We start from the raw sequence: 57671 nt of genomic DNA on the forward strand, positions 1-57671 counted from the left end.
CATCCAACTCATTGAAACTCAAGGAGTTTTCCGTTTCGACTGCGCCGGAAGTGGGGCGAATTATAGACAGTTACAATTTCGAGTCAAGCATTAATCGAAACTATTGATCTGTAAGCGCCTATAGCGTGAAAAACGCCAGAAGTTGCGCACTATATTGCACATTCTCAATCAGTTAAGCATCATGCCTGCCTTAAAGCCCCTCAAACCCAGGCACACTCCGTAATGACAAAGCTCCCCCGCAACCTGATGGCGACGCTTTTCCCTGTTGGCTTGCTGCTTATTGCCATGGCTTCGATCCAATCGGGTGCATCGCTGGCTAAAAGCATGTTCCCCATCATTGGCGCCCAAGGAACAACCAGTCTGCGCCTGGCATTCGCCAGCATTATCATGTTTCTGATACTGCGCCCCTGGAGAGCCAGGCTCAGCGCAAAATCCTTAAAAACCGTGATTGTTTACGGGATAGCGCTGGGGGGGATGAATTTCCTCTTCTATATGTCATTGCGCAGCGTTCCGCTGGGTATTGCTGTGGCCCTTGAGTTCACGGGACCTTTGGCCGTGGCTATTTACACCTCCCGCCGGCCGATCGACTTCATATGGATAGGTCTGGCAATCACCGGACTGCTGCTACTCATACCCTTTGGTGAAAGCACGCAAGGAATCGACCCTGTCGGCGCGGGTTACGCGTTGAGCGCCGGGGTCTGCTGGGCACTGTACATTCTTTATGGGCAACGGGCCGGAGCGGATAATGGCGTGCAGACCGCTGCTTTAGGCGTAATTATTGCAGCACTTTTTTTCGCACCTATAGGTGTGTACCACGCTGGCGCCGCATTATTGACTCCAGGCCTGATTCCCATAGCCATTGGCGTAGCCCTTATGTCCACAGCTCTGCCCTACACACTTGAGATGATTGCCCTGACACGCATGCCAACTCGAACATTTGGCACACTGATGAGCATAGAACCCGCCTTCGGAGCACTGTCGGGCCTGTTGTTTCTGAATGAGATCTTGTCATTTACGCAATGGATGGCCATTTCCTGCATCATCATGGCTTCGATCGGGGCGACTTTAACCATGCGCAACCATTCCACACCTGTTGCTACTGACAAAAAAGACGCCAGTTGACACAGTTATTGTAATTGACTCTCATTTAAGGGATGTTTGTCACTCCAGATTCATCAGGCCGATTCAGGATACGGACATCTACAGGGGCCACGGACAGGCAGCCTCACACATGCGTATCCCGTAAACCCGATGCAAACGCTTAAGGACAGGAATGAAACGTATTTTGGTAGCTTTAGCCGTACTTGCTTTAACCGGCTGCGCTGCAACCTCCGAAACCTCCGTCAAGCATGGCAAGCGAGGCCTGCATATCAATTGTTCGGGATTGTCCTCCTCGTGGAACAAATGCTATGCCGAAGCCGACAAGTCTTGCGGAACCAAGGGATACCGGGTGATTGCCAAATCGGGTGATGCGGCCGAAGAGCCAGGGGACTACCCGTTCGGCCTTAACCCCGCGGGTTATACCAGTCGCAGCATGATTGTCATCTGCAGGTAGTAACACCTATTGCCATGCTGTCGACCCGACCGGCAGCATGGCATCAAGATCAGCGCTTGATCGCGACGGGTGCCGTACGAACCTGCAACCATTCCAGAGCGGCGCCTGCAAGCAGCGGACTCAAACGCTCGAGAACCTGGGCGTGGTAGCCATCAAGCCACTCGACCTCCTCGCGCGTCAGCAATGATGGTTCCAGACAGCGAGTGTCAATCGGACATAGCGTCAGGGTTTCAAACTTCAGAAACACTCCAAACTCCGAATCACCCGCTTCCCGGTTCAACACCAGGTTTTCGATGCGCACCCCCCAACGACCCGGACGGTATGTCCCCGGCTCGATCGAGGTAATCATCCCCGGCTGCATTGCCGTGTGCGGCGCCGGTGCAGCCTGATAGGCGATAACCTGTGGCCCTTCGTGCACGTTCAGGAAGTAACCGACGCCATGCCCAGTGCCGTGCCCGTAATCGACGTTTTCAGCCCAGATCGGGGCCCTGGCAATCGAGTCCAGCAAAGGTGAGAGGATGCCCTTTGGAAAGCGAGCACGAGACAAAGCGATCACGCCTTTTAGTACACGGGTGCAGTCACGTTTTTGCTCATCGGTCGGCGTGCCGACGGGAACCATGCGCGTGATATCGGTCGTGCCCCCCAGGTACTGCCCGCCCGAGTCAATCAACAGCAAGCCGTCACCTTCAATGACTGCATGTTCTTGTTCGGTGGCATGGTAATGGGGCATTGCTCCATTGGCATTAAACGCAGCAATGGTGTTGAAACTCAGTGATACAAACCCGGGACGACGGGCACGGGCCGCGGTCAGCTGTTCATCAATCGTCAGTTCGGTAATGCGCTCACGCCCAAAAGCCGTTTCCAGCCAGGCAAAAAACTCACACAGTGCAGCACCATCCTGCTCCATGGCCTGGCGAATATGAACGGCGTCATCAAGACTCTTTTGCGACTTGGACAGGGTCGTAGGGTTCAAACCCTCAACCAGCTTCACTTCAGGCTTCAGGTGGCCGATCAGCCCACAGGTCACGCGGACAGGGTCTACCAGCAACCGGGTAGTGGCCGGCAAGGACGCCAGCGCCGCATTGATCCCGGTGTAGTCGCACAGTTCTATGCCTTCGCGGGCCAGGGTGCCACGCAGTTCGGCACTGACCTTGTGCAGATCGACAAACAAGGTAGCCCGGGCCTCCTCGATTAATGCAAACGACACGAATACAGGGTTGAAAGAGACATCCGAGCCACGCAAGTTGAACAACCAGGCAATGTCATCCAGGGTTGCAATGAAATGCGCGTCTGCTTTGCGCTGCTTGAGTGTTTCGCGCAATTGCTGGAGCTTGTCGACCCGACTGACCGTCGCTTGTGGTGGCAAGTGCTCATACACCGGCTGCACCGGCAGTGTTGGCCGATCCTGCCAGACAAGGCCAAGCAAATCGATATCCGTGCGCAAGGTCGCACCGCGCTCCTTGAGCCGGCTTTCAAGGGTTCGTGCTGAAGCCAGGGCAAGAACGGCGCCATCAACGCTAACCGTTGCACCTTCTGGCGTTTGTTCAGCCAGCCACTCCAGAGGACCCGGCTGCCCGGGCAACAGTTTGACCAGTTCAATGGTGCTGCCACTGAGCTCTTTGCCCGCTTGCTCCCAGTAACGGCTGTCAGCCCACACGCCGGCGAAGGTCGGCGTGACAATCAATGTGCCCACTGAACCGTAAAAGCCTGACAGCCACTGACGGCCCTGCCAGTAGGCAGGCAAGTACTCCGAAAGATGGGGATCGGCCGAAGGCACGAGAAGCGCATGGATCCCGTGCTGGCTCATCACTGCCCGGGTGCGTTTCAAACGCTCCACAACAGACCCCGAATTCAACACCTGAGTACTCATTTATTCTCCTGCCAGTCACTGGTAATTATTATTCGTCGCTGATGATGGATCAGCCATCAAGGTTGGGCAACCGCCCAAAAAGGTGCGGGCGCTGCTGCGCAAGCCTTGATTGCCTTTGCAGCTACATCGATGTCCTGCTCGCGGGTGAAGCGGCCAAGGCTCAGGCGGATGGTACGCCCGGCCTGGCGTGCATCATGCCCCAGCGCCAGCAGCACATGGGAAGGCGCATTGCTGGCCGAGTTGCATGCCGACGTTGCCGAGTACGCCAGCTCGCTACTCAAGGCAGCGCTGTTAAAGTGTCCTTCGCTGAAGTTCAGGCTCAAGGTATGAGGAATACGTTGGGTCGGACAACCATTGCATTGCAGGCCCGGCACATCGGCCAGTTGTGCAAGCAAACGCTGACGCAATTCACGAATATGCTCCAGCTCTTCGGCAAACGACTGGTTGGCCAATGCAAAAGCTGCGCCCATACCGGCAATTTGATGCGTCGCCAGCGTTCCAGAACGCAAACCGGACTCATGCCCACCACCGTGAATCTGCGCCTGCAAGCGATCCTGTGCCCGCGAGCCCACATACAACGCGCCGATACCTTTGGGGCCATAAATCTTGTGCCCCGAAAACGACATCAGATCGACGGCCCACTCATTCAGGTCGATGGCTACTTTGCCTGCACCTTGCGCAGCATCTACGTGAAACAACGCACCATGCTCGCGCACGCGACGGCCAATCTCCGGGATGTCATTCACCGTCCCCAGTTCGTTGTTGACCAGCATCAGCGACACCAGCAGCGTATCTGCCCGCAGGGCGGCGCTGACCTGATCGGCGCTGACAAGCCCGTTGGCATCAGGTGCCAGGTAGGTCACGTCAAAGCCTGCATCCTGTAAAAAACGCGCGGTATCCAGCACCGCTTTGTGCTCGATCTGGCTGGTGATGATATGCCCGCGCAACTGGCCACCGGCCTGTGCCACACCTTTCAGGGCCAGGTTGTTGGACTCGGTAGCGCCCGAGGTCCAGATGATCTGCTCCGGCCTGGCATTGATCAGTTGCGCGACCTGCTCTCGGGCCAGTTCTACCGAATGCCGGGCTTGCTGACCAAAGACGTGGGAGCCGGAAGCTGGATTGCCAAAGTTGCCTTCAAAGCCCAGGCATTCGACCATCACCTGGATGACACGAGCGTCCACGGGAGTGGTGGCCGCGTAATCGAAATAAAGAGGTCGCTTGTTCATTGTTCAAATCCACTGAGCGCTTTCCTGAATCAGGGCGTCCCTGATTGAGGATTAATGAGACCACTTGAAAATGCGGCCGTTAGAAATAACTGATTGAGCCGGGTGAAAACAGGTAAATAAGAGAAAACCCTCCCAGGCTCAATCCTAAATTAAGGAGGCCTGGAAAGCAGTGTCTTATAAAGCGCTAAAAACAGGTCGCGATGCAAGTCCGATATGCAATATCGATATATAAATATGGAATTAGGTTAGTTTACGGAATAACAAAATAACTTTATAAAGCTGCCTCCGGCTTTCCTTTTGTGGGCAGAGCCCCTGTTAAAAGGAGCTGTCAATGCAGCTTTTAACATTACCTGCCACCCCGGCACTGGCCACGTCCATACGCGCCACGGCCCAAGTATTTGAAGACCCAGCGTCCAAAGCGCTGTTGACGCACTTGCAACAAATTGCCCCCAGTGATGCCAGTGTGCTGATCATTGGAGAAACCGGCACCGGCAAGGAACTCGTTGCACGCCATATCCATCAGCTCAGCCACCGGCACCAGCAGCCATTCGTGGCGGTCAACTGCGGGGCGTTTGCCGAGTCACTGGTTGAGGCTGAGTTGTTCGGCCATGAAAAAGGTGCTTTCACGGGCGCCCTGAGTGCAAAATCCGGCTGGTTTGAAGAGGCCGATGGCGGCACGTTGTTTCTGGATGAAATCGGCGACTTGCCGCTGGCCATCCAGGTCAAGCTGTTGCGCGTCCTGCAAGAACAAGAGGTTGTGCGGCTGGGTTCGCGCAAAAGCACCCCGATCAACGTTCGGGTGCTGGCTGCCACCAACGTCAACCTGGAGCAGGCCATCGATGCCGGACATTTCCGCGAGGATCTCTATTACCGCCTGAATGTTGTCAGCCTTGCGTTGCTGCCCTTGCGCGAGCGACCTGGAGATATTCTGCCGCTGGCCCGCCACTTCCTGAAAACCTATCGCCAACGCCTGCCCCACGGGCCAACGGCCCTGAGCGAGTGCGCCGAGCAAGTCCTGGTGCATCACCCCTGGCAGGGCAATATTCGCGAGCTGGAAAACGTCGTGCACCACAGCCTGCTGCTGTGCCGCAACCAGACCATCACGGTGCAGGACCTGCGCCTGTCCCAGTCACGCAGCAGGCGCCAGGACTTGCCGACGCAACAACCGGTTCAACACACTACCCGGGATCTGTTGCAGCGCGCATTTCGCAAGCTTTTCGAAGAAGAACCGGGAGCCCTGCATGAAACCGTCGAAGACGCCCTGCTGCGCAGCGCTTATGAATTTTGCCATCACAACCAGGTGCACACGGCCAAATTGCTGGGCTTGAGTCGCAACGTCACCCGCACCCGGCTGATCAAGCTCGGTGCACTATCAGTCAACGTCCGGCGGATGGATGCCGACGCTCTCGTCTATTAAAAGATCGCCCGCTGACGCAATTGCCTGACCGTAGCGCCAAACGATCCCCATGATCGTTCATGGCGCCGTCGGGCAATCACAAAAGCCCTATCGCCGCTGTTCTCGCTTATCGGTAAGATGACGTCCTTCCCGCGCGCCTGCGCTGTACGTCCCGCCGAATTAAGTCGATCCCATGCCTTTTGAACTCAGCGTAGATTTGACCACCCTCGCCATTCTGGCCGCCGTTGCTTTTGTTGCCGGTTTTATCGATGCCATCGCAGGTGGTGGCGGCTTGCTCACCACCCCTGCCCTGCTCACCGCAGGCTTGCCGCCACATCTTGTGCTGGGGACCAACAAACTCAGTTCGACCTTCGGCGCAGCCACGGCGAGCCTTACCTTCTACCGTCGCAAACTGTTCCATCCCCGCGAGTGGAAACTGGCCATTTTCGGCACCCTGGTCGGCAGCCTGATTGGCGCAACTGCCGCCCATTACATGCCCGCAGAATGGCTCAACAAGATGCTGCCGGTGATTGTCTTCGGTTGCGGGATTTACCTGTTGTTTGGCGGCACCCCAAAAACACCTGTCGACAACGACGCGCCGATCAAAAAGAAATGGCAATTGCCGCAGGGTCTGGGCCTGGGGTTCTATGATGGCGTGGCCGGCCCGGGCACCGGTGCGTTCTGGACTGTCAGCAGCATGCTGATGTACCCCATCGATCTGGTGAAGGCCAGCGGTGTGGCCCGCAGCATGAACTTCGTCAGCAACATTGCAGCGCTGTCGGTGTTTATCTTTTCCGGGCATGTGGACTGGATAATCGGCCTGACCATGGGCTTTGCAGTGATGGTCGGCGCTTACTTTGGCGCCCGCAGCGCGATCAGCGGCGGCGCCAAGTTTATTCGTCCGGTATTTATTACCGTGGTCCTGGGCCTGACCGTGCGCCTAGCCTGGCAGCACTGGTTCGGCATGGCCTAAGCGACGCGCCACATACAGGTCGATAAGATAGCGCGCAATCGAGCGCGATGCCGGCAACGGCGGTAATTGATGCACATTGAACCACTGCGCATCTTCTATCTCATCGGCCTGAGGCACAATCTCGCCCCCGGCATATTCCGCGTGAAACCCCAGCATCATCGAGTGCGGGAACGGCCAGCACTGGCTGCCCACATACTGGATGTTCCTGACCTCCAGCTGCACTTCTTCGCGCACTTCACGAATCAGGCAATCCTCGGCCGACTCGCCTGGCTCGGCGAAGCCCGCCAGGGTGCTGTAAACCCCTGGCACAAAGCGCGGCGAACGGGCCAGCAGCACTTCATCACCACGGGTAATCAACACGATCATGCTCGGCGATATGCGCGGGTAACTGCGCAAGTCACAGGCAGCGCAGTACATCGCCCGCTCCCTTGACACCTGCATCATGGCCTGCCCGCAACTGCCGCAAAAACGATGTTCACGAGCCCAGGTGCCGATTTGCGCGGCATAACCCAGCACTTTATAAAGCGTGTGATCGTCGCCCAGCATAAAGGCGCGCAAGCCCTGCCAATGGCAGCCCTCTACCTGAGCGGCGCCCTTGAGCTCCAGCAAATATACCGGCTCGCCGTCGAGGTGGCCGATGCCATGCTCGGCCAGTACCGGCAAGTTCTGGCGTTTGAGCCATTCGCGAGGGAACAGCGGGCCATTGTCATCATTCAGAAAACCGTCGGGGCCGCGCGCCACGGCCCAGCCGCCAGTCAGGTCTGTATCCAGTACTGCCGTGATCCAACGCGGTGTCATCAAGTGATCCTTGTTCAGGTTACAAAGCCTTCAATCGAGAAATTCGGGTTTCTGCTTGGTCATATGCGCGGTCATTGCCAGGCGCAGATCGCTGGATTGCAGCATCGCAGCATTCCACGTCGCAACATATTCCAGGCCATCCTCCACTCGGTGATCGCGCATATAGCCGATCATCTGCTTGGTGCCAGCAATGGCAATCGGCGATTTACTGGCGATTTCCTGGGCAATCGCCATAACGCCCTCAAGCAACGCCTGTTGATCACTGTAGACCCGGTTTACCAGGCCGATGGCGCGAGCTTCATCTGCCGCGACCATTCGCCCGGTATAGGCCAGCTCGCGGAGCATGCCATCACCGATGATACGCGGCAGGCGTTGCAGTGTCCCGACATCGGCGGCCATGCCCATATCGATTTCCTTGATCGAGAACTGTGCATCTTCAGCGGCGTAGCGCATGTCGCAGGCGGCAATCAGGTCTATCGCCCCGCCAATGCAGTAACCCTGAACCGCCGCCAGAACTGGCTTGCGGCACTGGTCGACGGCAGTGAACGAGGCCTGCATTTGCAGGATTTTTCGTCGCAGCATGCGGGCGTTGCGCCCCACATCCTTGCCCATTTCATTGGCCACCGACGCCAGCAGCATCAGGTCGATGCCGGCCGAGAAATGCTTGCCCGCCCCACTGAGCACCACCACACGCACCGCGTCAGTTTCATCAATCCACTGGAAGATATCGATGATTTCGGACCAGAACGCAGCATTCATCGCATTGACCTTTTCAGGTCGATTGATCTGTACATGGGCGATATTGCCGTTCAACTCAACCTGAAAAGCCTGGTAATCGGACATAACCTGAATCCTTTGCGGGGCGCCGTCGCCGGCCGATAAGCGGCGGACTATAACAAGGCTTGCAGGCTGCAGGCAGGCCGCGATCACGCCAAAATACGGACAAAACGACCTGTCACAGCCCCCTTCAGCGCGTCAGGATAAACCGCTCGATCGCCTGGGCAACGCCATCTTCAGTATTGCTGCCGGTGACATGCATCGCCTGCTCGCGAATAGGCGCATCGGCCTGGCCCATGGCAATCGACAGCCCGGCACGCTGGAACATGGCCGGATCATTGCCGCCATCTCCTATCGCCACCGTGCGCTCAAGAGGCACACCCAGGTGTTCGGCCAGCGTGGCAAGGGCATCGCCTTTATTGGCCCTGAGCGCGGTGATATCAAGATAACGGGCCTGGGAGCGGCTGGCAGAGGCCTCCCCATGCAATAACTGCTGCAAACGCTGCTCCAGCTCGACCAACAAGGGTGCATTGCCGGTAGTGGCCACGATCTTGTCCACCCGGTGCAGGTAGGGTTCAAAACTCTCGACTACCAGCGGGGCATAACCCAGGCCCTGCTGCTCGTGGGCAACCATCGGCCCCGTCGGGTCGCGCAACAGCCACTCATCGTCGGCAAACACCCAGACCTCAACGTCATGCCCGGCCAAAAACTCGAGTGTCTTGAGTACGGCCTGGTACGGCACATGGTGGGACTGCAGCACGCTGCCATCGGCGTTGACCAGCACCCCGCCATTGAACCCGGCAGTCGGCAGCTCAACCCCCAACTGCCGGATATAATCGCGCATGGCCCGTGGCGGGCGGCCGGTAGCCAGGGTGAAATGAATGCCGGCGGCCTGCAGCGCCTTGACTGCCGCCAGGTTGCGCGGGCTGATGCTGTGATCAGGTAAAAGCAGGGTGCCATCCATGTCACACAACACCAACTCAATCGGGTTTTGCTTCACGTCTCTCATCCTATGTTGAGCCAGACACGCCCATCGCGACCCAGCAATTCTTTAGCGGCCTCAGGACCGTCTTCACCGGCCTTGTACGGTTGCACGTCCGTTTGTTCCTGCCACGCGTCCAGAAAAGGTTGCACACCCCGCCAGCCGTTTTCAATGTTGTCCGCACGTTGAAACAAGGTCTGGTCGCCAGTAAGGCAGTCGTAGATCAAGGTCTCGTAGCCTGTTGAAGGCTGCATTTGGAAAAAGTCCTTGTACGCAAAACCCAACTCGATATTGGCCATTTTCAGCCCCGGCCCGGGTTGCTTGGCCTGCAGGTCAAACCACATGCCTTCATTGGGCTGGATCTGGATCCGCAAATAGTTGGGCTGCAACCGTTCAACGTCGGTGTCACGGAATTGCGCATAAGGCGCAGGCTTGAAGCAGATGGCGATTTCAGTGTCCCGCGCACTCATGCGCTTGCCGGTGCGCAGATAAAACGGCACGCCCACCCAGCGCCAGTTGTCGATCATCACCTTGAGCGCAACGAAGGTTTCGGTGCTGCTGTCGGCCGCCACGTTGTTTTCCTGGCGATAACCCACCACCGGCTTGCCGCCGGACTCACCCTGGGTGTATTGCCCGCGCACCGAGTTCTTCAGCGCATCCTCTTTGGACCAGGGGCGGATTGCGCCAATCACCTTGGCCTTTTCACCGCGCACCGCATCGGCACCAAAGGCCGCAGGGGGCTCCATCGCGACCATCGCCAGCAGTTGAAACAGATGGTTGGGCAACATGTCGCGCAAGGCGCCGGTGTGTTCGTAAAAACTGCCACGTGTCTCAACCCCGACGGTTTCTGCCGCTGTGATCTGCACATGGTCAATGTAATGATTGTTCCAGAAAGCTTCGAAAAGCCCGTTGGAGAAACGGCTGACCAAAATGTTCTGGACGGTTTCCTTGCCCAGGTAATGGTCAATCCGGTAGATCTGCTTCTCGCTCATGACGCTCAGCAGGCATTCGTTCAATGCCTGGGCTGTTTGCACGTCAGAGCCAAAAGGTTTTTCAATGACTACCCGGCGAAAAGCCTCCGGGGTTTCCTTGAGCAACCCGCTGGCGCCCAGCCGCTGCACGACTTCGCTGAAAAAGCGCGGTGCAGTGGCCAGATAGAACACTGCATTGGCGGTGCCACTGGCGAAAATCTTCTGTTCCAGCGCCGCGTAGGTACTGTCATCGAGAAAATCGCCCTGCACATAGCTGATGTTCTTCGCCAACGAGGCCCATAGAGCGGCATTCAAGCCCTCGCCGTCAGGATGATCCACTTTGCTGGACGCTTCATTGCGAATGAAGTCTTCCAGCTTTTTGGCAAATCCCTCATCACTGATCGCATTGTGGTCGACGCCCACAATGCGCAGGCCACCGTCCAGTAAACCATCACGACTCAAGTTGTACAGCGCCGGCATCAGCAAGCGCTTGACCAGATCACCGTGGGCACCAAACAAAAACAGAGTGGTGGGCGGCGCAGGCTTGGCATCAGGTTTACTGGACAGATCGGTCATTTTTTAGGCGTCTCCACGTGGCCGCCGAAACCAAAGCGCATGGCTGACAACAATTTGTCGCCATAGAGGCTTTGCTGGCGTGAACTGTAGCGGGCAAACAGGGCTTGCGACAACACTGGCACCGGGGTCGACTGCTCCATTGCGGCCTCGATGGTCCAGCGGCCTTCGCCACTGTCTGCGACGGCGCCCGAGTAGCCATCCAGCGGCTCATCAGTGGCCAGAGCATCGGCGGTCAAATCCAGCAACCAGGAAGACACCACGCTGCCACGACGCCAGACTTCAGCGATATCACCCAGGTTCAGGTCAAAACGCTGCTCTTCAGGCAGGTTTTCACCGCCTTTCATCTTCATCAGGTTGAAACCTTCGGCGTACGCCTGCATCAAGCCGTACTCGATACCGTTGTGCACCATTTTGACGAAATGGCCAGCGCCAGCCGGGCCAGCATGGATGTAACCACGCTCGGCACGGTCATCGTCAGAGGTGCGATCCTTGGTCCGCGCAATATCGCCCATGCCTGGCGCCAGCGCTGCAAACAGCGGGTCCAGATGTTTCACGACAGCGCTATCTCCGCCGATCATCATGCAATAACCGCGCTCCAGGCCCCACACGCCGCCCGATGTACCCACGTCAACGTACTGGATGCCTTTCTCGGCCAGCGACTGCGAACGACGAATGTCATCCTTGTAGAAGGTGTTGCCGCCATCAATGATGATGTCATCGGCGTCCAGCAACTCGCTCAAAGTCTCGATGGTGTCTTCGGTCGGCGCACCGGAAGGCAGCATGACCCAGACAGCACGGGGTTTGGCCAGGCCTGCGACCAGCGCTGGCAAATCGGCAACGGCGGTGGCGCCTTCCTGTTCCAGAGCGCTGACAAAGTCGGTATTGCGGTCAAAAACCACGGTTGTATGCCCATTGAGCATCAGACGCCGCGCGATATTCCCGCCCATACGGCCCAATCCAATAATTCCCAACTGCATGTACTGTTGCTCCCAACGACAAATAAATAGGTGTACAGCACCTCGGTGCAGCATTGCCCAAGGTGCCCGATCAGGATCAGCCCTGACACATGCTGCATAGTTTCGCACAAGCTGGAGGGCAGATTCCCGATTCAATACACTCAACAGACGGACGAAGCAGTAAAGACTGCAAAAAACGTAAAATTTTCAAGGTGCGACAAGACCGATCCATGTCTACCAGCCCGATCATGGGTGACAAAGTTTTCACATCCCCTTGGCGATACTTAAACACTTTGTGACTGCCCACTCTTGAGGCAGTACTCATGTGCTGTGCCTGGCTACATGGCACTGACCATTCAAGTAGTTATCAGCTGGAGCGCTGTATGGGGATGTTTAAACGCAGTAATACATCTGCGAAGGGATTCGATTGGGCAGGCCTTGGCTGGCTGTTCCTGTTCTTTTGGTATTTTTCCGGCATTACCCAACTGCTTATCCAGCTGACTGGCACTTCCGGGTTCTCAGGCTTTCGCCAAGCCTTTGTGATGAGTGCCATCTGGCTGGCCCCGATGCTGATGTTTCCCAGGCACACCCGGGCAATGGCGGCGGTCATTGGTGTCGTGCTGTGGGCCTGTTCGATGGCCAGCCTGGGCTACTTCTTTATCTATCAACAGGAATTCTCGCAAAGCGTCATCTTCATCATGTTCGAGTCGAACATCTCTGAAGCTGGCGAATACATGACCCAGTACTTTGCCTGGTGGATGGTGCTGGCATTCCTGGCACATACCGCCTTTGCGGTGTTTCTGTGGACCCGCCTGCGCCCGGTGTATTTGCCGCGCATGCAGGCCTGGGCTGCAGCGGTGGCCATATTGGTGGCGGTTATCGGCTACCCGCTGGTCAAACAGACGATCAAGCACGACAACCTGGCCACGGCCATGGAAAGCTTCGAAAGCCGTGTTGAACCTGCAGTACCGTGGCAGATGTTAGTAGCTTATCGCCGCTACCTGGAGCAACTGGACAACATGCAGGGCATGCTCGCCAGCGTCAGCAAGATCCCGCCGCTGACCAACCTCAAGGACAACGAGGCCGGCAAGCCGACTACCCTGGTACTGGTCATTGGCGAGTCCACCAACCGCCAGCGCATGAGCCTGTATGGTTATCAGCGCGAAACCACGCCAAACCTCGACAAGTTGCGCGATCAACTGGCCATTTTCGACAACGTGGTGACACCGCGGCCCTACACCATTGAAGCGCTGCAACAAGTGCTGACCTTTGCCGACGAAGAAAACCCCGACCTGTACCTGAGCACCCCGTCACTGGTCAGCGTGATGAAGCAAGCCGGTTACAAAACCTTCTGGGTCACCAACCAGCAAACCATGACCAAGCGCAACACCATGCTCACGACCTTCTCCGAGCAGGCTGACCAGCAGGTTTACCTCAACAACAACCGCAACCAGAACGCCCGCCAGTATGATGGCGACGTGATTGAGCCCTTCAACAAGATCCTGGCCGACAGCGCCCCGCGCAAGCTGATCGTGATTCACCTGCTCGGTACGCATATGAGCTACCAGTACCGTTATCCACCGACCTTTGACAAATTTGTCGACCGTAGTGGCGTACCCGCCGGTTTGAGCGATGCACAAGTACCCACCTACAACAGCTACGACAATGCCGTTCTGTACAACGATTTTGTTGTATCGAGCCTGATCAAGGACTTTGCCAAGACCGACCCCAATGGTTTCCTGCTGTACCTGTCGGACCACGGTGAAGACGTGTTCGACTCGGTCGGCCACGCGACGCTGGGCCGCAACGAGGCCAAGCCGACAGCCCCGATGTACACCATTCCGTTTATGGCCTGGGCCTCGCCCAAGTGGCGTGAAAACCATGCCTGGAATTTCGCTGCCGACCTCGGGCGACCTTACAGCAGCTCGCAGTTTATCCACACCTGGGCAGACCTGGCGGGCCTCAGTGCCGACGAACTGGACGACAAGAAAAGCCTGGTCAGCGACACGTTTGTCGCCCGCCCGCAGCTGATTGGCGACCCCTACTCGCGCCCACAAAAGGCCTTGATCGACTTCAGCCTGATCAAGCCAAAACAGCCCGCCCCTGCCAACGTGGTCCAGCAATAATCAACGTGCGGGGCGCACGGCGCGCCCCGCAGGTTTCCGACACTTCTTTACAAATAATTCTCTTTTCGTCTAACTCCGCGCCTTGTCATTCGTTTGAAGCACTGAACAACTTCATAACAACGACAAGGAGTCGGCAGCGATGTTCGCGCCAATCACCCGTTCCATGACCCTCACCCTCGGCCTCATCAGCAGCGCCGCATGCCCGCAATTACTGGCGGATACCGAGCAGGAAGAGGTCAAGAAAACGACCCGCTCACTGGAGCTGGGCACCACCAGCGTCACAGCCCAGGGCCTGGGTGCCACCACAGAAAATACCGGTTCCTACACCACGGGCTCGACCAGTACCGCGACCAAACTCAACTTGAGCATTCGCGAAACTCCGCAGTCGATCTCGGTCGTCACCCGTCAGGAAATGGACGACTTCGACCTCAACACCCTGACCGAAGCCATGCGCCATACCACAGGCATTGTGGTACAGCACAACGACTCGGACCGGGTCAGCTACTCGTCCCGCGGCTACACCATCAATAACTTCCAGATTGACGGCATGCTCAACACCTTCAGTTTTATGAAGACCGATGCCGACACCATTATCTACGACCGTATTGAAGTAGTGCGCGGCGCCACCGGCCTGACCACCGGCGCGGGCGACCCGTCGGGCACCATCAACATGATCCGCAAACGCCCTACCCACCAGTTGCAGGCCAAGGCCGGTGCTTCAGGCGGCAGCTACGACAACTATTACAGCTATGTCGATGTGGGCGGCCCGCTGGCCTTCGACGGCCGCCTGCGCGGGCGCACGGTGCTGGCCTATCGCGACAGCAAATCGTTTCGCGATATCTACGCCCTCAAGCGCGAAGTGGCTTACGGCATTCTGGAAGCCGACCTGAGCGACAGCACTGTTCTGGCCGTGGGTTACGACTACCAGGACAAGCAGGTAAAGGGTTCTTCCTGGGGCACCACACCTTACTGGACCGGCTCGGGCGACAAAGCCAATTTCGGGCGCTCGACCAACCTGGCGACTTCCTGGAGTTCATGGCCGATGAAGGACAAAACCGCCTTCGCCACCCTCGACCAGCAACTGGTCAATGACTGGCGCCTCAAAGCAGCCTACACCCATCGCACCAGCGACGCTGAAGGTAAGGTTTATTACGCCGGCGGCGGCTTCCCCAACCCCGATGGTACGGGCATGTCGGCCTATGCCAGCCACTTTATCGGCGAAGAGAAGATGAGCGCCGTTGACGTCAATATCTCGGGCACCTACCCCTTGTTCGGGCGTGATCACGAGTTGATGGTGGGTTATGGCCAGGCCAAGAACGACAACACCTCGCCCCTGATGGTTGACCTCAACCCGGACGACTACTACAACATCCCCAATTGGCAAGACATGAGCGCGATTCCCAAATATCAGGATTTCAATACCGGTATTGAAGGGACTCACGACGTCATCAAGCAGAAATCCGGCTACCTGGCCACGCGTTTTAACCTGACCGATCAATGGCATGCCGTACTGGGCACCCGGTATGGCAGCTGGCAAAGCTCCAGCACCAACTTCCCTGCCCCGAAAGTCAGCCAGACCCAAAACGATGTGATTACGCCTTACGCCGGCGTGCTGTACGACTTCACCGACGAGTTGACGGCCTACGCGAGTTATACCGACATTTTCAAGCCAACCACCAGCAAGGACGCCAGCAACTCCTACCTTGAGCCGGTGGTGGGCAGCAACTATGAGCTGGGGCTGAAGGGTAGCTTCTTGCAGGAGCGCCTCAACCTGTCGACGGCGGTGTTCTGGAGCAAGCAGGACAATGTGCCGGAAATCGATGACTCAGTACCACGCGGCCCCAAGGGCGAGGAATATTACAAATCCGGCGGCAAGGGCAACAAGATCAACGGTTTCGAAGTCGAGCTGGCCGGTGAAGTGATGCGCGACTGGAATATGCTTGCAGGCTACACCTACACCCATTCGCGCAACGCCGCAGGCCAGCGCATGAATACTGCAGCGCCTTTGAACATGCTCAAGATTTCGAGCACCTACCGCCTGCCTGGGGACTGGAATGCAATGACCGTGGGGGCGGCCGTCAACTGGCAAAGCGATATCTATCGTGCCGCCAATCGCCCGACCGGCGAGAAAAATGACAAAGGCAACCCGATTACCTTCAAGGAAGACATCACTCAGAAGTCCTACACCCTGGTCGACCTGATGGCCCGCTACAAGTTTGACGAACACGTCTCGGCATCCCTGAACGTCAAAAACCTGTTCGATGAAAAGTACTACGAAAACGTAGGTTTCTATAACGGCGTGTTCTGGGGTGATCCGCGGACGGTGAGCGTTGGCCTGGAGTGGACACTGTAGGCAGAGGAGGCAAACCTTGTAGCTCGTCAACTGCTACAAGGTTTTTCTACAGTTACAAATATTTGTTCCAGAACAGCATGCGCCCGTGCGCCGGGTCGAGCTGGCCATCGCTGAAGCCGAATTTGCGATAGGAACCTTGCGCCACAGGGTTGCCCTCGAGTACTTCGAGGGTGATCTTGCAGCAGCCGCGTTCGCGGGCGATGTCTTCCACCTTGAGCAACATCTTCTGGCTCAGGCCCAGACCGCGAAACGTATCGACCACCGACACATCATGCACATTGACCAGGGGTTTGCCGGCAAAGGTGGAAAAGCCTTCAAAGCAGTTAACCAGACCCGCCGCCTCACCATTGACGAACGCCAGTACGCTGAAGGCATGAGGGCGCCTGGCAAGCTCTGCCGGCAAGTGCGCCAATACCGTTTGCGACAACGCTTCACCTCCGCCCATCGGGTCCCGGGCGTAGTGATTCAACACGTCCCTTAACGCCTGGGCATGAACCGGGTTGGTATAGTCTGCTTGCACTACGACGACATCCGACATTACGGGTTTTCCTTGACGAGTCCGGGCATTGGTTTGTTGGAACAACGCCAGACCTTATCGCGGCCCCGGCAATGCAGACAAGTGCCTGTTTCAGGGGTTGGCAGAAACATCCAGCATCGGCATCACACTGGCAAGCTGATTCACAAAACTGTCGGCATCCGTGTAAATCAGTACATGCCGAAACTGCGAGTTGTCCTTGCGATATTCGACCTCATCCGCAATAACCTCACCTGCCATTTTCTGACTGATCAACAACACATCATATTCATTGGTGGGTGCTGCCTTCAGGCTTACCAGCGCCTCGCCATGGTACAAAGGCGCGATCCGGTAATAGCCCAGAATATTAAGAGCCCTTTCTATTTTCAGAGCCTCGTTCGGGTCTGCATCGGCAATCAGTATTCGTAAAGATTTTGTTGGCATTGCAGCCTCGTCATCCATGTGATTGATTAGCTTGAGCATAATGTTCAAGTTCGTCAGCCAACTGCTCCATACTGCTGTGAAGTGCATCGACCGCGACGGTGAGTTCTTCTGATTTTCCGGACTGGCAAACCGCTTCCAGTTGTTCGCAACACTCAATCAGCTTCCTGGCCTGAATAAGTCTGCCCCCTCCTTTGATGCCATGGGCCAGGGCAGCCAGGCCTGCGTAATCATCTTTCAAAAAGAGTTCGATCAGGGCAGTGAGATCGAGACGATTTCTTGTAGAAAGCTCTGCAAGAAGTGTATGAATCATCTGCTCATCACCCTGACTCAACTGTTTAAGATACGTCAGATCAATCTTATCGCCTTGATCAGATTCATCGGCATCGGTATATATCAGGTTCTGCGCCTGACCAGTTGCCAGGCAGGCGCTCAAGTCTTTCAGGCTGATGGGCTTGAACAGGCATTGATCCATTCCCGCATCGAGACAACGCTCAACTTCGCCGGGCTGTGCGTTCGCAGTAAAACCAAAAATCTGGCAAGGGGCCTTTCCCAGCTGCGCCTCTTCGGCTCGTATTGCCTGGGCCAACTGATAGCCATTGATGACCGGCATCGAGCAATCAGTAATTACTAGGTCGAAAGCCCCCTGCCGCCACGCCTTGAGGCCCAGCTCGCCATTCTCGGCGTCTGACACACGGTGCCCCAGATAGCTGAGTTGCTGGGCCAGCAGCATCCGGTTAGCCGGATAATCATCCACGACCAGAATGTTCAGCGACCGGGTAATGGCCGGGGCTTGCTCGAGGGCGTCTGCAGCTTGCTCTTCATGTTCAAGCAGAAGCACTACCATCATGATCTCAACTTGGGTGCCCAGCCCCTCAACACTGCTGAGGTGCAACTGACCTCCCATCATTTCGCAGAGCTCACGGCAAATCACCAGGCCCAGGCCTGAGCCCTGACGCGCAGATTGCGTGTTGTTACTGGACTGAACAAAAGGGTTGAACAGCAGGCTCTGGTCTTCCTCAGAAATACCCACACCGGTGTCCTTCACGCGCAAACAGATCGCTGTATGCTGCGCATCTGCAGCCAGCCCCAATGTCAATATCAGCCGGACCTCCCCCGTGTCCGTGAACTTGATGGCATTACTCAGCAAATTGGAAACGATTTGCTTGAAGCGTATCGGATCAATCAGCACATCCACATCCGCTGCCGGGCTCGATTCACAGACCAGGCTCAATTGCTTCTGCCGCGCCAGCCCATCAAACATTCGTGCCACGGCTTCTACCAGCGACTTGATATTTGAGCGTTTGGGGTGCAATGAAAGATGACCGGACTCAATGCGCGCGATATCCAGAATATCGCCAATCAAATCGAGCAACTCGTGGGCCGAGACTGAGGCCACTTCGATTGCGAAACGATCAATAACGCCTTGGTCGGCCTTTTTCATGGCCAATTCGAGCATGCCAATGACCGCATTCATGGGGGTGCGGATCTCATGACTCATGGTTGCGAGAAAGGTGGTCTTTGCGCGGTTTGCCGCATCGGCACTTTGCTTGGCAGCATTCAACTCATTCACCAGCTGCTGGCGCCTGCCTATGACTCTCTGCAAATAGGTAATCCATACAATGGCAACCAATAGCAACGCCGCGGCAATGGCAAACCCTCTTACAATCGCAGGACGGTTGCGCAGCCAGTAGCTCTCAACCTCTGGTGTGTCAGTGAACCAACGACCGGTCAGCTCACTCAAGTCTCCTGGAGTGATATTGAGCAAGGCCTTGTCCAGAATGGCGCTTAACTGCTGATCATTGCCGGCAGTGGCAAAACCGATCTGCTCGGGTTGAGTACCTACGGTGCTGGTGATTTTCAGCTGATTGTCAAAGCGTCGCGAAACCAGATAACGCGCATTGACCAACACGCTGATCGCGGCATCAGCGCTTCCCTCTGCCACCATGGCCAGGGCCGCAGGCGGGTTGTCTGCTTCCTGAATCTGAACCTGCGGATAGTTCTGCGCAATAAAGTCGCGCAGTACATTGCCGCGAACCATCACGACACGCCCGCCAGCCATTTCATCCAGGGTTTGAGGTCCCTCTGAGCCGATACGGGAAATAAGCACAAAAGGGGTTGTGAGGTAGGGCCGGGTAAAGCTCAGTTGATTTTCTCGGGCGGTACTGCTCGTGATAGCCCCCAACACATCTGCCTTGCCCGACTTGACCAGTTCAATCCCCTGCGCCAGCGTATACACACGCACTGCCTCGAAATCAAGCCCTGTGCGTGTACTGATGCTGGATAAAAGATCGGCAATCAAGCCTTTGAACCTGCCTTGCTCATCAAAAAAGGACAGTGGCTGGAACGCATCATAAATTGCCACTTTTAACCGCGGATGCTCAGCTATCCAGCGCTGCTCGCTGGCTGCAGGGGTAAACTGCCATGGGGCATACGTTTTTGGCCCGTCGAAGCTCCAGCGGCGCAGAATTGTCATGCGGTCACTGGCAGGGATCGCCGCCAGCGCTGTATTGACGATACGCAGTAACCCCGGATTTTTACGATTCACCGCAAAGGCGAAGGGGTTGTCTTCCAGTCGCGAGAAATCGGCCAATTGCACATTGTTCAGGTAGTTCTTGTGAATCAGGTAACTGGCACTAATAAAATCCCCAAGATATACATCCGCTTGGCCAAACGCCACGGCGCCAATGGCCGTCAGGGTTGACGGATACAACTGCAAGGTAGCTTTGGGGTAGAAGTCCTGGACCTTCTGCGGCGGCAGGTAGTGATCCAGCATGGCCACACGCAGCCCCGCCAGATCAACTGGCGGACGCTCCTGGTTACTGCTGCGGGTCACCAGAGAAGGTGAATCGTCTGCGTACGCACGGCTTAACACCAGCTCAGGATATTGCGCTTCGAAACCATTGGAACTGCTCAACAAATCCAGCTCACCACCCTTGAGCGCTTCTATCGCCTGCGGCCTTGAAGGGTAACGCTTGACCACAATGTCAGTGCGTAGCAACTGCGACAGCAGTTGCGCGTAGTCGGCCGTCAACCCTTCAAAGTCCTGACCGTTTACCGTCATTTCAAAAGGACCGTAGTCAGGTGCGGAGATACCCAGACGCAAAGGTCCGTGTTGCTTGAGCCACTGCCTGTCTGATGGTTCAAGTGCCACGCTGTACGCCTCGACATTGGAGCGCCCCATCAATTGCAAGGTCTGTACTTTTGGGTCAGCGGCTGCAACGGGCTGTCCAAGAACCAGGAGCAGCCCTGCAAGCCCCAGACATTGAAGGATGTTCAATTAAATCAAATCATTGCGCTTGGCAAATTCAGCCAAGTAGACGACCGATTTTATATTCAACTTTTCGATCAGGCGCGCCTTGTAAGTACTGATGGTTTTGCTGCTAAGAATCATATCTTCAGCAATCTTCTTATTACTCAGGCCCCGGGCAAGCTGTTGCAGTATGTACAATTCTCGCGCCGACAAATTCTGTATCAATTCTATGTCGCTCATACTTGTATCACTGTTTCGCACTGAGCTGGCCGCCAAAAATGGAAAAAAGGTATAGCCGTCCATGATTACTTTTACCGCTCTCATCAACTCAGTGAGATCCTGGCCTTTGGTAATAAAACCTGCCGCCCCTGCTTTCATGCTCCGCTGCGAATAAAACAGGGGGGATTGGGACGTGACCACCAAAATGCGACTTTTAACCTCCGAAGCCCTGATTCTGTTGATCACCTCCAGACCATCCAGGCCTGGCATGGTGATATCAAGGATGATCAAGTCAACATTATGCTTGCGAGCCAATTGAACAGCATCGGCGCCATTGTCTGCTTCAGCCACGACTTCATGACCATCACTCTCCAGCAACAACTTCATCGCCGATCGAATAAGTGGATGATCATCAGCAATCAACACTCTCATACATTTAACCCTCTAGTAGTAAGCCGGGCATCAGCGTATGTCAGGCGTGAATGTATCGTTTTGAATAGGTTCAATTGGTTATTCTCAAAAAAACAACCGAATGAGTGATACTGAAATTATAGGATAAATCCTGCAATCAGCGTCCACCATTGCGACAATATTCGCGCATAACACACATAGCCCGTTCGCAATCGCGCCGCGCATAATCACTAATCGAATACGATTTACGAGAAGGGAAATAGCTACACGTCATGTGCGAATTTTCTTAATCTTCCAAATGGTTGTGGGTAAATCACTGCAGTCTGTTGATCCATCACACCGGCCCTTTAAGACCAGGGCCCACGCAAAGACAAAAGACTGCAGTTTTTCGGCCAACTGCCCCGGCCAGGCCTTATTGCCAGCCAAACCTGCGAATATAAAAGCTTTTCACGGCCTGGGTCAGCGCCATGTAAGCCAGTAAAATCACGGGCAAGAACACAAAGTACAGCGGCGGCAGCGCCTGCAATTTGAAGTAGCCCGCCAGTGGCCCCATCGGCAGGAAGATGCCCACTGCCATGATCACCCCTGTCATCACCATCAGCGGCATCGCTGCGCGGCTCTGCAGAAACGGGATTTTAGGCGTGCGAATCATGTGCACGATCAGGGTTTGAGTCAGCAACCCGACCACGAACCAGCCCGACTGGAAAAGGGTCTGGTGTTCAGGTGTGTTGGCCTTGAACACGTACCACATCAAGCCAAACGTCAGGATGTCGAAAATCGAACTGATCGGCCCAAAAAACAGCATGAAACGGCCTACATCCGCAGGCTGCCAGCGCTGTGGCTTTTTCAGCATTTCCTCATCGACGTTATCGAACGGGATGGCAATTTGTGACACGTCATACAGCAAGTTCTGAACCAGCAAATGCATTGGCAACATCGGCAAAAAAGGAATGAATGCACTGGCCACCAGCACCGAGAACACATTGCCGAAGTTCGAACTGGCTGTCATTTTGATGTACTTGAGCATATTGGCGAAGGTTCTACGCCCTTCCAGCACGCCCTCCTCCAGCACCATCAGGCTTTTCTCCAGCAGGATGATGTCAGCTGCTTCCTTGGCAATATCCACGGCACTGTCCACCGATATGCCGATATCCGCCGTGCGCAGTGCCGGAGCGTCGTTGATGCCATCACCCATAAAACCCACAACATGGCCATTAGCCTTGAGTAAACGCACGATGCGTTCCTTGTGCGTGGGTGTCAGTTTGGCAAATACGTTGGTGGTCTCCACAGCCACGGCCAGTTGGGCATCCGTCATCCGTTCAATATCATTGCCCATCAGCAAGCCTTGCTGCTCCAGGCCCACCTCACGACAGATCTTGGCCGTAACCAGCTCGTTGTCACCTGTCAGAACCTTTACCGCTACCCCGTGCTCGGCCAGGGCTTTAAGCGCCGGTGCGGTGCTCTCCTTGGGCGGGTCGAGGAACGCCACATAGCCAATCAACGTCAACTCCTGCTCATCACTCAGGCTGTAAGCGTCACGCCCATCAGCCATGGACCGCGCAGCCACGGCCACAACGCGCAAGCCCTCTTCGTTGAATGCCGCAGTCACTTGGCGAATGCGCACCAAGAGTTCATCGCCAAGAGTTTCTTCCTTCTCCCCATGACGAACTGTCTTACATACGGAGAGTACTTCCTCGACAGCTCCCTTACAGATCAGCAAGTGCGGCCGGTCCTGCTCGACCACTACCACCGACATGCGCCGACGGGTAAAGTCGAACGGAATTTCATCGACCTTGCTGAAGGCCGTCCCCACGTTCAATTCGCGGTGGACCTCGACGTGCTCCAGTACTGCCACGTCCAGCAGATTTTTCAACCCGGTCTGGTAATAGCTGTTGAGGTAGGCCATTTCCAGTACGTCGTCAGACTCCTGCCCCCAGACATCCACATGCCGGGCCAGAAAAATCTTGTCCTGTGTCAGGGTCCCCGTTTTATCGGTGCACAGTACATCCATCGCACCAAAGTTCTGGATGGCATCCAGGCGTTTGACGATGACTTTTTTACGCGACAGGAAGACGGCTCCCTTGGCCAACGTCGAGGTCACAATCATTGGCAGCATTTCCGGAGTCAGCCCCACCGCAACGGAAAGTGCGAACAGCAAGGCTTCAGTCCAGTCGCCCTTGGTGAAGCCGTTGATAAACAGCACCAGCGGCGCCATCACAAACATGAACCGGATCAGCAACCAGCTGACTTTGTTGACCCCGGCCTGGAATGAGGTCGCACCGCGCTCAGTGGTCCCGACGCGCTGCGCCAGAGCACCGAAATAGGTGTTATTACCGGTCGTCAGCACGACCGCAGTGGCGGCCCCGGACACCACGTTGGTGCCCATGAACAAAATAGTGTCCAGTTCCAGCGGGTTGCTGGTCTGGCTGTCGAGCTGACGCGCAAACTTTTCCACGGGCATGGATTCGCCCGTCATCGCGGCCTGGCTGACGAACAAATCCTTGGCGCTGAGCACCCGGCAATCTGCCGGGATCATGTCGCCAGCAGACAATACGATCAGATCGCCCGGCACCAACTGCTTGATCGGCAGCTCGATACGCTGCGCCCCCCTGATCTGGCGTGAGGCGCCGGAAAACTTGCCGAACACGGGCGAAGCGTCTGCACTGAAGTCGCGACGCATCACCGTCGCGGTGTTGCTCACCATGTCTTTGAGCGCATCGGCGGCTTTGTTGGACTTGGCCTCTTGCCAAAAACGCAGCACGGTCGACAGCACCACCATGGTGCCGATCACCACCGCCGCCTGAATGTCATCAGTGGCCAGGGAAACTGCGGCGAGCAAGGTCAGCAGCAAGTTGAACGGGTTTTTGTAGCAATGCCACGCGTGTATCCAGGGGCTTAGCGGCTGCTCGTGTTCGATCTCATTGAGGCCGTGGCGATCGCGCAGCACATCGACCTCGGCGTCGCTCAAACCGTCGGTGTGGGTGCCCAGGTTGTCGATCAGTACCGCGCTGTCACTGTTGGCCGCGACCACCAGCATCTGTGCCAGCGTGGGTGGTACTTCGCGGTTGACCGTGGTGTTGGTCAGGCTGTCGAGCAGGACCAGACGCCGGAAATGCCGGCCAATATGGCGAGTCCGCAAAAAGCCGGCGAAAAATTCTTTCAGGGAGAGTTTCATGGTGCTGCTCCTGCGCCGCCTGCGCTCACGCCATGCAGAGTACCTGCGCAGCCGGCATTGATCTGAGGCCTTCGTTCATGGGGTCAAACTCGTGAGCGAGCCAAAAGGCACGCGCATGCAACGTGCTGCGACCTGCCACTGGAGGGGCGTAATCACATACGTTTCTGTGTCGATAAGTGGACTTGGGCAATCAGGCCAGAACAGCCCAACCAAGACGCCAACTGCTTATGCGCGACGTTTTCGAGATTAAACCTTGGTGGGGTTTGTGGTGTGCATATAAGAAAGTTCTTCAGGCGCAGTTCAGTTTCATCTCTGAAATGTCATGCAATCTGATTTTTTAGCGCCACTCAGGCGTTGTCCCACTGCCTGATACGGATTCGGCAATGCTTCATGGCGTTAACGATATGCTTCTCGACCACACTGCGCGATACCCCGAGGCGTTCGGCGATTTCAGGGTGCGACAGGCCTTCGATCTTGCGCAGCAGAAAACACTCGCGACACGCCGCAGGCAGCTCAGCCAGGGCTTTCTGGATCATGGCCAGGCGCTGGTCGTGGTCCATTAATAGTTGAGGCGAGGGGCTGTAAAAACGCTCTTCGCTATCCAGCACTTCCAGCGGTTCGGCCTGGCGCAGGCTGCTGCGGCGATGGCCGTCGATCACCAGATTAAGTGCAGTGCGATACAAAAAAGCACGTGGCTGCGCGATCGGCTCGTCGCCTGAACGCTCCAGCACTCGCACATAAGCGTCATGCACCACGTCTTCGGCCGCCTGGGCATTACCCAGCCTGGCACTCAAAAAGCCCACCAGTTCGCGATAGTAGTTTTCCAACAGGACTCCTGGCCGCAACAGCAGCGGCAACACTCCATGAGCGCAGAAACAGATCTAATGGGATAACGGCGTGATGATGGCACTTTTGTAGATGTAATTTATAGTAATTCTCATATAGATTTAAACCCCAACCCCTCAAACAACTGCGAAACATTCAGCAGCATCCCAATCGGCAAACCGCTAATGGGGTGGCAGTCGGGGGGGGGGGGGTCAGCTGAAGATTCATGATCTGTGGTCAAGAGTGCTTTGCTTGGCCAGCGGTTTTTCCGCCGGTGAAGGGCGAGGATACTCAACCTCATTCTTACGTCCACCAAGGAGATATCCATGACAGTTCCAGCATTTGGCCTCGGTACATTTCGCCTTAAAGGCCAGGTAGTCATAGACTCGGTCAGCAATGCCCTGGACCTGGGCTACCGCGCCATCGACACCGCACAGATTTACGAAAATGAAGCTGAAGTCGGCCAGGCCATTGCCGAAAGCGGCGTGGCGCGTGACGAACTGTTTATCACCAGCAAAATTTGGGTCAGTAATTTCGCCAGGGAGCAACTGATCCCCAGCCTTGAAGAGAGCCTGAAAAAACTGCGCACCGACCATCTGGACCTGACCCTGATTCACTGGCCGAGCCCTGACAATGCAGTGCCGGTAGCCGAGTTTATGGGCGCATTGCTTGAAGCCAAAGAAAAGGGCCTGACCCGGCAGATTGGCGTCTCGAACTTCACCATCGCCCTGATGAAAGAAGCCATTGCCGCGGTGGGCGCGGAAAATATCGCGACCAACCAGATCGAATTGCACCCCTACCTGCAAAACCGCAAAGTGGTGGAATTCGCACAAAGCCAGGGCATCCATATAACCTCGTACATGACCCTGGCTTACGGCGAAGTGCTTAAAGATCCAGTGATCATGGCCATTGCCGACCGCAATAACGCCACTGCGGCACAAGTGACCCTGGCCTGGGCCATGCAATTGGGCTATTCGGTGATTCCGTCTTCGACCAGGCGCAGCAACCTTGAGAGCAACCTCAAGGCCTGCTCACTGAAACTGAGCGATGACGACATGGCCCGGATTGCAGCCCTGGACCGCGGCCATCGCCTGACCAACCCGCAGAGCGTTGCGCCAGCGTGGGATTGACCTTGAATCCTTCAAGCCCCTTGTAGTCGCTGACGAGGAACGAAGGCTGCGAGCGGCTGGACACGTTCAGAAGGGGCACCCTCCCATTGCTTTCAAGCCCCCCTCGCAGCCTCGCTCCGCGAGTCAGCGACTACACGGCCCACGCAATCACGGGTTATTGGAGGCCAAATCGCTGCAACTGCATTTCCTGCAGCCGGCTCAAGGTGCGGCGAAAGGCAAACTCCAGGTACCCCTGGGTATACAAATGATCCATCGGCACCTGCGCTTCAATACACACCGGTACCTTGCGGTCATAGCACTCGTCGATCAGGGCAATAAAACGCCGCACACTGTCATCGTATTTTGACAGTTGCGGCAGCTCACGATCCCCCGCCTCGACCTTCACCGCCCCGTCTTCCGTACCACGGGCTATTTTGCCTTCGCGCTGCTCGGCACTCAGGCAGGGCACTTCGCTGAGCAACATGACCTTGTAACGATCACAAATCTGCATGAACTCAGTGGCCGCCAGCGGCTGCTCGCACAGCTCATGAAAATTGCACCACAGCACCCCATCACTGGCCTGCACCACGTTCAGCGAGCGATGGCCCACATCAATGGGTTGGTCAGACACCGCCTGGCCCTCGGTCAAGGATCTGAACACCGGCTCTATGGCACTCGGCCGGCCCGGCCCGGTCACCCAGTAACGCTGATGTGCAATGCCGGGATGCAGGCGGTGGTCTTCAATACCGTTTACCGCCACCACCTCCATATGCTTGAGAATCGCCGTAATACCGGGAGCAAAACGATCACGGTTAAAACCGTGACCATAAAGGTCGTTCGGTGGCTGGTTTGAGGTACAAACCAGCACCACGCCTTCATCGAACATCACCTGAAACAGACGCCCAAGAATAATCGCATCGGCAATGTCATTGACGAACAGTTCGTCAAAGCACAGCACCTTCACTTCCGCGCCCAGGCCTTTAGCCAGTGTCTTGAGCGGGTCCGCCGTACCGGTCAGCTGAAACAGGCGCTGATGTACCCATTGCATAAAGTGATGAAAATGCTGACGCCGTGCGGGCACCCGCAGGCTTTGATAGAACTGATCCATCAACCAGGTTTTGCCCCGCCCCACCGGCCCCCACAAATACACGCCATTGACCGGCTGCGCACCCGAGTGCAGGGCCTCATGGCAGCGCTGCAAGGCCTGGACTGCAACCCATTGGGCGGGGTCGTGGACAAAGCCCTGGTGTTCGACAGCTTGTTGATAGGCATTAAGGGGGGACACGACATTCATATCGATAAATGGCTCCTGAACCAGAGAGGCCAGTATGCCAGCCAGGAGACGACCCAGGCACTTGAAAAATAACGCAGGGCCCTCACATTGTTACCCATGTGGTAACAGAGCATTTTGCCATCAGCTATTTTTACTTTTGCAAATCAGCGTAACCTCACTCACATGACTCAACTATCAGTTGCACTTGAAACTCCGGTACTTCGTACGCACCCGGCGACCTTGCCGGGTGTCGTAACTTCTTCCCGCCTTATCGGCAAATGAAGTCAGTCAGCTTTAAATCTTGATTACTTTAGAGGCCAATCACATGAAAAATCTTATTGCACTGTTTCTCGCCGGTTTTGCCACATTGGCTGTTGCAGGTGAAACTTCCACTGTTCAGCCTGCGACTGTAGAACACTACCACTACGGTACCCAACTGGATATTGCGCGGGTGGTCAGCCTGTCCAACATACCCAAGGTGTGTGAAGTGGTACCGGCCACCATGGTCTATGAAGACTCCCAGGGCCAGCGCCACACCCTTGAATACCAGGTGATGGGCGACGGCTGCAGCACCCACTAAAGTTCAATGGTTGCACGCACGGATGCGACCCCAGCCCCCTCTTTGAGGGGGCTTTTTCGTGGTGCTGCGGAAAAAGCGTCGATTGTTACTGATCCGGAAAGACTCCATGACGATCTTTTGACTTTAATCAATACGCAGCGCGCGTATTCTATGTACATCCCTCAACGCAACACTGAAACAGGGCACGGTACTTCGTGTTACGCCACTTACTCCACGGCGTAACAACTTCGACCGCCACCATGGCAACTGAAGTCAGTGATTCGTGATTGTTTTAAGGTCTTATAAATGAAACGTTTGATCGCTCTTGCACTTATTGGCTTTTCTACCCTGGCGGCTGCTGACGAACTTCAAGTTACGCAACTACAACCGGTGGTCGAGCATTACACTTATGCCACCGACCTGGATATTGCCAAAGTTATCAGCGTGTCACCGGCTGCCGACGTCTGTGAAGTAGTGCCCGCACAAATGACCTACGAAGACCACCAGGGTCAGCGTCATATTCTTGAGTATCGCGTGATGGGCAATGGTTGCAGTAACGGCTGATATTATCGCCAGGCGCAACTATCCCCATACAGCCCCCGTTTAACGGGGGCTTTTTTATGGATGGCATTGCGCGGTACTCTCGACGCAAACCAATGGCAAGGAGCCACCCACGATGCAGCCCCTACCTACCCTCCAGACCTCGCGACTGGTACTGCAACCCCTGCAACTAAGCGACGCGCCCGCCATCCAGAGGCGCTTTGCCCACTGGCAAGTCGTGCGCTACCTGAATGCAGTCGTGCCATGGCCCTACCCGGACGATGGCGCACTGAGCTATGTGCGTGACGTGGCGCTGCCAGCCATGGCCCGCAGCGAAGAGTGGCACTGGACGATTCGCCTGTTAGCAGAGCCAGATGAGCTGATTGGCAGCATCAGCCTGATGGATGCCGTGGACAACAACCGGGGGTTCTGGCTGGCGCCGCAATGGCAGGGTCAGGGGTTGATGAGCGAAGCCTGCGAGGTGGTCGATGCCTACTGGTTCAAGACCTTGCACCGCGCGTGCATGCACGTGCCCAAAGCGGCGCCCAATACGGCTTCACGACTTATTTCCGAGCGAGGCGGAATGCGCTTGATAGGCAGGGAAGAGAAAGACTTTGTCAGCGGCAGGCTGCCATGCGAGCTGTGGGGAATAACTCGCGAACAATGGTTGGCCCGGCAGAAAACCTGAGGCGTAAAAACACCCGACCCTGTCAAAACAAACGATCAGGGCCGGGTAGAAACGCTCAGTGCACGATTCGTTTCAGGTACCGGGAATCAGTCTTTCTTCTCGGAAATTACCTTACCGGTCGAATCGAAAATAATTTCGTATTCCAGGCCATCGACCTTCTTGATGCCTTCGGCCTTCCAGATACCGGCAGCCGGGTCCTGGGCTTCAATTTTCTTGATCACGGTGTAGCCGTTCTTGTTCTTGAGAACTTCGACCAACTCCTTGGAGAATGCCCAGTTCGGATCAACAGGCTGAGCCATCGCTGCACCGGCACCCAACAAAGCAGCAGTAGTGATCACAGCAGCAAAGGTTTTCTTCAACATTGTCTTAACTCCATTAATTGATGTTGCGTCTGGTACTCAATGTGACTGGAACAACCGTAGCAGAGAAAAACCCGGCCATAGGGCTAAATGACATGCTTTTGACATGGCTCATGTTCTCGTTAGCTCTGGCACGGGGTTAGAATGCGCAAAACCGGGAAATATCAATGAGTGAAACACGCCACACAGACGCTGAAAACGAGGCCATCACCGAAGCTGCGGCTCAGTGGTGCCTGCGTTTGCACGAGCCCGACTGCACCTGCCAGGAACGTGAAGCTTTCGCTGTGTGGCTAAATGCCAACCCCCTCCACGCGCTGGAATATGAAGCGATGCTGGATGTCTGGGACATCAGTGCGCACCTGACACGTCCGGCCCCCGCTCCAGCCCGGGTGGTTGCATTGCCTCCCGCACCGCGCCGCAGCACCTGGCAGCGCTTTGCCGTGGCCGCCGCCATTACCCTGCTCGCCCTTCCCGTGGCGGCCTACAGCGGCTGGCAACTGGGCTGGGTGCCCAATGCCCATGAGCGCTACAGCGCCGATGCCAGTGCCAGGACGGTGACACTGCCCGATGGCAGCCAGGTCGAACTCAACCTGGGCAGCCAACTGACCTTCAGTAACTACAAGGATCAGCGCCAGGTGACCCTGAGCAAGGGCGAGGCCTTTTTCAAGGTCAGTCACGACGCATCCCACCCGTTTCTGGTGCAGGCGGCAGAAGGCCAGGTGCGTGTCACAGGCACCCAGTTCAATGTGTGGATGTACGAAGACCAGGTGCGGATCACCCTGCTCGAAGGTTCGGTGCTGGTCACCAGCAACAAGCGCCTGAGTGGCGATGGCCTGCGGTTGGAGCCGGGCATGCAGGCGCGTTACAAGGCAGGCGACCATGCCGCGCAAATTGGCCCGGTCGCGGCCGTCACCTCCGAGCTGGCCTGGCGCAACGGCCAGCTGGTGCTGGACAACCTGTCACTGGCTGACGCCTTGCCCCTGATCAACCGCTACCTCGACACTCCCCTCGCCCTGGCCGACAGCGCCACCGGCAAACTGCGCATTGGGGGTGTATTCAATACCCGGGAAATCGATCATCTGGTGACCTCCCTGCCCAAAGTGTTGCCGGTATACCTGAGCCGCAACACCGAGGGTCGGCCGGTGCTGACTGCCCGCCAGGCCCTGTAGAGGGCCAGAGCATGCCCTTCACGATTAAAAAAATTTAATAATCGCTCCAAACCCCCGCCTACACTGGTCGCAAACGCGATTGAGACGAATTCACGACAAAATTTCTACATTTGAATGTTCATGATTTCTGTCGCTCATTCGTCTAGTTAAGTAAGAGCATTTTTTTCTTTTCCTGATCAGGCTCTGAAAAGGAGTTTTTTGCATGCATAACCAGCAAATACCAACGGATGGTAGAAACCCGCATCGCGAAGTCGCTTTTCAGCCCGATACCGGGCTGCTGGAAGCGCTCGCGCCCTTGCAAGGCAACGAACGGATCCGCCACCTGCTCAAGTGTTTCGGGCTGCGTACCAGCCTGGTGCGGCTCAAGGTCATTGACGCGCTGTTAACGGCTGCAGGCAATGATCGCAGGCTGGGGGTGCGCGGCATGCACAGCCACTTGCAGGCGCTGGATATCCCGCTGTCATTCTTGAGTGTGCGCGAGGTACTCAAGCGCCTGTGCAGCGAAGGGGTGGTGGTACTCAACAGCGACAAGAGCTACAGCCTGCATCCACAGGCTGAAGCCGTTTTGACCGGCAAGATCGAAGCTTAGATCTTGGTCTTGCGGCGCATGACGCCGTTGATGACAACCACGATCACGGCCACACCGATGGCGATGTACTGGAACATCTTCTCGGTGATCATGCCGGCGTTTTGCAAGTAAGAAAGGCCGAACATGATGCCCAGAACCACCAGTGATATCAAAATCGAGTATTTCAAGCGCTGCGAAGGGGTCATGACCTGTTCCTGACAGTAAGTCCGTATACGAAAGCCGCCAACCGGGTCGGCTTTCATGGAGAAATTGAAAAAATCGGGCCCCATCTTACAGCCAAGCCAGCTTTTTGGCTGCCACCAACGAACATCCCGGGCCTGCCCTGCAGGCCCGGGCTAACGTTTGAAGGCACTCCCCGGCCGGGCACACAGGTCCACCAGCCAATCCACAAAGACACGTACCCGCGGCGACAATTGCCGATGGTGTGGATATAAGGCTGTTAACGCCAGCCGCGGTGGCAAACAGTCTCTGAGCACTTCTTGCAGGCGCCCTTCGCGCACCAGCTGCGCAACATGGTAATGGGGGGTTTGCACCAGCCCGTACCCCGCCACACATGCCGCCAGATACCCCTCGGCACTGTTGACCGCAAGCCGCTTGGGCAAGTCGACGAGGCGCACTTCATCATCGACCTGGAATTCCAGCCCGTAACGCTTGCCCGAGGCGCTGGAGAAATATTCCACCACCTGATGCCCGCTCAGGTCTTCGAGCGATTGCGGTACACCGCGAGCTTGCAAATAGGCGGGGCTGGCGCATGTCACCTGATCCATCTGCACCAGGGGCCGCGCCACCAGGGAGTCGTCCATGGTCAGTCCACCGCGGATCACACAATCCACACCTTCCCGAATCAGGTCCACCGGGCGGTCGTTGAGGCCGATTTCCAGTTCGATCTGCGGGTAACGGTCCGTGAACTCCGGCAAGGCCGGCAACACCACCAGACGCCCCACCGCAGCGGGCATCTCGACCCGCAGCGTGCCTGTGGGCTGGCTGCCGCGAAACAGCCCTTCGGCGTCTTCAAGATCATCCAGCAGGTTGACGCAGCGCTGGTAGTACGCCGCGCCATCCAGGGTCGGACTGACCTGGCGAGTGGTGCGATGCAGCAGCTGCACGCCCAAATGCGCTTCCAGTTGCTTGATCAACACCGTCACCGATGCACGAGGTAATTGCAGACTGTCGGCAGCCTTGGTAAAGCCGCCCAGTTCAACGATGCGAGTGAAGACCCGCATCGCGTTGAAACGGTCCATAACCCCTCCATTGTTTAGAAATTACGAACAGTGATGGTGTATTTACCCTGTTTATCTTGCCACTGTCGAGGTGAAGAATAGCCCTACCCCACTCATTCAGGAGCACCTCGCATGCACACTCGCCAACTGGGTAAAGACGGACCTCAGGTCAGCGCTATTGGCCTGGGCTGCATGGGCATGAGCGACTTCTACACCACCGGCAGCGACACCCGCGAAGCCGTGGCCACCCTGCACCACGCTCTGGAACTGGGCATCAACCTGCTCGATACCGCCGACATTTATGGGCCACACACCAACGAAGAACTGATTGGCCAGGCCATTCGCGGGAAACGCGAGCAAGTGTTTCTGGCCAGTAAATTCGGCATCGTCCGCGACCCGGCCAATCCGGCCTTTCGCGACATAAATGGTCGCCCCGAGTACATCCGCCAGGCCGTCGAAGGCAGCCTCAAGCGCCTTGGGGTTGAGACGCTCGATCTGTACTACCAGCACCGCATGGACCCGAACGTACCGGTTGAAGAAACCGTCGGCGCGCTGTCAGCTCTGGTCAAGGCAGGCAAGGTGCGTTATCTGGGCCTTAGCGAGGCATCGGTGGCGACCCTTGAACGAGCGCACAAAGTGCATCCGATCAGCGCATTGCAAAGTGAGTACTCGCTGTGGAGCCGCGACCAGGAAGGCAACGGTTGCCTTGAAGCCTGTCAGCGCCTGGGCATTGCCTTTGTGCCCTACAGCCCGCTGGGTCGGGGGTTTTTGACCGGTGCGCTAAGAACCGTGGACGATTTTGCCGCAGACGATTTCCGCCGTTTCAATCCCCGTTTCCAAGGTGAGAACTTCGGCAAAAACCTGCTGTTGGTCGAACAAGTGCAAACCCTGGCTGCCGAAAAAGGCGTGACGGCCGGGCAACTGGCGTTGGCCTGGGTACTGGCACAGGGCGATTACCTGATCCCGATTCCGGGCACCAAGCAACGCAAGTATCTGCAGGAGAATGTGGGAGCGCTGGAGGTCAAGCTGAGCGCCAGCGAGCTGGCCGCACTGGAAAGCATATTCCCGGCCAGTGCCGTGGCCGGGTTGCGCTATGCCGAAGCAACGATGAAGCAGCTCACGCTCTGAGACTGCACTACCTTTACCCTATCCTGTGGGAGCGAGCCTGCTCGCGATACAGGCAAACCGCGTCGCCTGTTTCGCGAGCAGGCTCGCTCCCACACCATCAGGTCATATCACAGCACGTCAGAAATCCCGTTTGTAGAAGATATCCAGCGAGCTGGCAAAACCGCTGGCTACTTCGACATACACACGCTTGCTCAGTTTGTAGCGCAGGGCAATGGTACTGGCAGGTTCAAACACACCCACACCATAGCGTACGCTCAGCCGCTCGTTGATCTTGCCACTGGCCACCACTGCAGTGCTGTTGCCGGTGCCTTCGGTATCAAGCTCAAAATCCTTGATCCCCAGGTGGTTGGCCAGGCTGGTGGTAATCCCCGAACTGCCCATCAGGCCCAGGCCCAGCGCCGCCTGCGCCAGCAGGTTTTCATCTTCCCCGGTACCCGTCAGCGGACGCCCAAGAATCAGGTAGGACAACGCCTGTTCCTGACTCATGGCCGGTTCCGAGAAGATTTGCGTAGTGGGCTGTTCCGCACTGCCTGTCAGGCGAATCCCGGCAATCACGTCGTCGGTCTGGCGGACCGCTTCGATATCCAGATAAGGCTGGTCAATCGGCCCGGCGAACAGCAAACGCGCACGGCGTATGGTCAGCTTCTGGCCATAGGCACGGTAGCGACCGTTATTGAGGCGCAGCTCGCCACGGGTGTCCATGTCGTTGCCAATATGCACCTGCCCCGCCAGATCGGCGTTCAGGCCAAAGCCGGAGAATGTCAGCAACTCCTGCCCCACCACCACGGTGATATCCATGTCGACCTGCATCGGCGCGGCTTCACCCGTCGTCTGCTGGCCCACAATCACCGTGTCATCTGACACCTTGACCGTCGAGGGTGGCAATTCCCGTACCACGATTTCACCCTTGGGCACGTTCACCGTACCGGCGATCAACAGGGTGTTGTCGGGGTTGAGGGAGATTTTCAGGTCCGGGGCGACTTCCAGCTTGGCATAAGGCTCGACCGTCACCGGCAGGTTGTTGCCCTTGACCAGCACATTGACCGCCACTGCCTGACCCCAGGCCACATTGCCGCTGACGCTGCCCTGGCCCTTGTCGCCGCTGGTCCAGCCGCCATTGATCTGCGCCGTTTCGCCGTTGATGGCCAGCGATAGCTGCACATTCTCGAAGTTGGTCGGCAGCTCCGGCCCCGAGATTTCACCGCCGGTCAGGGCCACATTGCCGTTGACATGGGGCGACAGCAAAGCACCCGATATCGTGCCAGAGCCGTTGAGCTGGCCGGTGAGTTTTTCCACCATCGGCGCAAACGGACGAATCATCGACACATCCAGCCCGGTGAGACGGAATTCACCGGTAACAGGTTTGCTTTTGGGCAGCGGATTGATCCGCGCTGCCAGCATCAACTGCCCCAGCTTGCCACCATCGAAATCAAGCCGCGATTCAACCCGGTTAGGGGTCAGGTTGCTGGTCAGCTTGAACGCCTGGTATGGGAAGTCCAGCCACTGGCCCTTGTCTTTGAAGCGCAACGTGCCACCACTGGCATCCACCACCACCTGGCCTTTAGGCCCGCTGGCAGGCAAGTCCAGCATCAAGTCGGCATTGAGCTGGCCCTGCCACTGGAAGTCCTTGGGCAACCACTCAGCCAGGCTGTCGAGGGGGAACTGCTTGAGGTGCAGACGCAGTTTCGGGTCCGGCACCAGGCGCTGCTCTTCGCTGCACAAGCTCGCCGGGCCGGAGAGCCAGCACTGCGCGCCCAGATTGAGCCGGCCATCGGCCAGGCGCTCCAGCCGTGCCGGGTTTTGCAGCACCCAGGCCTGGCCGCCGGCCTTGACGTCGCCACTGGCCAGTCGCCCGCGCCAGTTGCCTTTGTCCAGGCCGCCATCCACGGCCAGGCCCAGTTGCACCAACGGTCCTTGCAAATCCAGCTTGAGCTGCTGACGCTTGATATCGCCACTGCCGTTGGCGGTGAGCACGCCCAGTTGGGTGTCACCGGCGCGGATGCCGCTGCCCTTGAGGTCGATGCGGCCACGCTGGTTGCGATCGAGGCTGGCATCCAGGGTCAGGCTTTGCAGATGATTGTCGGCAAACGCAAGTTGCTGCCCATTGAGCGCCACTTTGCCTTGCGGTGCCTTGAGGGTTCCGCCTACATCGACACGGCCCTTGAGCTGACCGCGCAGTTCGGGCCACAGCTGGCCCAGACGCGGCATATTGAGATCAAGCTGGGCCTTGATTTGCTCCTGCAAACTGGCGCTACCATTGATGCGATTATCGCCCAGGCGAATATCCAGCGCACTGACGGTCCAGGCCTCACCGGCGCCCTGGGCCTTGGCTTGCAGCACCGCAGGCAGGCCGCGCAAACGGCCCTTGAGGTCGAGATTGGCATCCAGCTCCAGACGCTCGTTTTTAAATGAACCCTTGCTGCGCAACGGGCCTGCCAGCGTACCCGGCAACTCGGCCACCCAATACGCAGGGTTGAGCGCACTCAGGTCCAGCGCCGTGTCCCACACCACGCCATCGGCAAACTGCACATTGACGTGGCCCTCGGCTTTGCCCTGCCCGGCCACCAGTTTGAGCTGCGGCAGGAAGACCTTGCCCAGATCGCCACTGAACGGGCTGCTGAGGCTGAACTTGCCCGCCGGGCCATCAAGGTCCGCCTTGAAGTTGCCCAGATAGTTACCGTCGCGATAGGACACTTCAGCCACAAACGTGCGCAAATCCACATCAGGCTTGTCGATCAGCGGATACAGGTTGTGCCAGGGAAACTCCAGCCAGTCGATTTTGGCCTCGGCGCTCAAGCCTTCATGCCAGTCCACTTGCCCCGACAGTTTCAGGCGCTGCTGCGGGTTGGCGGTCAGGTCCAGCGCAGCGATCTGCGCACCCTTGGCATCCACGCGGCCTTTGAGCTGCAGGTTCACTGGCTGTTTTTCGGCAGGCAACAGGGCGCTGCCATTCAATTCATAGCCGTCCTTGAGGTCGCCCTTGGCCGTCAGCAACAACTGATTGAGCACCAGGGTGTCCGGCAGATCGGGGCTGGCCTTGAACGGTTCGGCGGTGATTTTCAATTGCGCCGGCAAGTTGTCGGCCAAAGGCTGCAGCTCGCCCGTCAGGTGCGCATTGATATAACCGGTGGTGTCGGCCTTGAGGTTCAAGCTAGTACGCAGATTGCCATCAACCTTGAGCGCGATCGCCAGGGGTTTGCCATCCGGAGCTGGCAGGCTGACGTTACCTTGCAAGGTCAACGGCCAGTCGCCATTGGGTTGCAGCAGGCCGGACAGTTCAACGTTGAGGTCTTCGCGCTCGACCTGCACCGAGTCGAGCTGCAAGCCCTTGGCCGTCCACTGCGCCGACATCTGCATGCCCTTGAGCTGCTCGATGCCGTTGAACAGTACATTGCCGACCTTGACCACACCCACTTCAATCGCCAGCGGCAATTTCAGCTCCGGCAGGCTGATCGGCCCGCTGCTGCTGTCTTCACTGGGCGGAAATTGCAGGCTGATGGCGTCAGCCTGCAATTGATCGATACACAGCGTCATGCGGGTCAGACAGCCCGGCGACCAGGCAAAGATCGGCCGGCTTACCTCCACCCGGCTGGTGCCTTGCTCCCACAAGAGATGATCGGCACCCCACTGGCCGCCCAGGCGCCCGGCAAAATTCTCCACCTGCAAACCCGGTACCTGCCCCAGCACCCAGCGGCTGCCTGCTTGCGTACCCAGAATCACGCCCACACTGACAACGGCCAGCAGCACCAACGCCACCAGCACCAGCCCGGCTATTTTCAAACCACGAATCACAGTTCTGGCCCCATCGAAAAGTGCAAACGGACACCGCCATCGTCATCCAGCGCATGGGCCAGATCCAGACGTATGGGGCCTACCGGCGAGATCCAGCGAATACCAACGCCGACCCCGGTTTTCAGGCTCGGAAAGTCCAGTGTGTTGAACGCATTGCCCTGGTCGACAAAGGTCGCCCAGCGCCACTTTTCGGCGAACTGATATTGATATTCCAGGCTACCCGCGAGCATGTAGCGCCCGCCAATACGATCACCTTCGGAGTTTTTCGGCGACAGACTCTGGTAATCATAACCACGCACGCTCTGGTCGCCACCGGCGAAGAAGCGCAGTGACGGTGGAATCGATTTGTAGCCGTTGGTGGCACTGCCACCAAACTGGATCCGGCCCAAAAAGCGGTGTTTTTCCCACAGGGTGGTCAACGCCTTGAACTGCACATCGCCATGCAGCAGGTTGGTATCGGACATCAACCCTTGCTTGGCCACCTGCATATCCGTGGTCACACTGTAGCCGTGACTGGGGTCGATGCGGTTGTCGCTGCGCAATACCGAATAGCTGACGCCCGGCATCAGCAAGGTACTCAGGCCCGAGTCATCGCCCAGGCGGTACTCTTCATGCTGCCATTTGAGCGAGATGACGCGCGTCCAGCCGTTATCCAGTTTGCTGTGCCACTCCGGGCCGACCGTGAGCAGCTTGCTCAAGGTGTCGGTGTTGGCGATTTCTTCGTTTTGATAACCCGCAGCAAGACGCAGTTTATCGGTCAGCGGTGGATCCAGCGGGATGTCATACCAGGCACCGACGTTTTGCTTGGGCTGGGATATTTCGGATTCAAAGCCGTAGCTGTCACCGCGCGGGTTGCCCCAGTGGCGCATCCAGCTGGCCTTGCCACGGGCTCCGGTATCGGTCGAGTAACCCAGGCCCAGGGTCATGGTGCGCGGCTTGCGGGTTTCCAGGTCGACGTCGACCGGGATCACCTGCCCCACCGCAGTACTGGGTGCGGCATCGACGCGCACCACTTCAAAGTAGCCACTGCTTTGCAGGTTCTGGTTAAGTTCGGCAACCAGTTCCGAGTCGTACGGGGTATCCGGGGTAAACGGCACCATGCGTTGCAGCAAGGTCTGGTCAAAGGGTGCATCGCCGGCAAAACTGACTTTACCGAGAAAAAAACGCGGGCCGCTTTCGTAGACCAGATTGATATCGGCAAAACCGCCCTTGGGGTCGACCAGCAGTTCATGCTGAGTGAATTTACCATTGAAAAAACCGTAACGCAGGGCACGGTTCTGGATCAGGCGCTTGGCGTCTTCGTAGTTGCCCTGATTGAGCACCGCGCCGGGTTTGAGATCATCGCTGGCCGGTATCTGAAAGGCCTTCAGCGAAGCGGCCGGGCCTTCGACGCGCACGTTGACGTTGCGCAGATGCACCGGCTCGCCGGGATCGATGCTCAACACCAGACGCGGCGGATCGCCGGGTTTGACCTCGGCGTCGATGGAGGGCTGGTAGTAACCCAAGGCCTGGGAGGCTTTCAGGGCCTGCTCCTGCGCGCCACGTTGAAAACGCAAAAGCGCTTTCTCGTCACGATCGCCGAGGCTGCCAATATAGCCTTCCACGTTGGCCTTGAGGGCGTCGTTTGCCGGTTTGACCTTGACCACCAACTCGCTTTGGGCACACGCCGCAAAACTGCTGAGCAGCAGGACAACACCACTGGTAAATCTTCCTGGGAACGTCATAGGCGCGGATGCTATCACGGGCTGGGGTGCTCATAGAGCGCGTCAACGGGCAAAAAGTTCGTGTTCAAACCGTTGCGGTATGTGACACCTGCGGATTGGCATGGAAGAACACATGTTCTATCACCGGCCCCACCGCAACTTCCCCGATCTCCACATAGCCCTGGCGCTTGTAGAATTCAAGGTAATGCGGGTTTCCGGTGTCGAGCACCACACCTTCGGAGTGCTCGTCCTCGGCGCACCAGTTATGCACTGCTTCAAGCAACTGCTCACCGTAATGCAAACCCTGGAATTCGGGATGAATACCCAGCAACGGCAGCATATGCACGGCATCTCCCGGCACGCAGGCCTGCACTGCCTGGTGATAGTCCAGATACCGCCGCGTGCAGTTCAGCCCGGCACTGAGCACCATGCGCAACTGCCAGGCCCAGCTTTCGGTAATCCCCAGGCGCCGCTGCGGCGGGGCAATCAGGGCAATGCCCACCAGGCGGTCATTGACCAGCAACCCCAGCGCCGGCAAGTCCTGAAAAAAATGTTGCCTGACCAGCTCCCGCACTGTCGCGCGAACCCGTTGTTCGTAACCGCTGCGCTCGGCGTTGAACAGAAAGCGGAATGTCGGCTCATGGCGATAGGCCTGATACAGCAAGGAGCGCGCTTCTCTTGAATAGCCACTGTCAAGCAACTGGATCTGACTGGTGGCGTTCGGCGTTTGCGTCATGCGATCAACTCCCCGGCGCGGCCTGGATAGCGGCGCTTCTAATGCGTACGAACCCCCGAGGGCCACAACAGTTCCATCATGGCCAAGTGCATCCTACGTTAGCAGTGCATTTGCCCCACTGCACGCTGGCAGCCAGAGCGTCAGTCCGCTAGCATCGCAGTTTTGTTCAGGACTGCCCGCCCATGAAAATCGTTTCATTCAACATCAACGGCCTGCGCGCTCGGCCACATCAGCTGGCAGCGCTGATCGAGAAACACCAGCCTGACGTGATCGGCCTGCAGGAAACCAAGGTCCATGACGATCAGTTCCCCATCGCCGACATCGAAGCGCTGGGGTATCACGTGCACTTCCATGGTCAAAAAGGCCATTACGGGGTCGCCCTGCTCTCGCGCCAGGCACCTCTGGAGCTGCACAAGGGTTTTGCCGGTGATGAAGATGACGCCCAGCGGCGTTTTATCTGGGGCACTTTCGCTGACGAAAACGGCCAGCCGGTGACCATCATGAATGGTTACTTCCCACAGGGCGAAAACCGCGATCACCCCACCAAATTCCCGGCCAAGCAGCGTTTCTACAGCGACCTGCAGCAGCTGCTTGAAAGCCAGTTCAGCAATGAACAACCACTGGTGGTAATGGGCGATATCAATATCTCGCCGCAGGACTGCGATATCGGTATCGGCCCGGACAACGCCAAGCGCTGGCTGAAAACCGGCAAGTGCAGCTTTTTGCCGGAAGAACGCGAGTGGCTGGAACGTCTCAAGGGCTGGGGCCTGGTGGACAGCTTTCGCTACCTGCACCCGGACGTGGCCGACCGTTTCAGCTGGTTCGATTACCGCAGCCGTGGTTTTGAGGATGAGCCCAAGCGTGGCCTGCGCATTGACGTGATCCTTGCCTCCCAGGGGCTGGTGCCACGAATCAAGGCAGCGGGTGTCGACTACGACCTGCGTGGCATGGAAAAACCATCGGATCATGCGCCGATCTGGCTGGAGTTGAGCTAAGAACAATCCCTTAGCAGCAGCCTCGTTCCTTCGGCAGCTGCTACAGAGGGGCCTGTCATCGGCTTGAAACCTTTCTGACTTAAATTGCAGGCCTTTCTATGGCTCCAGGAAGGTGCCTGCCGATGCTGCGTTTTATGTCCTTGCCCCTGTTATGCGCGCTGACCGGCCTGGTCTGCGCTGCCGACCTGCGCATCCAGGGCTCCAACACCATCGGCGCCAACCTTGGCCCTGCACTGGTCAGCGCCATGCTCGCCGAGCAAGGCCTGCATGACATCCACAGTGTCCCGGTCATCCCGCCCAACGAGCACACTATTGTCGGCACCACGGCGCAGGGCCGGCAGATCCGGGTGGATGTCGCCGCCCATGGCTCGGGTACCGGCTTTACTGCCCTGGCCGCCGGGCATGCGGATCTGGTGGCGTCCTCGCGCCCCATCAAGGACCGCGAACTGGTAGACCTTGAGCGCCTGGGAGACCTGAAAAGCCCGAGCGCCGAACAAGTGATTGCCATCGATGGCCTGGCGATCATTCTCCACCCGCGCAACCCGCTCAATCAGCTTGATACCGAGCAACTGGCACAGGTTTTCAGTGGCCAGATCAGCCGCTGGGAACAGCTGGGCGGGGTCGGTGGTGCCATTCATTTATATGCCCGCGATGGCCAGTCCGGCACCTGGGAGACCTTTAAAGAGCTGGTCTTGAACCGCAACGGGCAGTCCTTGAGCAGTACGGCACAGCGTTTCGAATCCAGCGAAGAGCTATCCGATACCGTCAGCCGTGACCCACAAGCCATCGGCTTTATCGGCCTGCCGTATATCCGTGAGGCCAAGGCCCTGGCTATCGTTGATGGCGCATCGCAGCCCATGCTGCCGCTCACCAGCCTGATTGCCAGCGAAGACTACCCCTTGTCGCGGCGTCTGTTCTTTTACCTGCCTCCCTCGACGATAAATCCCTGGGCAAAAGCACTGGTTGCCTTCACCCAAAGCCCGCAAGGTCAGGCCATTGTCGGGCAAAACGGCTTTGTCGCCCAAAGCGTACAAGCTGGCAGCGTGCTACCGGGCGCGCACATGCCCCAGGCGTATCAGGCGCTGACGCGGGAGGCACAGCGCCTGTCAGTCAACTTCCGTTTTGAAGAAGGCAGTGCCTCACTGGATAACAAGGCGCGTCAGGACTTGCTGCGTGTGGCCGACTACCTGAGCGCCCATGGCAAACTCGACAAACAGATCACACTGGTGGGTTTCGGCGATGCCAAGGATGATCCGCAGCGTGCACAATTGCTGTCAACGTTGCGGGCGATGGCCGTACGCCGCGAGCTGGTGAAAAGCGGCGTGGTGCCCAGGGAAATTCGGGGCTATGGCGCACAAATGCCGGTGGCAGCCAATATCGAAGATGAAGGGCGCCAGAAGAATCGTCGGGTTGAGGTGTGGGTTTATTGAGTGTGCAAGGTCAAATGCCCCCTCTCCCTAGAGTGCATATTTATCCAGCTCAAACTTGCCCACTGCCGCCCGGTGTACTTCGTCCGGGCCATCCGCCAGGCGCAGCGTGCGCTGCATGGCGTACATATAAGCCAGCGGAAAATCCGCCGAAACCCCTGCCCCGCCATGCATCTGAATGGCCCGGTCAATCACCTTCAAGGCAACGTTGGGCGCGACAACCTTGATCTGGGCGATTTCACTTCTGGCCACCTTGTTGCCTACCGTGTCCATCATATACGCAGCCTTGAGGGTCAACAGGCGCGCCATGTCGATCTCCATGCGCGAGTCGGCGATCTTGTCGATATTGGCCCCCAGACGTGCCAGCGGCTTGCCGAACGCGGTACGTGCCAGCGAACGCTTGCACATTAAAGCCAGTGCCCGCTCGGCCATGCCAATCGAGCGCATGCAGTGGTGAATCCGGCCCGGCCCAAGACGCCCCTGGGCAATTTCAAAGCCCCGGCCTTCACCCAACAAAACGTTTTCATACGGCACTCGTACGTTGTCGAACAGCACTTCGGCATGACCATGAGGAGCATCGTCGTAGCCGAATACCGGCAGTGGCCGTACGATTTTCACCCCTGGGGTGTCTACCGGCACCAGGATCATTGAGTGCTGCTGATGCCGCGGATTTTCAGGGTTGCTCAAGCCCATGAAAATCATGATCTTGCAGCGAGGGTCACAAGCTCCCGACGTCCACCATTTGCGGCCATTGATCAGCCACTCGTCACCGTCACGCACGGCGCATGCCGTCATACTAGTAGCATCCGACGAGGCGACGTCCGGTTCGGTCATGGCAAACGCCGAGCGAATGTCACCCCGCAACAGCGGCTCCAACCACTGCTTTTTTTGTGCCTCGCTGGCGTAGCGCACCAGTACTTCCATATTGCCGGTATCCGGTGCCGAGCAGTTGAAGGGCTCGGAACCCAGCATCGAGCGCCCCATGATTTCTGCCAGCGGCGCGTATTCAAGGTTGGTCAGCCCGGCGCCCAGTTCGGACTCTGGCAAAAACAGATTCCATAGCCCTTCAGCCCTGGCCTTGAGTTTCAACTCTTCCATGATCGCTGTGGGCTGCCAGCGATCACCTTCAGCCACCTGCTGATCAAAAATCGCCTCCGCCGGGTAAACATGGGCGTCCATAAACGCTGTCACACGCTCACGCAGGGCCTGAACTTTCGGAGAGTAAGCGAAATCCATAAGTGACTACCTTCTACCGGGCTGCTGAAAAGTGATACCCGATGCTAGATTAGCCACCCTTTATTTGCGCCATCTATTAACGACGTGTATTACCATTCATAAGCAATATATGATCGGGGCGCGTTTTCCTTTCCAATAACAAGAGCCAGCGCGTCATGAACCTGAACAAGGTCGATCTCAATCTGTTTATCGTCTTCGACGCCATCTATACCGAAGCCAACCTGACCCGCGCCGGGCAGATTATCGGCATCACCCAGCCAGCCGTGTCCAATGCCCTGGCGCGATTGCGCGAGAGCTTCAATGACCCGCTGTTCGTGCGCACCGCCCAGGGCATGGTGCCCACCCCCATGGCACAGAACATCATCAGCCCGGTGCGCAGTGCCCTGGCGCTGTTGCGTGTTTCGGTGCAGGAAAGCCGCACCTTCAACCCCCTGCAAGCCAACAAGACCTACCGCATCAGCATGACAGACCTGTCAGAAGCGGTGATTTTGCCGCCGCTATTCCAGCGGCTACGGCGTCAGGCGCCTTCGGTGGTGGTCGAGAGTTTTCTCTCTCATCGGCGTGAGACCACCAGTGATCTGGCTGCCGGGCGTCTGGATTTTGCGATAGATGCCCCCCTCAATACCGACCCGCAGGTACGCCATGTCAAATTGATGGAAGACCGTTACGTCTGCGCCATGCGCCAGGGCCACCCATCGGCCGGCAAGGCAACCCTGAGCCTGGATGAATACCTGGCGCTGACCCACATTCATATCTCGACCCGACGCAACGGCCTCGGCGAGGTCGACCTGGCCCTGGGCAAGATGGGCCTGCAGCGCAAGATCACCCTGCGCTCGCAGCATTACCTGATGGCCTCCAATGTGCTGCAGCAAACCGACATGGCAATGACCGTGCCCGAGCGTTTTGCCCGCCGCCATGGCCTGCACTTTGTAGCCTTGCCCCTCAATGAACTGCCCAATGTGGAAACCCATTTGTACTGGCACGAAAGTACCGAGCAAGACCCGGCCAATCGCTGGATGCGCGAGCAACTGATAGAGCTGTGCCAGCAACAACAGAAATTCGAAGCCGCAAGCCTGCTTGACGTATACGTCAACCAACCTTTAGTTTAGCAACACGATTTCTCCAGAGCCCGCCCATGAGCAGCCAGACGTACAGTATTTCCGACCTTGCCCGTGAACTTGACATCACCACCCGTGCCATTCGCTTTTATGAAGAGCAAGGCCTGCTCGCCCCTGAACGACGCGGTCAGGAGCGGGTGTATTCGGCGCGGGACAAAGTCAGCCTGAAACTGATTCTGCGCGGCAAGCGCATCGGCTTTTCGCTGGCCGAATGCCGCGAACTGATCGAGCTTTATGACCCCACCAGCGGCAACCAGAAACAGCTCAACAGCATGCTGGCCAAAATCGCCGAACGCCGCGAGCAGCTTGAGCAGCAGTTGCTGGATATCCAGCAGATGCAGCTGGAGCTCGATACCGCTGAAGAGCGGTGTCTCCAGGCGCTGGAACAGACCATAAAAAAACAGACGACTAACAGTCCCTCGCTCTGACTGACCGCCTGCGAACTCCAGCACACCCCCATCTGCCCCCTCTCCCTCCGGGAGAGGGCTGGGGTGAGGGTTGGGCAAGACCCCATTTCAACGGACACGGTGATCCCCATGACACTTCCAACCCATGTGCGGCTGATCGAAGTAGGCCCGCGCGACGGTCTGCAAAACGAGGCCCAACCCATCAGTGTCGCGGACAAGGTGCAACTGGTTGACGCTCTGACCGACGCCGGATTGGGCTATATCGAAGCCGGCAGCTTTGTCTCCCCCAAGTGGGTGCCGCAAATGGCCGGTTCGGCTGAAGTCTTCGCACAAATCCGCCGCAAGCCGGGCGTGGTCTACGGTGCGCTGGCACCGAACCTGCGTGGTTTTGAAGATGCCGTGGCCGCCGGGGTAAAGGAAGTCGCGGTATTTGCCGCCGCATCCGAAGCGTTCTCGCAACGCAATATCAATTGCTCGATCAGCGAAAGCCTGGCGCGCTTTGTGCCCATTATTGAAGCGGCCAGGCAGCACGGCATCAGCGTACGCGGCTATGTGTCCTGTGTGCTGGGCTGCCCTTATGAAGGCCAGGTCAGTGCGCAGCAGGTGGCACAGGTAGCGCAGGAGCTGTACGCCATGGGCTGTTACGAGGTGTCACTGGGCGACACCATCGGCACCGGTACACCGACAGCCACACGCATCCTGTTTGAGACGGTAGCGGCTTGCGTCCCGCGGGGAAAACTCGCCGGGCATTTCCACGATACCTACGGTCAGGCGCTGGTAAATATCTACGCCAGCCTGCAGGAAGGCATCGCGGTATTCGACAGCTCCATCGCCGGCCTCGGCGGTTGCCCCTATGCCAAGGGTGCCAGCGGTAACGTGGCCACGGAAGACGTGCTGTACATGCTCAACGGCATGGGCATCGAAACCGGGGTCGACATGGACAAGCTGTTACTGGCCGGCGCGCACATCTGCAAGGTGCTGGGTCGTGTTACCGGATCACGGGTGGCAAAGGCCCGCCAGGGCTAAAAAGTGTTCCGGGGTGTTACCTCGCCGCCACACAAACGAGTAACACGGAAACAAACCGGCCATGCCCAAGGCCGGTTTTTTATTGTCTTATTTTTCAAGTAGTTGATTTATAAGGGTTTTTAAAAGTTGGCACGGCTCCTGCTATCTCTATGGCATAACAAGAATAAAAACCGCAGCAACATAATAAAAACAATACGAAACGACTCTGACATAACAAAAACAACACGGCAGAGACGCAGCTAACAGATTTTTTTGGAGAAGGTTTACTTTTCCGAGGCGCCTAAAAACCACCTCGCAACCGGGCAGAGAAGAATAAAACTACCTTCAGGTAGCACCCGCACAGGTTGGATCACGGGTTTGATAGCCGGTGATAAAAGTGGATCAGCGCTCAAAAAAATACGTTTGCTCTTGACCCCGGATGGGGGTCGCACAAAAACGCAGCAAAAGGGCGAGTTCCAAAAACAACAATAGACCGCCCTTCAATAATAAAAAAAGAGCACGCAACGACATATTAAAGGGGAGCCTCGGCTCCCCTTTGTGCTGTCTGTGGTTTGATAATTTGCTTAACTGCATACCCTGTGGGAGCGAGCCTGCTCGCGATTCAGGCGCCGCGGTCTGTCTGGCAAATCGCGGTGATGCCATCGCGAGCAAGCCCGTTCCCACGGGTTTGGTCATTTCTGTTGGCACTCCTGAATACTGATCTCGCGCATTTTGAATTTCTGGATCTTGCCGGTCACGGTCATCGGGAATGCATCGACAAACTTGAAAAAACGCGGCGCTTTAAAGTGCGCAATCCGCGACTTGCACCAGGTTTGCAGCTCAAGCTCATTGGCCGTATGACCGGGATGAAACTTGATCCAGGCAACGATCTCTTCGCCATATTTGGCGTCAGGGATACCCACAACCTGCACGTCAGCCACTGCCGGGTGGGTAAAAAAGAACTCCTCCAGCTCCCGCGGGTAAATATTTTCTCCACCGCGAATAATCATGTCCTTGTTGCGCCCCACAATGCGTACATAGCCCTGCTCATCCATCTGCGCCAGGTCACCGGTATGCATCCAGCCGTCACCGTCGATGGCATCAGCGGTGGCCTGCGGGTTGTTCCAGTAACCGAGCATCACGCTGTAGCCACGGGTACACAACTCGCCAATCTCACCCCGGGCAACGGTGTTGCCCGCAGCATCGATCAACTTGCTCTCAAGTTTTGGCTGGGTACGCCCCACCGTGGTAACCCGCAATTCCAGTTCATCCGCAGGCCCCGTCTGTATCGATACCGGGCTGGTTTCGGTCATGCCATAGGCGATTTGTACTTCGCCCATATGCATTTCACTGATGACGCGGCGCATGATCTCGATCGGGCATGTGGCCCCGGCCATAATCCCCGTGCGCAGGCTCGACAGATCAAACGAGGCACGCTGCGGGTGGTCGAGCATGGCGATAAACATGGTCGGCACACCGTACAGCCCGGTGGCGCGCTCTTGCGCAACCGCTTGCAGCGTAAGGCCCGGGTCAAAGGCCTCCGCAGGGTAGATCATGGTAGTGCCATGGGTCACGCAACCCAGATTGCCCATCACCATGCCAAAGCAGTGATAAAGCGGCACGGGGATTACCAGACGGTCGCTGGCCGTCAGCCCCAGGCTTTCGCCTACCATATAGCCATTATTGAGAATGTTCTGATGGCTGAGGGTCGCACCCTTGGGGAAGCCCGTAGTGCCCGAGGTGTACTGGATATTGACCGGCTGGTCGACGTGCAGGCTGGCTTCGCGGCAGCGTAACTGCTCCGGTTCGACCTCGTCAGCCAACATGGCAAGGTGCGACCACGGCAAAAAACCTGCCGGCGGCTCAGCCGCGAGGCTGATGACCCCACGCAAATCGGCAAAGCGCACACAATCCAGCGCCCCGACCGATTGCTCCGCCAGCTCAGGGATCAACTCCTGGAGCATGGAGTGATAGTTGGACGTCTTGAACGCGCCCGCACACACCAACCATTGACACGCCGATTGCTTGAGTACGTATTCGAGTTCCGAGAGCCGGTATGCCGGGTTGATATTGACCAGAATCACGCCAATCTTGGCGCTGGCAAACTGGCTGATAAACCACTCGGCGCCATTAGGCGCCCACACCCCCAGCCGGTCCCCTGCCTGCAAACCCAAAGCCAGCAGTGCCCTGGCATGCAGGTCGACCTCCTCGGCCAATTGTGCCCATGTATAACGTTGCTGCTGATGGCGTACCACCAACGCCTCCCCCTGCGGGTAACGCGCAGCAGTCTGATCAAAAGCCTGGCCTATCGTCATCGCCAGCAGCGGCTTGTCCAGCGCACCCTGGCTGTAACTGGGGACGGATTGCAACTTCATGGCAACTCCTCTTGTGATTGTTTTGGGAGCATGAGCAAGGCGCGTACTGCACCGGCTCATTTGAAGAACAACAAATACTCTGGCCTAAGTTGACGTTAACGTAAAGGTCGTTGACAGTTAAAGGCGCCAAGTTTACGTTAACGTAAAGGTTATCAATGGCGACGCAGTAACCGCCTCCACAAGAACAATGAATATAGGTGCCCCATGAGCTACCCGACCCTGAACTTCGCCCTGGGCGAAACCATCGATATGCTGCGCGATCAGGTCCAGGCATTCGTCGCTGCCGAACTGGCGCCACGGGCGGCGCAAATCGACAAGGACAACCTGTTCCCGGCCGACATGTGGCGCAAGTTCGGTGACATGGGGTTGCTCGGCATCACCGTCTCAGAAGAGTACGGCGGCACCGGCCTGAGCTATCTGGCCCATGTGGTGGCCATGGAAGAAATCAGCCGCGGCTCGGCATCGGTGGCCCTGTCCTACGGCGCCCACTCCAATCTGTGCGTCAACCAGATCAACCGCAACGGCACCCACGAACAGAAACTCAAATACCTGCCCAAGCTGATCAGCGGCGAACACGTCGGTGCCCTGGCCATGAGCGAACCGAACGCCGGTTCCGATGTGGTTTCGATGAAACTGCGCGCCGACAGACGCGGCGACCACTTTGTCCTCAACGGCAGCAAAACCTGGATCACCAATGGCCCGGACGCCAGCACCTATGTGATCTATGCCAAGACCGACCTGGAGAAAGGCCCGCACGGAATCAGCGCATTTATCGTTGAGCGTGACTGGAAAGGCTTCAGCCGCAGTAGCCATTTCGACAAGCTTGGCATGCGCGGTTCCAACACCAGCGAGCTGTTTTTCGACGATGTCGAAGTGCCTGAAGAGAACCTGCTGGGCACCCTCAACGCCGGCGTAAAGGTCCTGATGAGCGGCCTGGACTACGAGCGTGTGGTGCTCTCGGGCGGCCCCACCGGGATCATGCAGGCGTGCATGGACCTGATCGTGCCGTACATTCACGACCGCAAGCAATTCGGCCAGAGCATCGGCGAATTTCAGTTGATCCAGGGCAAGGTGGCTGACATGTACACCCAGCTCAATGCCAGCCGTGCCTATCTGTATGCCGTGGCTGCCGCGTGCGAACGTGGCGAAACAACGCGCAAGGATGCCGCCGGCGTGATTTTGTACAGCGCCGAACGCGCCACGCAAATGGCCCTCGATGCCATTCAGATTCTCGGCGGCAACGGCTACATCAATGAATTCCCTGCCGGGCGCCTCCTGCGCGACGCCAAACTGTATGAAATCGGCGCTGGCACCAGCGAAATCCGACGCATGCTGATTGGTCGCGAACTCTTCAACGAAACCCGCTAAGGAGCGCAGGCATGTCCATCTTGCAGACGACAATCAACCCGCGCTCGGCCGAGTTCGGGCTTAACCGCGACGCCATGCTCAAACAGGTCGACGCCTTGCATGCCCTGCTAGCGCAGGTGCAACAAGGCGGTGGCGCCAAGGCGCAGGAGCGGCATACCTCGCGGGGCAAGTTGCTGCCTCGCGAACGGATTGACCGCCTTTTGGACAGCGGTTCGCCCTTCCTTGAATTGAGTCAGTTAGCGGCTTACAACGTGTACGGCGAAGACGTTCCGGCAGCCGGGATCATTGCCGGCATTGGTCGGGTCGAGGGCGTGGAGTGCATGATTGTCGCCAACGACGCGACGGTCAAAGGCGGTTCGTACTACCCCCTAACGGTCAAAAAACATCTGCGGGCGCAAACCATCGCCGAGCAGAACCGCTTGCCGTGCATTTATCTGGTGGACTCGGGCGGTGCCAACTTGCCGCGCCAGGACGAGGTGTTCCCGGACCGCGAGCACTTTGGACGGATCTTCTTCAACCAGGCCAACATGAGCGCAGCGGGTATCCCGCAAATTGCCGTGGTCATGGGCTCCTGTACCGCAGGCGGTGCCTATGTACCCGCCATGGCCGACGAAGCCATTATGGTGCGTCAACAGGCAACGATTTTTCTCGCTGGCCCGCCGCTGGTAAAGGCCGCCACGGGCGAAGTGGTCAGCGCCGAAGACCTCGGCGGGGCCGATGTGCACTGCAAGATTTCCGGGGTGGCCGACCACTATGCCGACAGCGACGAACACGCCCTGGCGCTGGCCCGGCGCAGCGTTGCCAACCTCAACTGGCGCAAGCTGGGCCAGTTGCAGCAGCGCACACCACAGGTACCGCTGTACGACCGTGATGAGCTGTACGGCATAGTCCCGGCTGATGCCAAGCAGCCTTTTGATGTACGCGAAGTGATTGCGCGGCTGGTGGATGGCTCGGTATTCGATGAGTTCAAGGCCCTGTTCGGTACCACGCTGGTGTGCGGCTTTGCCCATTTGCAGGGTTACCCGGTGGCGATTCTGGCCAACAACGGGATCCTGTTTGCCGAGGCCGCGCAAAAGGGCGCGCACTTTATCGAGCTGGCCTGTCAGCGCGGCATCCCCCTGGTTTTTTTGCAAAATATCACCGGCTTTATGGTCGGGCAGAAATACGAAGCCGGTGGGATTGCCAAACACGGTGCCAAATTGGTCACCGCCGTTGCGTGCGCCAGGGTGCCCAAATTCACCGTGATCATTGGCGGCAGCTTTGGCGCCGGCAACTACGGAATGTGCGGCCGCGCCTACGATCCACGCTTCTTGTGGATGTGGCCAAATGCCCGAATCGGCGTGATGGGTGCGGAGCAAGCCGCGGGTGTGCTGGTGCAGGTCAAGCGCGAACAGGCCGAGCGCAATGGCGTCGGGTTTACAGCCCGGGAAGAGGCCGAGATCAAGCAGCCGATCCTCGACCAGTACGAGCATCAAGGCCACCCCTACTACTCCAGCGCGCGCTTGTGGGATGACGGCGTGATCGATCCGGCGCAAACCCGAGAGGTTTTGGCCCTTGGCCTGTCGGCGGCCTTGAACGCCCCTGTCGAAGCCACCCGTTTCGGTGTGTTCCGGATGTAACCCCACAGCCTTTCAGGACTGACAAACATGATGGATTTCAACACCCTCGAACTGCACACCGATCCCCGGGGCTTTGCCACCCTGTGGTTGAGCCGCGAGCAGAAGAACAATGCATTCAATGCCGAGATGATTCGTGAGCTGATTCTGGCGCTGGAGGCCGTACAAGCCGACCCTGCCCTGCGTTTTCTGGTGCTGCGCGGGCGCGGCAAGCATTTCAGCGCCGGTGCCGATCTGGCCTGGATGCAGCAATCGGCCGAACTGGACTACCACACCAACCTTGACGACGCCCGCCACCTGGCCGAGCTGATGTACAACCTGGCCAAGCTGAAAATGCCCACCCTGGCCGTGGTCCAGGGCGCGGCCTATGGTGGTGCGCTGGGCCTGATCAGTGCCTGCGACATGGCTATCGGCGCCGAAGACGCGCAGTTCTGTCTGTCGGAAGTGCGTATCGGCCTGGCACCTGCGGTGATCAGCCCCTTCGTGGTGCAGGCCATCGGTGAGCGCGCTGCCCGGCGCTACGCCTTGACGGCTGAACGCTTCAGCGGCGAACGTGCCCGGGAACTGGGCTTGCTATCGGAGTGCTACCCGCTCGCCGAGCTTGAACAGCACATCGGCCTCTGGATTGACAACCTGCTGCTCAACAGCCCCCAGGCCATGCGCTCATGCAAGGACCTGTTGCGGGAAGTCAGCCACGGAGCACCGACCCTGGCTATTCGCCGTTACTGCGAAAACGCCATAGCTCGCATCCGCGTCAGCCCCGAAGGCCAGGAGGGCTTGCGCGCCTTTCTGCAAAAACGTGCCCCCAGCTGGCAAGCCGATCCATCGACCCTGGAGCCGCGTTCATGAGCGCCCCTATTCTGACATCCGTACTGGTTGCCAACCGTGGCGAAATCGCCTGCCGGGTAATGCGCACAGCCAGGGCCCTGGGCCTCACCACAGTAGCCGTCCACAGCGCGACCGATCGCGATGCGCGGCATTGCCGCGAAGCCGATATCTGCGTAGACCTGGGGGGCAGCAAAGCGGCCGACAGCTACCTGAAAATCGACAAGATCATTGCAGCCGCCAAGGCCAGTGGGGCCCAGGCCATTCATCCCGGTTATGGCTTTTTGTCGGAGAACGCAGGCTTTGCCCGTGCCATTGAAGCTGCCGGGCTGATATTTCTCGGCCCGCCCGCCAGTGCCATTGATGCCATGGGCAGCAAGTCCGCCGCCAAGACCCTGATGGAAGTGGCGGGCGTACCGCTGGTGCCGGGTTACCACGGCGAAGCCCAGGATCTGGAAACCTTTCGCCTCGCCGCAGAACGCATCGGCTATCCGGTGCTGCTCAAAGCCACGGCAGGTGGTGGTGGCAAGGGCATGAAGGTGGTCGAGGACGTCGCCCAGCTGGCAGAGGCGCTGGCCTCGGCACAGCGCGAAGCCCTGTCGTCCTTTGGCGATGCGCGCATGCTAGTGGAAAAGTACGTACTCAAGCCACGACATGTGGAAATCCAGATTTTTGCCGACCAGCACTGCAACTGCCTGTACCTCAATGAGCGCGACTGCTCGATTCAGCGCCGCCACCAGAAAGTCGTAGAGGAAGCGCCAGCACCGGGCCTGAGTGTCGAACAGCGTCAGGCAATGGGCGAGTCCGCCGTGCGTGCGGCCCAGGCCATCGGTTATGTGGGCGCGGGCACTGTAGAGTTCCTGCTGGATGCGCGAGGCGAGTTCTTCTTTATGGAGATGAATACCCGCCTGCAGGTTGAGCACCCGGTCACTGAAGCGATCACCGGCCTCGACCTGGTGGCCTGGCAAATCCGCGTGGCACGGGGTGAAACCCTGCCCATCAGCCAGGCTCAGGTCCCGTTGAACGGCCATGCCATAGAAGTGCGACTGTATGCAGAAGACCCGGGCCATGATTTCCTTCCGCAAACCGGCCGTCTTGAGGTGTATCGCGAGTCGGCCGCTGGCCCGGGCCGTCGCGTGGACAGCGGTGTCAGCGAGGGCGACGAAGTTTCACCGTTCTACGACCCGATGCTGGGCAAGCTGATTGCTTGGGGTGAAGACCGCGAGCAGGCACGTTTGCGCCTGATGGCCATGCTCGATGAATTCGCTATTGGCGGGCTGAAAACCAACCTTAATTTCTTGCGCCGCATTATCGGCCACCCTGCCTTCGCCGCAGCCGAACTCGATACCGGATTTATCCCACGCTACGAGGAAGAATTACTGCCTGCTGCCGAACCTTTGCCTACGGCATTCTGGTCTGCCGCTGCCCAGGCATTCAGCCAAAGCCAACCGCTACGGGTGCGCAACGATGACCCGGCATCGCCCTGGTCGGCAGCCAATGGCTTTCGTAGCGGCCTGCCGGCAAACACCTTGCTGGTTCTGGCCTGCAAGGGTGAACAGCAGGTTATCCACCTCAGTGGCAACACCACCACTTTACGCGATGAACACCTGCTCATCGAGCAGGACGGTGTACGCCGTCAGCACCTGGCCATCCGTCGGGGCGATGCGCTGTACCTGCGCTGGGACGGTGAACTGCACTGCGTGCGTCTGCACGATCCGATCAGCGCCGTGGACGCCAGTCACACGGCCCAGGGCGGCCTGACTGCACCGATGAACGGCAGCATCGTACGTGTGCTGGTCGAGGTTGGGCAAACCGTCGAGGCCGGTGCTCAGCTGGTGGTACTGGAAGCCATGAAAATGGAACACAGCCTGCGAGCCCCCCATGCAGGCGTGATCAAGGCGCTGTTTTTCCAGGAAGGTGAAATGGTCAGTGAGGGCTCGGCACTGGTCGAGCTGGAATGAGAAAAGGCGGGTACCGTGACCGGTATCCGCCTTTTCACTTGCAGCATGGACACACCGCTTCTAAAACTTGGCAGTGGCCTGTACCACCACGCCGATAATCCGGCAGTTTTCATCAAACAGGGTTTTCGGGTAGGTCGGATTGAGTGGCTTGAGGTAACGTTGCCCGCTTTCTTCGATCAACTGCCGGAAAGTCGTGGCATCGGATTCCGGCGTAAGAGCGATGACCATTTTGCCTGGCGTGGCCTCGATGTCCGGATCAACCAGAATCATCATCCCCTGCGCAATGCTGACCCCCACCGGGGCAGTCATTGCGTCTCCCGTGACCAGCAGCCAGAACGCAGCGCCCTTGGCGTAGTGATCACTCACTTCAAACAGCGTACCGGGCGGTGCATAACCGGGCAGCAGCTTTTCGCTGACGTGACCCGCCGCTACCCAGTCGCGCACCGGGTAGCGGAATGCCGATGTGATCTCGTAGGTGTATTCGTCAACCCCGGGCTTGTCGCCCGCCTCGTTGCGCTCACGAATCACCAGGGCGACCTCAAGGTGCTCCAGCCCAAGGGCGTGAAGTACGTTGTTCATCGTCGGCAAGTCGGGTTGACGGCGTTTATTGAGCCAATGGCCGACTCCGCCCTGGGAAGCCCCGACGCGTTCGGCTAGTTTTTCTTGCGTGAGTTTCAGCTCGCGCAATTTGGTTCTGACTAAAGCGATCCATTTATCCATCTGCCGAACAATACGGATTGAATTCGACGCAACAATACACGAATTGTATTATTTACTTATAAGACAAAAATACTTAATGTACTAATCTGCTTTAGCTGACTCGATCAACTCCTGAGACGCAGGTAAATCATGACTCCAATAACAAAAATCCCTTTCGAAACCGAGTCCGATGCCGGGCTTGAATCCATCAAGGACAGCATCGCGACCCAGCGTGCCCTCGACTATTATTTGAAACCTCCTGTTTCTCAACACGCTACGGGTAAGAAAATTTTCCAGGTCAGCGATGACGTGAGCCAGGAAGAAGCTCTGGTGCTGGCCTCGGATTACTTGCGCTGCGCAATTGCCAATGCGCAAAGCGCCAGCGAGCATCAGCAGGGCTCTCAACGGGATCTGCTGCTGAGCCTGCTGCTGCTTATGGAGCCATCCCGGCAATTGCTGGACAAGGCTATCGACATGCAACAACTGACTGCCCGCTGAAGTGAAAAGGCGCTGATTGCCTGCTGCGGGCACCAGCGCCCTGGCTATCACGCGTTCAGACGCTCCTGGGCGAGGCTGTCGGCAATGCGCGTGGTGTTCATGTCCTGCGCTTTAGCCCTTAGAAAGATCTGACGCAACGTCTCGCCAATGCCTTCAACGTGCTGGCGAACCTGCTCAGGCGTGCCACCGTTGTACTCGTAAGACACGTCAATAATGCCGCCCGCATTGATTGCGTAATCCGGTGCGTGCAAGCAACCCCGACGCCACAGTTCATCGGCATGGGAAGCCTTGGCCAATTGATTGTTGGCCGCACCGGCAATCACCGGTGCACGCAGTACCTGCAAGGTTTCATCGTTGATGATGGCACCCATGGCACAGGGCGAGAACACGTCGACATCGAGCCCGTAAATATCCAGTGCACTGACCGCATGGGCACCGAGTTCGTAGACAGCACGGCGCACATTGGCCTCCTGGATATCGTGAACCCACAGCTCGGCGCCCGCCTCCTTCAGGTGCCGGGCCAGGTTGTATCCCACCTGACCCAGCCCTTGAACGGCCACCCGCAGGCCCGTCAGGTCGTGGCGCCCCAAACGCTGCAACACTGCCTCACGCAGGCCAATAAAGACCCCTAGGGCGGTAGCCGGAGACGGGTCACCACTGCGCGTGCCACCGCCCAGTTGTTCGCGGGTGCCAGCACCCACCACGTGGCGGGTGCGCTGGCCCATGAGGGCCATTTCAGCAACCCCGGTGCCGGAGTCCGCCGCCGTGATGTAGCGTCCGCCCATGCTCTCGACAAAACCACCCATTGCCTGAAACAGCGCCTCGCTCTTGTCTTTGCGCGGGTCACCAATGATCACCGCCTTGCCGCCACCCAATGGCAACCCGGCCAGCGCCGACTTGTACGTCATGCCACGGGACAGGCGCAGCACATCGTTCAAGGCTTGCTGCTCGTCGGCATAGGGCCACATGCGGCAACCGCCCAGGGCTGGCCCCAGGCGCGTGTTGTGCACCGCAATAATGGCCTTGAGGCCCGTGGCCTTGTCATGACAGAACTGGACGTGTTCGTGGTGATCGAATTCGGGGTGGGTAAAAATCGGCATTGCGTTCTCTCTCTTGTTTTTAGCCAGAATGCGAGCCAGACCTTAAAGTCAGTCTGTGACCCGTGGCAAAAGAGTGAGGGTTTTACCTAGGATTTTTCTTTCTAAATTGCAGGAATTGTTCTGCTAATCTGCATGCATCATTCAAAAACAATAAGAAAACAGATCAATTCATGCAGATAAAGTTAAGCGCCATCGACCGCAAGATCCTTCGCCTGCTTCAGCACAATGCCGACCTGTCTGCCGCCGAGGTGGCGGAACGCGTGGAATTGTCGCAATCACCCTGCTGGCGGCGTATCCACCGTCTGCAAGAGGAAGGGCTGATCGAGCGCAAGGTCGCCCTGCTCAACCCGAAAAAACTCGGTCTCAATGTAGTGGTGTTCGTCAATGTGCGGCTGTCGGGCCACGGCCGTCGCCATCTGACCGAGTTTGAAGAGGCGATTACCGATTACCCCGAAGTGATCGAGTGCTACACCATGGCCGGGGACATGGACTACCTGCTCAAGGTGGTCACCCACGATATCGACAGCTACGAACGTTTTTTGCGCGATCACTTGCTGCAGAAACCACACGTACAGGAAGCCCACTCCAATATCGCCATGAGTGAGGTCAAACGCACCACGGAACTGTTACTCGATTAGGTCTGCAGGCCGCTGGATAGAGCATTGGGCCGGGGAGCGAAAAATTAATTTCGGAAAAGCGTGGGAAATAGCTTGATTTGCAAATGATAATGATTATTATTGCATGCAGCTGGTCGCGAGATCAGTCGATAATTCAAGGGA

The 57671-nt window shown here is 57.5% G+C and carries 48 protein-coding genes; 24 read left to right on the plus strand and 24 right to left on the minus strand.

The window, feature by feature from the left end:
- Window positions 1-222 precede the first annotated feature (222 nt).
- Window positions 223-1122 carry a threonine/homoserine exporter RhtA gene (gene rhtA / locus FHL07_RS10370; protein ID WP_095001638.1) on the plus strand — a complete coding sequence of 300 codons (900 nt, stop codon included), beginning with the start codon at window positions 223-225 and terminating at the stop codon, window positions 1120-1122.
- A 151-nt stretch (window positions 1123-1273) separates the two neighbouring features.
- Window positions 1274-1555, plus strand: a complete 282-nt coding sequence (locus tag FHL07_RS10375) for a hypothetical protein (RefSeq protein WP_095001639.1) — start codon at window positions 1274-1276, stop codon at window positions 1553-1555.
- Between the two features lie 49 nt (window positions 1556-1604).
- Here FHL07_RS10375 and FHL07_RS10380 read toward each other — a convergent pair whose 3' ends face one another.
- Window positions 1605-3425, minus strand: coding sequence for an aminopeptidase P family protein (locus FHL07_RS10380; RefSeq protein ID WP_095001640.1), 1821 nt, complete (start codon window positions 3423-3425; stop codon window positions 1605-1607).
- Window positions 3426-3481: 56 nt separating this feature from the next.
- Window positions 3482-4651 carry a cysteine desulfurase family protein gene (locus FHL07_RS10385; protein ID WP_138738437.1) on the minus strand — a complete coding sequence of 390 codons (1170 nt, stop codon included), beginning with the start codon at window positions 4649-4651 and terminating at the stop codon, window positions 3482-3484.
- Window positions 4652-4982: 331 nt separating this feature from the next.
- Between FHL07_RS10385 and FHL07_RS10390 the strand changes: the two genes are divergently transcribed.
- Entirely contained in the window at window positions 4983-6068 is a 1086-nt protein-coding gene (locus FHL07_RS10390) for a sigma-54 interaction domain-containing protein (protein ID WP_095019291.1), read from the plus strand.
- A 172-nt stretch (window positions 6069-6240) separates the two neighbouring features.
- Window positions 6241-7020, plus strand: a complete 780-nt coding sequence (locus FHL07_RS10395) for a TSUP family transporter (RefSeq protein WP_095001643.1) — start codon at window positions 6241-6243, stop codon at window positions 7018-7020.
- Here FHL07_RS10395 and nudC read toward each other — a convergent pair.
- The 5 genes from nudC to gnd all read right to left on the minus strand — a co-directional run bounded on the left by nudC (window position 6988) and on the right by gnd (window position 12101).
- Window positions 6988-7818: an NAD(+) diphosphatase gene (nudC, locus tag FHL07_RS10400; protein ID WP_138738438.1), complete on the minus strand. Its 831-nt coding sequence runs from the start codon at window positions 7816-7818 to the stop codon at window positions 6988-6990. The two genes, FHL07_RS10395 and nudC, sit on opposite strands and share 33 nt — an antisense overlap.
- Window positions 7819-7848: 30 nt before the next feature.
- Complete coding sequence (locus FHL07_RS10405) at window positions 7849-8661, minus strand: crotonase/enoyl-CoA hydratase family protein (protein WP_095001645.1); 813 nt, start codon at window positions 8659-8661, stop codon at window positions 7849-7851.
- Window positions 8662-8785: 124 nt separating this feature from the next.
- Complete coding sequence (locus tag FHL07_RS10410; RefSeq protein ID WP_153381242.1) at window positions 8786-9604, minus strand: HAD family hydrolase; 819 nt, start codon at window positions 9602-9604, stop codon at window positions 8786-8788.
- The gene (zwf, locus tag FHL07_RS10415; protein ID WP_095001646.1) at window positions 9601-11124 is read right to left on the minus strand and encodes a glucose-6-phosphate dehydrogenase; all 1524 of its coding nucleotides are present in this window, start codon (window positions 11122-11124) and stop codon (window positions 9601-9603) included. Before zwf ends, FHL07_RS10410 begins: the two co-directional genes overlap by 4 nt.
- Window positions 11121-12101, minus strand: coding sequence for a phosphogluconate dehydrogenase (NAD(+)-dependent, decarboxylating) (gene gnd, locus FHL07_RS10420; RefSeq protein WP_095001647.1), 981 nt, complete (start codon window positions 12099-12101; stop codon window positions 11121-11123). The genes zwf and gnd overlap by 4 nt, the downstream gene beginning before the upstream one ends.
- 362 nt (window positions 12102-12463) lie before the next feature.
- Here gnd and FHL07_RS10425 point away from each other — a divergent pair, with 362 nt between their 5' ends.
- Together FHL07_RS10425 and FHL07_RS10430 are read left to right on the plus strand one after the other, a co-directional pair.
- The gene (locus FHL07_RS10425; RefSeq protein WP_095001648.1) at window positions 12464-14206 is read left to right on the plus strand and encodes a phosphoethanolamine transferase CptA; all 1743 of its coding nucleotides are present in this window, start codon (window positions 12464-12466) and stop codon (window positions 14204-14206) included.
- Between the two features lie 139 nt (window positions 14207-14345).
- On the plus strand, window positions 14346-16559 hold the full coding sequence (locus FHL07_RS10430; RefSeq protein WP_095019293.1) for a TonB-dependent siderophore receptor: 2214 nt from the start codon (window positions 14346-14348) through the stop codon (window positions 16557-16559).
- A 52-nt stretch (window positions 16560-16611) separates the two neighbouring features.
- On the opposite strand, the gene FHL07_RS10435 is transcribed toward FHL07_RS10430, so the two are convergent.
- The 6 genes from FHL07_RS10435 to FHL07_RS10460 all read right to left on the minus strand — a co-directional run bounded on the left by FHL07_RS10435 (window position 16612) and on the right by FHL07_RS10460 (window position 25399).
- The gene (locus tag FHL07_RS10435) at window positions 16612-17097 is read right to left on the minus strand and encodes a GNAT family N-acetyltransferase (protein WP_095019294.1); all 486 of its coding nucleotides are present in this window, start codon (window positions 17095-17097) and stop codon (window positions 16612-16614) included.
- A 90-nt stretch (window positions 17098-17187) separates the two neighbouring features.
- Window positions 17188-17556 (minus strand): hypothetical protein, encoded by a 369-nt coding sequence (locus tag FHL07_RS10440; RefSeq protein ID WP_232527641.1) that lies wholly within the window; start codon window positions 17554-17556, stop codon window positions 17188-17190.
- A complete protein-coding gene (locus FHL07_RS10445; RefSeq protein WP_138738439.1) occupies window positions 17528-20794 on the minus strand; it encodes a transporter substrate-binding domain-containing protein in 3267 nt (1088 codons plus the stop codon). The genes FHL07_RS10440 and FHL07_RS10445 overlap by 29 nt, the downstream gene beginning before the upstream one ends.
- A complete protein-coding gene (locus FHL07_RS10450; protein ID WP_095001652.1) occupies window positions 20795-21418 on the minus strand; it encodes a response regulator transcription factor in 624 nt (207 codons plus the stop codon).
- Between the two features lie 391 nt (window positions 21419-21809).
- Window positions 21810-24572: a magnesium-translocating P-type ATPase gene (mgtA, locus tag FHL07_RS10455; RefSeq protein WP_095001653.1), complete on the minus strand. Its 2763-nt coding sequence runs from the start codon at window positions 24570-24572 to the stop codon at window positions 21810-21812.
- 347 nt (window positions 24573-24919) lie between these two features.
- Window positions 24920-25399 (minus strand): sigma-70 family RNA polymerase sigma factor, encoded by a 480-nt coding sequence (locus FHL07_RS10460; RefSeq protein ID WP_095019296.1) that lies wholly within the window; start codon window positions 25397-25399, stop codon window positions 24920-24922.
- A gap of 324 nt (window positions 25400-25723) precedes the next feature.
- Here FHL07_RS10460 and dkgB point away from each other — a divergent pair, with 324 nt between their 5' ends.
- Window positions 25724-26527: a 2,5-didehydrogluconate reductase DkgB gene (gene dkgB / locus FHL07_RS10465; protein WP_095020885.1), complete on the plus strand. Its 804-nt coding sequence runs from the start codon at window positions 25724-25726 to the stop codon at window positions 26525-26527.
- 154 nt (window positions 26528-26681) lie between these two features.
- Here dkgB and zapE read toward each other — a convergent pair whose 3' ends face one another.
- The gene (gene zapE / locus FHL07_RS10470; protein ID WP_095020886.1) at window positions 26682-27800 is read right to left on the minus strand and encodes a cell division protein ZapE; all 1119 of its coding nucleotides are present in this window, start codon (window positions 27798-27800) and stop codon (window positions 26682-26684) included.
- Between the two features lie 304 nt (window positions 27801-28104).
- Between zapE and FHL07_RS10475 the strand changes: the two genes are divergently transcribed.
- The 3 genes from FHL07_RS10475 to FHL07_RS10485 all read left to right on the plus strand — a co-directional run bounded on the left by FHL07_RS10475 (window position 28105) and on the right by FHL07_RS10485 (window position 29566).
- Entirely contained in the window at window positions 28105-28359 is a 255-nt protein-coding gene (locus tag FHL07_RS10475; RefSeq protein WP_095001658.1) for a DUF2790 domain-containing protein, read from the plus strand.
- Window positions 28360-28644: 285 nt separating this feature from the next.
- Entirely contained in the window at window positions 28645-28902 is a 258-nt protein-coding gene (locus tag FHL07_RS10480) for a DUF2790 domain-containing protein (protein WP_095019298.1), read from the plus strand.
- Between the two features lie 112 nt (window positions 28903-29014).
- A complete protein-coding gene (locus tag FHL07_RS10485) occupies window positions 29015-29566 on the plus strand; it encodes a GNAT family N-acetyltransferase (protein ID WP_095001660.1) in 552 nt (183 codons plus the stop codon).
- Window positions 29567-29652: 86 nt separating this feature from the next.
- Here FHL07_RS10485 and FHL07_RS10490 read toward each other — a convergent pair whose 3' ends face one another.
- Window positions 29653-29928 carry a PepSY domain-containing protein gene (locus tag FHL07_RS10490; RefSeq protein WP_095001661.1) on the minus strand — a complete coding sequence of 92 codons (276 nt, stop codon included), beginning with the start codon at window positions 29926-29928 and terminating at the stop codon, window positions 29653-29655.
- Between the two features lie 164 nt (window positions 29929-30092).
- Between FHL07_RS10490 and FHL07_RS10495 the strand changes: the two genes are divergently transcribed.
- Both FHL07_RS10495 and FHL07_RS10500 read left to right on the plus strand, forming a co-directional pair.
- Window positions 30093-31094, plus strand: coding sequence for a FecR family protein (locus tag FHL07_RS10495; RefSeq protein WP_095001662.1), 1002 nt, complete (start codon window positions 30093-30095; stop codon window positions 31092-31094).
- A gap of 202 nt (window positions 31095-31296) precedes the next feature.
- Entirely contained in the window at window positions 31297-31683 is a 387-nt protein-coding gene (locus FHL07_RS10500; RefSeq protein WP_095001663.1) for a fe2+ zn2+ uptake regulation protein, read from the plus strand.
- On the opposite strand, the gene FHL07_RS10505 is transcribed toward FHL07_RS10500, so the two are convergent.
- Complete coding sequence (locus FHL07_RS10505) at window positions 31680-31868, minus strand: hypothetical protein (protein WP_095001664.1); 189 nt, start codon at window positions 31866-31868, stop codon at window positions 31680-31682. The genes FHL07_RS10500 and FHL07_RS10505 overlap by 4 nt on opposite strands.
- Window positions 31869-32018: 150 nt before the next feature.
- Window positions 32019-32924, minus strand: a complete 906-nt coding sequence (locus tag FHL07_RS10510; RefSeq protein WP_138738440.1) for a LysR family transcriptional regulator — start codon at window positions 32922-32924, stop codon at window positions 32019-32021.
- A gap of 111 nt (window positions 32925-33035) precedes the next feature.
- On the opposite strand from FHL07_RS10510, the gene FHL07_RS10515 reads away from it, so the two are divergent.
- Entirely contained in the window at window positions 33036-34031 is a 996-nt protein-coding gene (locus FHL07_RS10515) for an aldo/keto reductase (protein WP_095001666.1), read from the plus strand.
- A 117-nt stretch (window positions 34032-34148) separates the two neighbouring features.
- On the opposite strand, the gene FHL07_RS10520 is transcribed toward FHL07_RS10515, so the two are convergent.
- The 3 genes from FHL07_RS10520 to FHL07_RS10530 form a co-directional block, all read right to left on the minus strand.
- Complete coding sequence (locus tag FHL07_RS10520) at window positions 34149-37823, minus strand: translocation/assembly module TamB domain-containing protein (RefSeq protein WP_138738441.1); 3675 nt, start codon at window positions 37821-37823, stop codon at window positions 34149-34151.
- Entirely contained in the window at window positions 37820-39547 is a 1728-nt protein-coding gene (locus FHL07_RS10525; protein ID WP_095001668.1) for an autotransporter assembly complex protein TamA, read from the minus strand. Before FHL07_RS10525 ends, FHL07_RS10520 begins: the two co-directional genes overlap by 4 nt.
- Window positions 39548-39611: 64 nt before the next feature.
- Window positions 39612-40262: a GNAT family N-acetyltransferase gene (locus FHL07_RS10530; RefSeq protein WP_095001669.1), complete on the minus strand. Its 651-nt coding sequence runs from the start codon at window positions 40260-40262 to the stop codon at window positions 39612-39614.
- Window positions 40263-40444: 182 nt separating this feature from the next.
- On the opposite strand from FHL07_RS10530, the gene xthA reads away from it, so the two are divergent.
- Window positions 40445-41257, plus strand: coding sequence for an exodeoxyribonuclease III (gene xthA, locus FHL07_RS10535; protein ID WP_095001670.1), 813 nt, complete (start codon window positions 40445-40447; stop codon window positions 41255-41257).
- A 122-nt stretch (window positions 41258-41379) separates the two neighbouring features.
- Complete coding sequence (locus FHL07_RS10540; RefSeq protein WP_138738442.1) at window positions 41380-42687, plus strand: substrate-binding domain-containing protein; 1308 nt, start codon at window positions 41380-41382, stop codon at window positions 42685-42687.
- A 27-nt stretch (window positions 42688-42714) separates the two neighbouring features.
- Here FHL07_RS10540 and FHL07_RS10545 read toward each other — a convergent pair whose 3' ends face one another.
- On the minus strand, window positions 42715-43920 hold the full coding sequence (locus FHL07_RS10545) for an acyl-CoA dehydrogenase (protein WP_095001672.1): 1206 nt from the start codon (window positions 43918-43920) through the stop codon (window positions 42715-42717).
- 155 nt (window positions 43921-44075) lie between these two features.
- Here FHL07_RS10545 and FHL07_RS10550 point away from each other — a divergent pair, with 155 nt between their 5' ends.
- The 3 genes from FHL07_RS10550 (at window position 44076) to FHL07_RS10560 (ending at window position 46471) form a co-directional block, all read left to right on the plus strand.
- Window positions 44076-45029, plus strand: a complete 954-nt coding sequence (locus FHL07_RS10550; RefSeq protein ID WP_095001673.1) for a LysR family transcriptional regulator — start codon at window positions 44076-44078, stop codon at window positions 45027-45029.
- A 26-nt stretch (window positions 45030-45055) separates the two neighbouring features.
- On the plus strand, window positions 45056-45466 hold the full coding sequence (locus FHL07_RS10555) for a MerR family transcriptional regulator (RefSeq protein WP_095001674.1): 411 nt from the start codon (window positions 45056-45058) through the stop codon (window positions 45464-45466).
- Window positions 45467-45574: 108 nt separating this feature from the next.
- Entirely contained in the window at window positions 45575-46471 is an 897-nt protein-coding gene (locus FHL07_RS10560) for a hydroxymethylglutaryl-CoA lyase (protein ID WP_138738443.1), read from the plus strand.
- 671 nt (window positions 46472-47142) lie between these two features.
- Here FHL07_RS10560 and FHL07_RS10565 read toward each other — a convergent pair.
- Window positions 47143-48825, minus strand: a complete 1683-nt coding sequence (locus FHL07_RS10565; protein WP_138738444.1) for an AMP-binding protein — start codon at window positions 48823-48825, stop codon at window positions 47143-47145.
- 204 nt (window positions 48826-49029) lie between these two features.
- Here FHL07_RS10565 and FHL07_RS10570 point away from each other — a divergent pair, with 204 nt between their 5' ends.
- From FHL07_RS10570 to FHL07_RS10585, 4 genes are read left to right on the plus strand one after another with little or no spacing between them, the layout of a single operon-like run.
- The gene (locus FHL07_RS10570) at window positions 49030-50193 is read left to right on the plus strand and encodes an isovaleryl-CoA dehydrogenase (protein WP_095001677.1); all 1164 of its coding nucleotides are present in this window, start codon (window positions 49030-49032) and stop codon (window positions 50191-50193) included.
- Window positions 50194-50204: 11 nt separating this feature from the next.
- Entirely contained in the window at window positions 50205-51812 is a 1608-nt protein-coding gene (locus FHL07_RS10575) for a carboxyl transferase domain-containing protein (RefSeq protein ID WP_095001678.1), read from the plus strand.
- 27 nt (window positions 51813-51839) lie between these two features.
- On the plus strand, window positions 51840-52658 hold the full coding sequence (locus FHL07_RS10580) for a gamma-carboxygeranoyl-CoA hydratase (protein WP_095019306.1): 819 nt from the start codon (window positions 51840-51842) through the stop codon (window positions 52656-52658).
- A complete protein-coding gene (locus FHL07_RS10585) occupies window positions 52655-54595 on the plus strand; it encodes an acetyl/propionyl/methylcrotonyl-CoA carboxylase subunit alpha (RefSeq protein WP_138738445.1) in 1941 nt (646 codons plus the stop codon). The genes FHL07_RS10580 and FHL07_RS10585 overlap by 4 nt, the downstream gene beginning before the upstream one ends.
- A 60-nt stretch (window positions 54596-54655) precedes the next feature.
- Here FHL07_RS10585 and FHL07_RS10590 read toward each other — a convergent pair whose 3' ends face one another.
- Window positions 54656-55315: a LexA family protein gene (locus FHL07_RS10590; RefSeq protein WP_095001681.1), complete on the minus strand. Its 660-nt coding sequence runs from the start codon at window positions 55313-55315 to the stop codon at window positions 54656-54658.
- A 129-nt stretch (window positions 55316-55444) separates the two neighbouring features.
- Here FHL07_RS10590 and FHL07_RS10595 point away from each other — a divergent pair, with 129 nt between their 5' ends.
- Window positions 55445-55792 carry a DUF6124 family protein gene (locus FHL07_RS10595; RefSeq protein WP_095001682.1) on the plus strand — a complete coding sequence of 116 codons (348 nt, stop codon included), beginning with the start codon at window positions 55445-55447 and terminating at the stop codon, window positions 55790-55792.
- A 47-nt stretch (window positions 55793-55839) separates the two neighbouring features.
- Here the strand turns inward: FHL07_RS10595 and FHL07_RS10600 are convergent, their stop codons facing one another.
- The gene (locus tag FHL07_RS10600; protein WP_138738446.1) at window positions 55840-56892 is read right to left on the minus strand and encodes a Glu/Leu/Phe/Val dehydrogenase dimerization domain-containing protein; all 1053 of its coding nucleotides are present in this window, start codon (window positions 56890-56892) and stop codon (window positions 55840-55842) included.
- Between the two features lie 170 nt (window positions 56893-57062).
- On the opposite strand from FHL07_RS10600, the gene FHL07_RS10605 reads away from it, so the two are divergent.
- Window positions 57063-57530, plus strand: a complete 468-nt coding sequence (locus tag FHL07_RS10605) for an Lrp/AsnC family transcriptional regulator (RefSeq protein ID WP_095001684.1) — start codon at window positions 57063-57065, stop codon at window positions 57528-57530.
- The last annotated feature ends 141 nt before the right edge of the window (window positions 57531-57671 follow it).

It is taken from the genome of Pseudomonas sp. FSL W7-0098, from assembly GCF_005930585.1.
GTDB classification, from domain to species: Bacteria; Pseudomonadota; Gammaproteobacteria; order Pseudomonadales; family Pseudomonadaceae; genus Aquipseudomonas; species Aquipseudomonas bubulae.

Excerpts from the sequence above, each read along its gene's own strand:
- FHL07_RS10430 (WP_095019293.1), top strand. The coding sequence starts at position 14,346 with ATGTTCGCGCCAATCACCCGTTCCATGACCCTCACCCTCGGCCTCATC.
- FHL07_RS10585 (WP_138738445.1), top strand. The coding sequence starts at position 52,655 with ATGAGCGCCCCTATTCTGACATCCGTACTGGTTGCCAACCGTGGCGAA.
- FHL07_RS10600 (WP_138738446.1), bottom strand. The coding sequence starts at position 56,892 with ATGCCGATTTTTACCCACCCCGAATTCGATCACCACGAACACGTCCAG.
- FHL07_RS10450 (WP_095001652.1), bottom strand. The coding sequence starts at position 21,418 with ATGAGAGTGTTGATTGCTGATGATCATCCACTTATTCGATCGGCGATG.
- FHL07_RS10395 (WP_095001643.1), top strand. The coding sequence starts at position 6,241 with ATGCCTTTTGAACTCAGCGTAGATTTGACCACCCTCGCCATTCTGGCC.
- mgtA (WP_095001653.1), bottom strand. The coding sequence starts at position 24,572 with ATGAAACTCTCCCTGAAAGAATTTTTCGCCGGCTTTTTGCGGACTCGC.
- FHL07_RS10540 (WP_138738442.1), top strand. The coding sequence starts at position 41,380 with ATGCTGCGTTTTATGTCCTTGCCCCTGTTATGCGCGCTGACCGGCCTG.
- FHL07_RS10550 (WP_095001673.1), top strand. The coding sequence starts at position 44,076 with ATGAACCTGAACAAGGTCGATCTCAATCTGTTTATCGTCTTCGACGCC.
- FHL07_RS10605 (WP_095001684.1), top strand. The coding sequence starts at position 57,063 with ATGCAGATAAAGTTAAGCGCCATCGACCGCAAGATCCTTCGCCTGCTT.
- FHL07_RS10485 (WP_095001660.1), top strand. The coding sequence starts at position 29,015 with ATGCAGCCCCTACCTACCCTCCAGACCTCGCGACTGGTACTGCAACCC.
- FHL07_RS10570 (WP_095001677.1), top strand. The coding sequence starts at position 49,030 with ATGAGCTACCCGACCCTGAACTTCGCCCTGGGCGAAACCATCGATATG.
- FHL07_RS10500 (WP_095001663.1), top strand. The coding sequence starts at position 31,297 with ATGCATAACCAGCAAATACCAACGGATGGTAGAAACCCGCATCGCGAA.
- FHL07_RS10580 (WP_095019306.1), top strand. The coding sequence starts at position 51,840 with ATGATGGATTTCAACACCCTCGAACTGCACACCGATCCCCGGGGCTTT.
- FHL07_RS10405 (WP_095001645.1), bottom strand. The coding sequence starts at position 8,661 with ATGTCCGATTACCAGGCTTTTCAGGTTGAGTTGAACGGCAATATCGCC.
- FHL07_RS10440 (WP_232527641.1), bottom strand. The coding sequence starts at position 17,556 with ATGCTCAAGCTAATCAATCACATGGATGACGAGGCTGCAATGCCAACA.
- FHL07_RS10385 (WP_138738437.1), bottom strand. The coding sequence starts at position 4,651 with ATGAACAAGCGACCTCTTTATTTCGATTACGCGGCCACCACTCCCGTG.
- FHL07_RS10590 (WP_095001681.1), bottom strand. The coding sequence starts at position 55,315 with ATGGATAAATGGATCGCTTTAGTCAGAACCAAATTGCGCGAGCTGAAA.
- zapE (WP_095020886.1), bottom strand. The coding sequence starts at position 27,800 with ATGAATGTCGTGTCCCCCCTTAATGCCTATCAACAAGCTGTCGAACAC.
- FHL07_RS10595 (WP_095001682.1), top strand. The coding sequence starts at position 55,445 with ATGACTCCAATAACAAAAATCCCTTTCGAAACCGAGTCCGATGCCGGG.
- nudC (WP_138738438.1), bottom strand. The coding sequence starts at position 7,818 with ATGACACCGCGTTGGATCACGGCAGTACTGGATACAGACCTGACTGGC.
- FHL07_RS10435 (WP_095019294.1), bottom strand. The coding sequence starts at position 17,097 with ATGTCGGATGTCGTCGTAGTGCAAGCAGACTATACCAACCCGGTTCAT.
- zwf (WP_095001646.1), bottom strand. The coding sequence starts at position 11,124 with ATGACCGATCTGTCCAGTAAACCTGATGCCAAGCCTGCGCCGCCCACC.
- FHL07_RS10515 (WP_095001666.1), top strand. The coding sequence starts at position 33,036 with ATGCACACTCGCCAACTGGGTAAAGACGGACCTCAGGTCAGCGCTATT.
- FHL07_RS10380 (WP_095001640.1), bottom strand. The coding sequence starts at position 3,425 with ATGAGTACTCAGGTGTTGAATTCGGGGTCTGTTGTGGAGCGTTTGAAA.
- FHL07_RS10575 (WP_095001678.1), top strand. The coding sequence starts at position 50,205 with ATGTCCATCTTGCAGACGACAATCAACCCGCGCTCGGCCGAGTTCGGG.
- FHL07_RS10495 (WP_095001662.1), top strand. The coding sequence starts at position 30,093 with ATGAGTGAAACACGCCACACAGACGCTGAAAACGAGGCCATCACCGAA.
- FHL07_RS10525 (WP_095001668.1), bottom strand. The coding sequence starts at position 39,547 with ATGACGTTCCCAGGAAGATTTACCAGTGGTGTTGTCCTGCTGCTCAGC.
- gnd (WP_095001647.1), bottom strand. The coding sequence starts at position 12,101 with ATGCAGTTGGGAATTATTGGATTGGGCCGTATGGGCGGGAATATCGCG.
- FHL07_RS10480 (WP_095019298.1), top strand. The coding sequence starts at position 28,645 with ATGAAACGTTTGATCGCTCTTGCACTTATTGGCTTTTCTACCCTGGCG.
- FHL07_RS10410 (WP_153381242.1), bottom strand. The coding sequence starts at position 9,604 with ATGAGAGACGTGAAGCAAAACCCGATTGAGTTGGTGTTGTGTGACATG.
- FHL07_RS10560 (WP_138738443.1), top strand. The coding sequence starts at position 45,575 with ATGACACTTCCAACCCATGTGCGGCTGATCGAAGTAGGCCCGCGCGAC.
- FHL07_RS10530 (WP_095001669.1), bottom strand. The coding sequence starts at position 40,262 with ATGACGCAAACGCCGAACGCCACCAGTCAGATCCAGTTGCTTGACAGT.
- FHL07_RS10555 (WP_095001674.1), top strand. The coding sequence starts at position 45,056 with ATGAGCAGCCAGACGTACAGTATTTCCGACCTTGCCCGTGAACTTGAC.
- FHL07_RS10490 (WP_095001661.1), bottom strand. The coding sequence starts at position 29,928 with ATGTTGAAGAAAACCTTTGCTGCTGTGATCACTACTGCTGCTTTGTTG.
- rhtA (WP_095001638.1), top strand. The coding sequence starts at position 223 with ATGACAAAGCTCCCCCGCAACCTGATGGCGACGCTTTTCCCTGTTGGC.
- FHL07_RS10425 (WP_095001648.1), top strand. The coding sequence starts at position 12,464 with ATGGGGATGTTTAAACGCAGTAATACATCTGCGAAGGGATTCGATTGG.
- FHL07_RS10475 (WP_095001658.1), top strand. The coding sequence starts at position 28,105 with ATGAAAAATCTTATTGCACTGTTTCTCGCCGGTTTTGCCACATTGGCT.
- FHL07_RS10510 (WP_138738440.1), bottom strand. The coding sequence starts at position 32,924 with ATGGACCGTTTCAACGCGATGCGGGTCTTCACTCGCATCGTTGAACTG.
- xthA (WP_095001670.1), top strand. The coding sequence starts at position 40,445 with ATGAAAATCGTTTCATTCAACATCAACGGCCTGCGCGCTCGGCCACAT.
- FHL07_RS10390 (WP_095019291.1), top strand. The coding sequence starts at position 4,983 with ATGCAGCTTTTAACATTACCTGCCACCCCGGCACTGGCCACGTCCATA.
- FHL07_RS10505 (WP_095001664.1), bottom strand. The coding sequence starts at position 31,868 with ATGACCCCTTCGCAGCGCTTGAAATACTCGATTTTGATATCACTGGTG.
- FHL07_RS10375 (WP_095001639.1), top strand. The coding sequence starts at position 1,274 with ATGAAACGTATTTTGGTAGCTTTAGCCGTACTTGCTTTAACCGGCTGC.
- FHL07_RS10565 (WP_138738444.1), bottom strand. The coding sequence starts at position 48,825 with ATGAAGTTGCAATCCGTCCCCAGTTACAGCCAGGGTGCGCTGGACAAG.
- dkgB (WP_095020885.1), top strand. The coding sequence starts at position 25,724 with ATGACAGTTCCAGCATTTGGCCTCGGTACATTTCGCCTTAAAGGCCAG.
- FHL07_RS10545 (WP_095001672.1), bottom strand. The coding sequence starts at position 43,920 with ATGGATTTCGCTTACTCTCCGAAAGTTCAGGCCCTGCGTGAGCGTGTG.